The organism is Cellulosimicrobium funkei, from assembly GCF_004519295.1.
In the GTDB taxonomy this organism is placed as follows: Bacteria; Actinomycetota; Actinomycetes; order Actinomycetales; family Cellulomonadaceae; genus Cellulosimicrobium; species Cellulosimicrobium funkei.
In genome coordinates, this window is record NZ_SOZH01000007.1 from 115,344 (window position 1) to 171,943 (window position 56,600).

Sequence of the window (56,600 nt, forward strand, 5' to 3'; positions counted from 1 at the left end):
CGCGCGAAGGGTGTCGCGAGGAACGTCACCGCGGCGGCGACGAGCATCACGAGCAGGTAGACCCTCACCCGCCGTTCGCCTCCGGCTCCCCGGCGTCGCCGGAGCCTCGGGTCGCGGCGGGCGCTGTGGAGCTCGCCGCCTCGGCGGGCGCCGTCTCCGGCGCCTCCGGGGCGGCTTCCGGCGCGGGCTCGTCGTCGGGGCCGAGGACGGGCGCGACCTCGCGCAGCTGCTCGAGCGTCACGGTCCCCTGCCGCACGACGCGCAGCGCGCCGGACGTCGCGTCGACGATCGTGGACGCCACTCCCCCGGGCGCCGTCCCGCCGTCGAGGTAGACGCCGACGGCGCTGCCGAGCTGCTCGCGCGCGTCGTCGACGTGCAGCGCCGCGGGGCGGCCCGTCGCGTTCGCGGACGACACGGCGAGGGGCCCGGTGCGGCGCAGGAGCGCGAGCGCGGCCGGGTGGTCGGGCATGCGCAGCGCGACCGTGCCGTGCGTCTCGCCGAGGTCCCACGCGAGCGACGGCTGGGCCTGCAGGATGATCGTGAACCCGCCGGGCCAGAACGCCTCGACGAGACGGCGGGCGTCGTCGGGCACGTCGGTGGCGAGGCCGTCGAGCGTGCGCGCGTCGGGGACGAGGACCGGGGGCGGCATGTGCCGGCCGCGGCCCTTCGCGGCGAGCAGCGCCGACACCGCCTCGGCGTCGAACGCGTCGGCGCCGATGCCGTAGACGGTGTCGGTGGGCAGCACGACGAGGCCACCGCGAGCGATCGCGTTGACCGCCTCGTCGATGCCGGCGCCCCAGGTGTTCGGGTCGGTCACGGGGTGGACGGAGCTCACGGGTCCATCCTTCCACGCCCGTGCGGCGACCCCGGGTCACCGGCCGCACCGGCTCGTCGTGCCACGACCATGCGGTCGCGGCCCGTGAGGTCCGTCAGGGTGCGCACCTCGACGAACGCGTCCGCGGCGCGGGCGGCCGCGCGCACGTCGGCGGCCTGCACCTCCGCGTGCTCCATGACGAACAGGCCGCCGGGCCGCAGCAGGCGCACGGCGGCGCGCACGACGGCGCGCGGCACCTCCAGCCCGTCGGCGCCGCGCCCGTAGAGCGCGAGGTCGGGGTCGTGGTCGCGGACCTCGGGGTCGACCGGCACCGCGTCCGGCGGGATGTACGGCGGGTTCGACACGACGACGTCGACCGTCCCGTCGAGCTCGGCGAGCAGGGCCGGGTCGCCCACGTCGCCGACGAGCGTGCGCTGGGTGCCCGACCCCACGCGCGCGGCGTTCGCCGTCGTCGCGCGGACGGCGTCGGGCGAGAGGTCGACCGCGACGACGCGCGAGCCCGGGACCTCGACGTCGACGCTGATCCCGATGACGCCCGACCCGCAGCACAGGTCCACGACGAGCGGCGGCCGGTCCGCGCGCGCCGGGTCCCCGAGGAGCCGTGCCGCCTCGTCGATCGCGACCTGCGCGACCGTCTCCGTCTCCGGGCGGGGTACGAAGACGTCGTCGAGCACCTCGACCGTGACGTGGCGGAACACCGTGTGCCCGACGATGCGCTGGAGCGGCTCGCGGCCCCGTCGGCGCTCCACCGCGCCCGCGTAGTCGGCGAGGAAGCGGTCGGTCGCGCCCGCCGGGAGCGCGGGGGCGAGCGGGGCGTCGCCCGCGGGGAGCCGGTACCACTCGAGGCGCGGCAGGCCGAGGCTCCAGGCCGCGAGGGCCTCCGCGTCGTGGCGCGCGGACGGGACGCCGGCCTCCACGAGGATTCCCTCGGCGGCCCGCACCGCGCGCCGCAGGTCGTCCGCGGTGAGCGCGGCGGGGCCGGCGGGCACGGAGCGCTCGGTGCGCGCGTCGCCCATCTCAGGCCTCGCCCGCGGCGGCGAGCCGGGCCGCCTCGTCCGCCTCCACGGCCGAGCGCACGACGGGGTCGAGGTCGCCGTCGAGCACCTGGTCGAGGTTGTACGCCTTGTACCCGGTGCGGTGGTCCGCGATGCGGTTCTCCGGGAAGTTGTACGTGCGGATGCGCTCGGAGCGGTCGACCGTCCGCACCTGGGAGCGGCGCAGGTCCGCCGCCTCCGCGGCGGCCGCCTCCTGCTGCGCGGCGAGCAGGCGCGCGCGCAGCACGCGCATCGCCTGCTCCCGGTTCTGGAGCTGCGACTTCTCGTTCTGCATCGACACGACGATCCCCGTCGGCAGGTGCGTGATCCGCACCGCCGAGTCGGTCGTGTTGACCGACTGCCCGCCCGGGCCCGACGAGCGGTAGACGTCGATCCGCAGGTCGTTCGGGTCGATCTCGACCTCGCCCGCGTCCTCGACCTCGGGGAACACGAGCACCCCGGCGGCCGACGTGTGGATGCGGCCCTGCGACTCCGTCACGGGCACGCGCTGGACGCGGTGCACGCCGCCCTCGTACTTGAGGTTGGCCCAGACGCCCTCGGCCGGGTCGGACGGCGTGCTGCGCGCCTTCACCGCGACCTGGACGTCCTTGTAGCCGCCGAGGTCGGACTCGGTCGACTCGAGGACCTCCGTCTTCCAGCCGCGGCGCTCGGCGTACCGCAGGTACATGCGCAGCAGGTCGCCCGCGAACAGCGCCGACTCCTCGCCGCCCTCGCCCGCCTTGATCTCGAGGATGACGTCGCGGCCGTCGTCGGGGTCGCGCGGGACGAGCACGCGGCGCAGGCGCTCGCGCGCCTCCTCCTCGGTGGCGCGCAGGCCCGGGAGCTCGGCGGCGAACGCGTCGCCGTCGTCGCCGCCCAGCGCGGCGAGCTCGGCCGCGGCCTCGGCGTCGTCGCTCGCCTCGCGCCACGCGCGGTACGCGCCCACGACCTGGTTGAGCTCGGCGTAGCGCCGCCCGAGCGTGCGGGCGCGGCCCGCGTCGGCGTGGACGGCCGGGTCGGCGAGCTGCGCCTCGATCTCGGCGTGCTCGGCCAGCAACGGCACGACGGCGGCGAACGACTCGGTCACGGACGGCTCCTCGGGCGGTACGGCGGTGCGGGACGGCGGTCGCGGCGCGGCGCGCGGGCGCCGGGCGTGCGGTCGCACGCGGGCGCGTCACCGGGTCCGGCGCTCCGGCCGACCCCCGACAACGCGACAGCGCCGGTGGTCCGAGCGCACCGACTGCCCCTGGAGAGGTTGTCGGGCTCGGACCACCGGCGCTGCGGTGCTGCTACTTGTCGGCGTCCTTCTTGCCGTAGCGCGCCTGGAAGCGGGCCACGCGGCCGCCGGTGTCGAGAATCTTCTGCTTGCCCGTGTAGAACGGGTGGCAGGCGCTGCAGACGTCGGAGCTGATCTTGCCCGACGCCTCGGTGCTGCGCGTCACGAACGTGTTCCCGCAGGTGCACGTCACCTCGGTGACGACGTACTCGGGGTGGATACCAGACTTCACGGTTTTCTCCTTGGGGTGACGTCTCCGGGTCAGGTGCGGCTACCGCACCTGTGAACCGGCGACAGGCGGCCTGACGAGCGCAGGCCGACGAACCATTGTGCCAGAACGCGCGGGGGCCCCGAGAACTTCCCGGGGCCACCCGCCGTCGGCGACCGGGCGACGCGTCAGATCGTGCGGCCGACGTTGTCGTCGTCGGCCAGCCCGCCGGGCGTCGTCTTCTGGACGTGCAGCAGGAACTCGACGTTCGTCTGCGTCTTCTTGAGCTGGCCGAGCAGCAGCTCGATCGCCTGCTGCTGGTCGAGGGCGCCCATGACGCGGCGGAGCTTGTAGATGATCTTCAGCTCGTCCTGCGACATGAGGATCTCCTCGCGGCGCGTGCCGGACGCGTTGACGTCCACGGCCGGGAAGATGCGCTTGTCCGCGAGGTTGCGGGACAGGCGGAGCTCCATGTTCCCCGTGCCCTTGAACTCCTCGAAGATGACCTCGTCCATCTTCGAGCCCGTCTCCACGAGCGCCGAGGCGAGGATCGTCAGGGAGCCGCCGTTCTCGATGTTGCGCGCCGCGCCGAAGAACCGCTTCGGCGGGTAGAGCGCGGACGCGTCCACACCACCGGACAGGATGCGACCCGAGGCCGGTGCCGCGAGGTTGTACGCGCGCGACAGGCGGGTGAGCGAGTCGAGGAGCACCACGACGTCCTGACCGAGCTCGACCAGGCGCTTCGCGCGCTCGATCGCGAGCTCGGCGACGATCGTGTGGTCCGACGCGGGGCGGTCGAACGTCGAGGCGATGACCTCGCCGCGGACCGTCCGCTCCATGTCGGTCACCTCTTCGGGCCGCTCGTCCACGAGCACCACCATGAGGTGGACCTCGGGGTTGTTCGCGGCGATCGCGTTGGCGATCTGCTGCATGATGATCGTCTTGCCGGCCTTGGGCGGCGCGACGATGAGACCGCGCTGGCCCTTGCCGATCGGCGCGACGATGTCGATGACGCGCGGCGTGAGACGCGTGGCCTCGGAGTTCTCGAGGCGCAGGCGCTCCTGCGGGTACAGCGGCGTGAGCCGGTTGAACTCCGGACGCTCGCGCGCCTCCTCGGGCGACATGCCGTTGACCGTGTCCAGGCGGACGAGCGCGTTGAACTTCTGGCGCGCGGTGTTGCCCTGGTTCTCGCCCTCGCGCGGCTGGCGCACGGCGCCCGTCACGGCGTCGCCGCGGCGCAGCCCGGCCTTCTTCACCTGGCCGAGCGACACGTAGACGTCGTTGTTGCCCGGCAGGTAGCCGCTGGTGCGGACGAACGCGTAGTTGTCGAGGATGTCGAGGATGCCCGCGACGGGGAGCAGGACGTCGTCCTCGTTGACCTCGATGTCGTCGAGGCCCGAGAGGTCCGGTCCCTGGCGGTTGCGGCCACGCTTGCGGTCGCGGTCGCGACCACGGTCGCGGCCCCGACGGCGGCGCCCGCCGCGCTCGTCGTCCAGGAGCTGGCGGTCGTCACGGCGGTCGCCCTGACGCTCGCCCCGGCCCTGCTGGCCGGACTGCTGGCCGGACTGCTTCTCCGGCTGCTGCTCGCGCTGGCGCTCGCCGCCCTGCCCGTCACGCTGGCGGTCGGCGCGCGGTGCGTCGCCGTCGCCCTCGCCCGTGCGCGGGGCACCGGCACCGCGGCCCGCACGACGCGAGCCGCGCTCGCCCGTGACCAGGCCGACGGCGGCCGCGGCGCGCGCAGCACGCTCGTCGGGCGACTCGTTCGAGGTGTCGCGCGTGCGCACGCCCTCGCCGAGGGCCTCGGCGACCGCGGCCGCGGCCTCCGAGCGCGCGTCGCGGCGGCCGTCGCGGCGCTCGCCGCGCTGCTCCGTGCGCTGCTCGTCGGCGCGCACCGGGAGGTCGAGCACGGGAGCGGCGGTGCGCTCCTCGCGGCTCGCGGCCGACGGCGCGTCCTGACGCGTCGCCGGGGAGTCGGTGCCGGCCGCGGGGCTCGCCGCGGGCCGCTCGGCGCGACGGCTGCGGCCGCGCCCCGAGGCGACGGGCGCCTCGGTCGTCTCACGCGACGCGGCGGGCGCCGCGTCCGTGTCGCGCCGCGACGCGGCGGGGCGCTCGGAGGCGCCCTGCTCGCCCGTGCGGGCGCGGATGACGTCCACGAGATCGCCCTTGCGCATCTTGGACGTGCCCTTGACCCCGAGCTGCGAGGCGAGCGCCTGCAGCTCCGGGAGGCGCAGGGTGGAGAGCGCGCCGTTCCGGGCGGTACCGCCGGCAGCGGTCGCGCTGCTCGTGGCGGTGTCGATGGTGTCTGTCACGAAGGACCCTTCCCCCTCGTTTGCGTCCGTCTCTCAGAGGGCGGACCGCGGGTGGTCGACGCCCGGCCGTGACGGCCGGCGCGCAGGTGTCACCACGCGTCAGTGGTACGACGACGTCATCTGACGCGGGCTGGATTGCCTTCTCTCGGACGGGCTCTGTCGCGGCACTTCCGCGCTGGAGAACGCTCGACTGCTGATGCGAGAGCGTGACCGAAGGCTGAGACCATCCTAGCACCGGCAGGACAGCGGTCAGAGCCGTTCGGCGACGACCCCGCGCGTGTCGACGTCGAGGCGGCGTACCGACCAGTCCGCGCTCCCCCCGACGAGCTCGTCCGCGACGCCCGCGACCTCGTCGAGGCGCTCCGCCGCAGCCAGGACGAGGACCGTGGGGCCGGCACCCGACACCGTCGCCGCGAGCCCCCGTGCCCGCAGCGCGCGGACGAGCTCGGACGTCGTCGGCATGACGCCGGCACGGTACCCCTGGTGGAGCCGGTCGTCGGTCGCGTCGAGGAGCAGGTCGGGGCGTCGCGTGAGCGCCTCGACCAGCAGGGCGGACCGACCCGCGTTGAACGCCGCGTCGGCGTGCGGCACGTGCGCCGGGAGCACCCCGCGCGCGCGGCTCGTCGCGAGCCGCGCCGAGGGGACCAGCACCGTCGCCCGCAGGTCGGGGTGCACGTCGAGCCGGACGGCACGCGCCCCGGCCCCGGGCGTCCCGCTCTCCCACGCGACGGTCGCGCCGCCGAGCACCGCGGGCGCCGCGTTGTCCGGGTGGCCCTCGATCGCGGTCGCGAGGCCGAGCGCGACGTCGTCGTCGAGGACCGACGGGTCGGCGACGAGCGCGCGCGCCGCCACGATGCCCGCGACGACGGCCGCGGCGGACGAGCCGAGGCCCCGCCCGTGCGGGACGCGGTTGACGCACGTCAGGTGCAGGCCCGTCTGCGGCGCACCCGCCACGTCGAGCGCGGCCCGCAGGGCCCGCACCACCAGGTGGGACTCGTCGCCGGGCACCTCTCCGGCGCCCTCGCCCTCGACGTCGACCACGACGTCGTCGCTCGCGAGCGCGCGCACCTCGAGCACGTCGTGCAGCGCGAGCGCGAGGCCCAGCGCGTCGAAGCCGGGGCCGAGGTTCGCGCTCGTCGCGGGGACGCGCACCCGTACGTGGTCCGCGCCGAGCTGCATCAGTCGAGCCCGAGGGCGTCGGCGATGGACACGACGTCGGCGGTCACGCGCGTCGGCTGGACCTCGGTGCCGTCGAGCGTGCGCAGCGCCCACTGCGGGTCCTTGAGCCCGTGCCCCGTGACCGTGACGACGATCCGCGCGCCGGCGGGCACGAGCCCGCGCTCGGCGCGCGCGAGGATCCCGGCGACGCCGGCGGCCGACGCGGGCTCGACGAACACGCCGACCTCGCTCGACAGCACGCGATGCGCCGCGAGGATCTGCTCGTCGGAGACGGCCTCGATGACGCCGCCCGACTCGTCGCGCGCGGCCTCGGCGAGCGCCCACGACGCGGGGTTGCCGATGCGGATGGCGGTCGCGACGGTCTCGGGCTCCGTGATCGGGTGGCCCGCGACGATCGGCGCGGCGCCCGCCGCCTGGAAGCCCCACATCTGCGGCGTGCGCGTCGCGACGGCCGGCAGGCCCTCCCCCGCGTGCCCCGCGGCGCCCTGCCCCGCGTACTCGCGGAAGCCCTTCCAGTACGCGGTGATGTTGCCCGCGTTGCCGACGGGCAGCGCGTGGATGTCCGGGGCGTCGCCGAGCGCGTCGACGATCTCGAACGCGCCCGTCTTCTGGCCCTCGATGCGGTCGGGGTTGACCGAGTTCACGAGCTCGACCGGGTACGCCTCGGCGAGCTTGCGCGCCGCGACGAGGCAGTCGTCGAAGTTGCCGTCGACCTGGAGCAGCCGCGCGCCGTGCGCGATCGCCTGGCTCAGCTTGCCCATCGCGATCTTGCCGTCCGGGACGAGCACCGCGCACGTCATCCCCGCGCGCACCGCGTAGGCGGCCGCCGACGCCGACGTGTTGCCCGTGGACGCGCACACGACCGCCTGCGCACCGCGCCCCGCGGCCGCGGAGATCGCCGTCGTCATGCCGCGGTCCTTGAACGACCCCGTGGGGTTCATGCCCTCGACCTTGACGAAGACCAGGGCCCCCGTGCGCGCCGACAGGGCCGGCGCCTCGACGAGCGGCGTGCCGCCCTCGCCGAGCGTGACGATCCGCTCGGACACGTGCGCGGGCAGCCGGTCACGGTACTCGGCGATGATGCCTTGCCACTGGTGGGCCATCTGGTGGGCCATCAGGCTCCCTCGACTCTCAGGACGGACGTGATCGTGCGGACGGGCTCGAGCTCGGCGACCGCCGCGACGGTGGCCGACAGCGCCGACTCGGGCGCCGCGTGCGTGGTGATGAGGAGCTCCGCGACGCCGGGCTCGGCGACGTCGGCCGCGCCGCGCGCCGTCGGCTGGCGGACCGCCTCGATGGACACGCCGTGCTCGGCGAGCGCGTGCGCGACCTGCGCGAGCACGCCGGGGCGGTCCTCGACGTCGAGCCGCACCTGGTAGCGCGTGACCGCGGCGCTCGGCGGGAGGATCGGGAGCTCGGCGTACGTGGACTCCTGCGGCCCCTTGCCCCCGAGCACGCGGTGGCGGGCGGCGGAGACGACGTCGCCCAGGACGGCGGACGCCGTCGGGGCGCCACCCGCGCCGCGCCCGTAGAACATGAGCTCGCCCGCGGACTCGGCCTCGACGAACACGGCGTTGAACGAGCCGCGCACGTTCGCGAGCGGGTGCGAGGTCGGCACGAGTGCCGGGTGCACGCGCACGGACACGCCCGCCTCCCCGGTCGCCCCGCCGTCGCGCCGCTCGGCGATGGCGAGCAGCTTGATGACGTGGCCGGTCTGCGCGGCCCACGCGACGTCGTCGGCCGTGACGGCGAGGATGCCCTCGCGCGCGACGTCGTCGAGCGACACGCGCGTGTGGAACGCGAGGCTCGCGAGGATCGCCGCCTTGGCCGCGGCGTCGTACCCCTCGACGTCGGCCGTCGGGTCCGCCTCCGCGTAGCCGAGGTCCTGCGCCTCCCGGACGGCCTCGTCGAGGCCTCGGCCCGTCGTGGCCATCTGGTCGAGCACGTAGTTGGTGGTCCCGTTGACGATGCCGAGCACGCGACGCACGCGGTCGCCCGCGAGCGACTCGCGCACCGGGCGCACGATGGGGATGGCGCCCGCGACGGCGGCCTCGAAGTAGATGTCCACCCCGGCGGCGTCGGCCGCCTTGTAGAGCGTGGGGCCGTCCTCGGCGAGGAGGGCCTTGTTCGCCGTCACGACGGCGGCGCCCGCCTCGATCGCGCGCAGCAGCAGCGACCGCGCGGGCTCGGTGCCGCCCATCACCTCGACGACGATGTCGGCGCGCTCGACGAGGCCCGCCGCGTCCTCCGTGAGCAGCGACCGGTCCACGGCGGCGTCGCGCGGGGCGGACGCGTCGCGGACCGCGATCCCGACGAGCTCCAGGGGTGCCCCGACCCGGGACGCGAGGTCGTCGGCCTGCTCCGTGAGCAGCCGCGCGACCTGGGTGCCGACGACGCCGCACCCCAGCAGGGCGACGCGCAGGGGCGGGTGGGACTCGGCGGCAGACGGCACGACGGACCTTCCTCGGGTGGTCAGGACGGGTGCGGCGCCGGGCGCGGCCCGGGTCGTGCCCGGGTGGCTCGGGAGCCGCAGGCACAGGATACGGCGACGCGCGCGCCCGCCCGGGGCGTGCCCACAGGTCGGATGCCGACCTGTGGGCACGCCGGCGGGTCAGCCCTCGTCGAGCGCCAGCAGGTCCTCGACGGTCTCGCGCCGCACGAGCACGCGGCTCGCGCCGTCGTGCACGGCGACCACGGGAGGACGCGTCAGCAGGTTGTAGTTCGACGCCATCGAACGGCCGTAGGCCCCCGTGGCGGGCACCGCGAGCAGGTCGCCCGCGCGCACGTCCCCGGGGAGCTGCACCTCGTGGACGACGATGTCGCCGCTCTCGCAGTGCTTGCCCACGACGCGCGCGAGCACGGGCCCGGCCTCGGACGCCCGGCCGACGACCTCCGCGTGGTACTGCGCCGCGTAGAGCGCGGGGCGGATGTTGTCGCTCATGCCGCCGTCCACCGACACGTACGTGCGCACGCGCCCGTCGTCGAGCGTCACGGGCTTCACCGTGCCGACCGTGTAGAGCGTGAGGCCGGCCGGCCCGACGATCGCGCGCCCCGGCTCGATCGAGAACCGCGGCAGCGGCGTGCCGAGCTCCGCGGCCACCGCCTCGACCGCGCGCGCGACGTCCTTCGCGACGCGCTCCGGGTCGAGCGCGACGTCGCCCGGGAGGTACGCGATGCCGTAGCCGCCGCCGATGTCGACCTCGTCGACGAGCACGCCCGAGCGAGCCGCGAGCCGCGCCCGCAGCTCCAGCACGGCGCGCGCCGCGACCTCGAAGCCCGAGGGGTCGAGGATCTGGGAGCCGATGTGCGAGTGGATCCCGAGCAGGTGCAGCTCGGGGCGCGCGACGACGTCGAGCAGCGCGGTCATCGCCGGGGAGTCGCCGGCCCCGCCGCCGTCCGCGGGGCGCGGCGCGGCGATCGACAGCCCGAACTTCTGGTCCTCGTGCGCGGTCGAGATGTACTCGTGCCCGCCCGCGTGGACGCCCGTCGTCACGCGGACCATGACGGGCGCGACGACGCCGCGCTCGCCCGCGAGCCGAGCGACGCGCTCGACCTCGACGAGCGAGTCGACGATGATCCGGCCCACGCCCTCGTCGAGCGCCCGGCCGATCTCGGCGTCGGACTTGTTGTTGCCGTGCAGGCCGATCTCGGGACCGGGGACGCCGGCGCGCAGCGCGACGGCGAGCTCTCCCCCGCTCGCGGTGTCGACGCGCAGGCCCTCCTCGCGCGCCCAGCGCGCGACGGCGACCGTGAGCAGCGCCTTGCCCGCGTAGTACACGTCGACGTCCGACCCGACGGCGCGGAACGCCGTCTCGAACGCCGTGCGGTACGCGCGCGCCCGGGCGCGGAAGTCCGCCTCGTCGAGCACGTACGCGGGCGTCCCGTGCTCGGCCGCGAGCGTGCGGACGTCGACGCCCGCGACCTCGACGACGCCATCGTCCCGGCGCCGCACGCCGCGCGACCACGGCTCGCCGGGGTGACCCGGCAGGCTCGTGCTCACATGCGCTCCGGCGCGGTCACGCCGAGCAGCCCCAGGCCGTTGGCGAGGACCTGGCGCACCGCGTCGTTGAGCCACAGGCGCGTGCGGTGCGTGTCCGTGACCTCCTCGTCCGGGTAGGGCAGGACGCGCTGCGACTTCTGCTGGTACCACGTGTGGTAGTCGCCGGCCAGGGCCTCGAGGTAGCGCGCGACGCGGTGCGGCTCGCGCAGCTCGGCCGCCTGGGCGACGATGCGCGGGAACTCGGTGAGACGCCCGACGAGCGCCGCCTCGCTCGGGTGGTCGAGGAGCGCGGGCTCGAACCCGTCGGCGCGCGCGACGCCGCGGTCGGCCGCGTTGCGGTCCACCGCCGCGGTGCGCGAGTGCGCGTACTGCACGTAGTAGACGGGGTTCTCGTTCGTCGCCCGCGCGAGCAGGTCGAGGTCGAGGTCGATGTTCTGGTCCGCGGACGAGCGCGCGAGCGAGTAGCGCGCGGCGTCGACACCGACGGCGTCCACCAGGTCCTCCAGCGTCACGACCGTCCCGGCACGCTTGGACATGCGCACCGGCTGGCCGTCCTTGACGAGGTTGACCATCTGCCCGATGAGCAGCTGGAGGTTCTTGCCCGGCGTGTCGCCGAAAGCCGCGCAGACCGCCATCATGCGGCCGACGTACCCGTGGTGGTCGGCGCCGAGCATGATGATGACCTCGTCGAAGCCGCGCTCGCGCTTGTCGAGGTAGTAGGCGATGTCGCCCGCGATGTACGCGGCGTCGCCGTCGGACTTGATGACGACGCGGTCCTTGTCGTCGCCGAAGTCGGTCGTGCGCAGCCAGGTCGCGCCGTCCTTCTCGAACATGTGCCCGGACCCGCGCAGGCGCTCGACCGCCCGCTCGACGGCGCCCGACTCGTGCAGCGAGTCCTCGTGGAAGTACACGTCGAAGTCGACGCCGAAGTCGTGCAGCGACGCCTTGATCTCGCCGAACATGCGCTCGACGCCGCGCGCGCGGAACACCTCCTGCGCCTCCGCGTCCGGGAGCGTGCGCGGGTCGGGGTCGCCCGCGGCGACGGCGTCCGCGACGACCGCGTCCGCGATCTCGGTGATGTACTCGCCGCCGTACCCGTCCTCCGGTGCCTCCTGGCCGCGCGAGCGCGCGAGGAGCGAGCGCGCGAAGCGGTCGATCTGCGCGCCGTGGTCGTTGAAGTAGTACTCCCGCGTCACGGTCGCGCCGCTCGCCTCGAGCACGCGCGCGAGCGAGTCGCCGACGGCGGCCCAGCGGACCCCGCCGATGTGGATGGGCCCGGTCGGGTTCGCGGAGACGAACTCGAGGTTGACCTTCTTGCCCGCCTCGGAGTTGCCGCGCCCGTACGCCGGGCCGGCCTCGACGATGGTGCGCGCGAGCTCGCCCGCGGCGGCGGCGTCGAGCGAGATGTTGAGGAAGCCGGGGCCTGCGACGTCCACGGCCTTGATGCCCGGGTGCGCGGCGAGGCGGCGCGCGAGGTCCTCGGCGAGCGCGCGCGGCGTCGTGCCCGCCTTCTTCGCGAGCTGCAGCGCGACGTTCGTGGCCCAGTCGCCGTGCTCGCGCTGCCGGGGTCGCTCCACGTGGACGCGCTCGGGGACCGCGGTCGGGTCCAGGTCGAGGGTGCCGTCGGCGACGGCGGCGGCCAGGGCAGCGCTCAGCGCTTCGGAGAGCTCGTCGGGGGTCACCGGGCGATTCTACCGAGGCGCGGGCACCGTCCGTCGCGGGATTTCACCGGGTCGGCGCCAGGTCGGCGCCGGGCTGGCGCGGAGCCTGCCAGGGGCCGGCTCATGGGTCGGCCCAGGGCTCGGGCCGGAGGTGGGCCCGGAGGTCGGCGCACCCCGCGCGGGCTGGTAGTCTCGTGCATCGCGTCGGCGGTCACCGTCGGCGCTCGCCCTCGTAGCTCAGTGGATAGAGCGTCTGCCTCCGGAGCAGAAGGTCGTAGGTTCGAATCCTATCGAGGGCACCCGCACCGCTCCCACGAGCCCGGCCCGCCTCGCGCGGCCGGGCTCGCGCCGTCTCCGGCCCGTGCACGAGGTCCCGCCACGGCCCCCGCGCTCCCGCTACGGTGGGGCCATGACCGACGGCGGCTACGGGGACTTCGAGTTCGAGCGCCGGTTCCTCGTGCGCGAGCTGCCCGAGGACCTGCGCGACGCGCCCGCCCTCATCGTGCAGAGCTACTACCTGGCCGACGAGGGCTACGCGCTGCGGCTGCGCGCGAAGGTGCCCACGGTCGACGCGACGATGGACGCCACGACCGACCCGGTCCGGCTGCTCGACCGCTACGCCCCCGCCGTCGACCTGTGCACGCTCACCGTCAAGGGCCCGATGGCCGGCGGCACGCGGTACGAGGCGGAGCGCGAGGTCGACGTGGCGGTCGGCGTCCAGATGATCCGCCGCGGCGGTGCGCGCGTCGTCAAGACGCGGTACTCCGTGTGGGTCGGGGCCGACGGCTGGGTCGTCGACGTGTTCGGCGGGGCGAACCACCCGCTCGTCGTCGCGGAGTGCGAGCGCACCGGCCCGGTCACGGACCTGCAGATCCCCGCGTTCTGCGTCACCGAGCTCACGGACGACCCCCGGTTCTCCAACGACGCCCTCGCGGGCCGCCCCTACGGCGCGTGGCGCGAGGAGTTCGAGGCCGAGCTCGCCGCGTCCGGCCCGCGGTTCCTCCAGGACTTCGGCCGCAACGAGCGGCTCTCCGGCCCGTAGCCGCCGCGCGGCCACGCCCGACGGCGGTCCCGCCCCGGTCAGCGCAGCGCGTCCGCCGCCGCGCACACCGCGGCGACGTCGAACCGGACCGTGCGCCCGTCGACCGGCACCCACCCGGGCTCGTGCCCGAACAGGACCGCCCACGGCAGCGCGCCGGGCGACACGTGCTCGCGCGCGCGGTCGTGCGCACGTGCCTCCGCGACCTCGCGCTCGACGGCGTCCTCCAGCGCGACGAGGTCGGCCCGCACCGCGTCGCCCTTCTCCGTGAGCCGGCGCGCCCGTCCCGCCTCCAGGTAGCCGTCGTGGCGCGCGCTGCGCACGACCCGGCGCGCGGCGTCGTGCACGCGGAGACGCAGGGCGTCGTCGGCGGGGTCGAGCGCAACCCGGGCGCCCTCGCCCGCCGTCTCGCCGAAGAGGGTCGACAGCGCGAGGTGCTCGCGCTCGGAGGCGGGCGACGCGTCGAGGAGGACGAGGACGGGGGGCTCGCCGGGCGCCGTCGGCTCCACGCGGACGAGGCCGCTCACGGCGAGGCTCAGCACCTGCGCGGCGAGCGCGTGCTCGGGGCGGCGCAGGACGACCGCGGCGAGGAGCAGGTCGGCCACGGTCCGACGATACGGCGTGGCACTGCCGCGCGCGGGGCGACCGGCCGGAGGCGCGTCAGGAGTTCTGGATCTCCTCGACGCCCTGGACGAACTCGAAGTGCCAGGGCTCGTAGGCACCGCTGCCGCCGCGCTTGGCCCACGCGGGGTTGGCCCAGCCGTACGTGCCGCCGTTCTGGTTGATCCACGCGTAGACCTCGCGCGAGCCGGTCTCGACGGAGCAGAGGTCGATCGCGAGCCCCCACCCGTGCATGGACCAGCCGGGGGGCGCCGCGAAGGCGCCGCGGGAGGACTTGAGCGAGACCTGCGTCGAGAGCGTGCGGTACGACGACACGAGGCAGAGGTCCCGGCCGAAGGTCGCCCGGAACGCCTCGTTCATCGCGGAGAGGGCGACGGCCGCGTCGGGCCGCAGGTGCTCGTCGGCCTGCCACAGCTCGCACAGCGCGTGCTCGTCGAGGTTGCCGTTCGTGCCCTCGGGCTTCACGGTCGGGTCGCAGCCCGGCAGCGGGTCGCGCGCGGCCGAGCGGGAGGCCGCCTCGCGGCGCACCTCGACGCGGGGGGCGGCGGCGACGCTCGGGGAGACGGCGGGCGCCGTCGGGGCGGCGGTCGCGAGGTCGAGAGCGCTCGGGCCGACGGGGCGGGTGTCCGGCTCGAAGGGCGAGCCGGTGCCCAGCGCGTCGTCGGCGCCCGCGGAGAGCGGCATCGCGATGGTCGCGGCGGCGAGCGTCCCGAGGACGGCGACGCGCGGCACCCAGCGGTGCTGGCTGGAGACCTGTGCCTGGGGGCGGCGACGCCGGGAGCCCTGCTCCGCCTCGCGCCGGGCCCGTCGTGAGTCGAGGGCGGGTGCGCCGTGCTGCGACTCCACCCGCCACCTGCCTCTCACGTCGTCGGGGTGGCTCCGAGCCACCGATGACCGATCAATCACGGAACAGTAACGAAGGGCTCCGGCGATGCCAAGTCCCCTGCTCAGAGCCTCGCGGAGCATCCTCGGGGAACCCTACGCCGACCGGGCCGGCGGCCTACGGCCGACGCTGCATCGCGTCGCGCACCTCGCCGACGAGCTCCTCGAGGATGTCCTCGAGGAAGACGACCCCGAGCGCGCCGCCGCCCTCCGGACCGTCGACGCGCGCCAGGTGCGCCCCCGAGCGCTGCATGGCGCGCAGCGCGTCCTCCACCTCGTCGTCGGGCGCGGCGGCCGCGAGCGCCCGCACGCGCCACGACGGGACGGGGGCCTCGCGCGTCGTCTCGTCCGCGTAGAGGACGTCCTTGACGTGCAGGTAGCCCACGAGGTCGCCCGTGACGTCCGCGACGGCGAACCGGGAGAAGCCGGTCTTCGCGACGAGGCGCTCGACCTCGTCGGGCGTGCAGCCCTCCGTCACGGTGACGAGGTCCGCGACGGGCACCATGACGTCCTGCGCGGTGCGCTCGGAGAACTCGATGGCTCCCGAGAGCAGCCCCTGCTCGTCGCGCAGCACGCCCTCGGCCTGGGAGTGCTCGACGATGGACTGCACCTCCTCGGCGGTGAACGCCGACGCCACCTCGTCCTTCGGCTCGACGCCCGTGGCGCGCACCGCGTGGTTCGCGAGCCAGTTGAGCGCGACGATGACGGGACGCAGCACGCGGCCGATCCACACGAGCGGCGGGCCGAACCACATGACGGCCGTCTCCGGCCCGGAGACCGCGAGGTTCTTCGGGACCATCTCGCCCAGCACCACGTGCAGGTAGACGACGATCGCGAGCGCCACGACGAACGCGATCGGGTGCGCGAGCGCGGTGCTCACGCCGAGCGCGTGCAACGGGTCCTCGATGAGGTGCGCGATGGCCGGCTCCGCGACGACGCCCAGGCCGGTCGAGCACACCGTCACGCCGAGCTGGGCGCACGCGAGCATGAGCGACACGTGCTCCATCGCCCACAGGACCGTCTGGGCGCGCCGGTTGCCCTGCGCGGCGAGCGGCTCGATCGCCGAGCGGCGCGCGGAGATCACTGCGAACTCGGCGCCGACGAAGAACGCGTTGCCGGCGAGCAGGAGGAGCGCGACGAGGAGCGCCGTGGTCGAGCTCATGCGTCTCCCTCCGGTGGCGTCGCGCGGACCGAGAGCCGCTCGACGCGCCGCCCCTCCATCGCCTCCACGCGGAGCACCACGCGGTGCCGGCCCGCGCCTGCGGCGACCTCGTCGCCCGGCTCGGGCACCCGGCCCAGGCGGGCCATGACGAGGCCGCCGAGCGTCTCGTAGGCGCCGTCCTCCGGGACACGGAGGCCGGTGACCTCGGTGAGCTCGTCGGGCCGCATGACGCCGGGCACGAGCCACGAGCCGTCCGCGCGGCGGGCCGCGCCGGAGCGCCGCGGGTCGTGCTCGTCCGCGACGTCGCCCACGAGCTCCTCGACGACGTCCTCGAGGGTGACGACGCCCGAGGTGCCGCCGTACTCGTCGACGACGACCGCCATCTGGAGGCCGAAGCCGCGGAGCTCGACGAGGAGCGGGCCGAGCCGCACCGTCTCGGGCACGCGCGGGGCGTCGGCCATGAGGGCCGCCGCCGGCACCTCGTGGCGCCGCTCGTAGGGGACGGCGACGGCGCGGCGCAGGTGGACGAGGCCGACGACGTCGTCGCGGTCCTCGCCGATGACGGGGAACCGCGAGTGCCCCGTGCGCCGGGCGGCGTCGACGACGTCCGCGGCGGTCGCGTCCCGGTCCACGACGACCATGCGCATGCGGTCGGTCATGACGTCGACGGCGCTCAGCTCGTCGAGCTCGATCGAGTTGGTGAGGAGGGTCGCGACGGAGACGTCGAGCGTGCCCTCCTGCGCGGAGCGGCGCACGAGGGCGGCGAGCTCGGACGCCGATCGGGCGCCCGACAGCTCCTCGCGCGGCTCGACGCCGACGCGGCGCAGGATCGCGTTCGCCGAGCCGTTGAGCACGGCGATGACCGGCCGGAACAGCTTGGTGAACTGCCGCTGCACGGGCACGACCTGCCGCGCGGTCGCGTAGGGCGCGCTGAGCGCGAAGTTCTTGGGGATGAGCTCGCCGAAGAGCATCGAGACGAAGTTCACGACGAGCAGCGCGAGCACGCCCGCGAGGACCGCGGAGGCCGCGTGGCCGAGCGGCGTCGAGCTCAGGGCGTCCCCGAAGAGCGCGAGGAGCGCGGGCTGCGCGGTGTACCCGAGGAGGATGGTCGTGAGGGTGATGCCGACCTGCGCCGAGGAGAGCTCGGTCGACAGGTGCTTGAGCCCGGCCCGGACGCTGCGGTCGCGGCGGTCGGGGCCGCCCGTCCCGCCCGACGGCGGGGAGCCGCGTCTGTCGCCCTCCTGGTCGGCGTCGTCCCCGGCGGGGAGGACGGCGGGGTCGAGGGTGACCAGGGAGAACTCGCTGGCCACGAAGACGGCGGTACCTGCGGTGAGGAGCACCCCGAGCGCGACCATGACCCAGTCGCCTACCACGGAGTGCTCCACCGATATCGGGAGGTGCTCTTCATCGTGCCGACGATGTTAGCGCTCGCCCCTCGCCCGGCGCCCGGGAGGGACGGCTCGGCGGCGCCCAGGAGGGGCCGCCCCGCCGTGCGACCTGGTGGCCGGACGGCGACGAAATCCGGCCGACCTGGGCCGACGTGTGCCACGCTGTATCCCATGGCAGATCCGAGGGCAGCGAGCGCAGCACCGACCGGCGCGGGGGCCGGTCCCGTCCCCGGCCGCGGGCCCGTGCCCACGACCGCCCCGGTGGCCGGCGGCGGCACCCCGCAGCAGGCGGCCACGGTCCTCGTCGTCGAGGACGAGCCCGCGATCGCGACCGCCATCGCGCAGCGGCTGAGCGCGGAGGGCTGGCGCGTCGAGGTCGCGCGCGACGGCCTGTCCGCCGTCGACGCCGCGGCGCGCCTGCGCCCGGACGCGATCGTCCTCGACGTCATGCTCCCCGGCATCGACGGTCTCGAGGTGACGCGCCGCATCCAGGCGGAGCAGCCCGTCCCGATCCTCATGCTCACCGCGCGCGACGACGAGACCGACATGCTCATCGGGCTCGGCGTCGGCGCGGACGACTACATGACGAAGCCGTTCTCCATGCGCGAGCTCGTCGCGCGCATCAAGGCGCTGCTGCGCCGCGTCGACCGCGCCACGCAGGCCGCGAGCTCCGCCCCGAGCGACCCGCCCATGACGGTGGGCGACGTGACGATCGACAAGGCCCAGCGCCGCGTCTACCGCGCGGGCGAGGAGGTCCACCTCACGCCCACCGAGTTCGAGCTGCTCGTCATGCTCGCGAGCTCGCCGAAGACGGTCCTCACGCGCGAGCGCCTGCTCGCCGAGGTGTGGGACTGGGCCGACGCCAGCGGGACGCGCACCGTCGACTCCCACATCAAGGCGCTGCGCCGCAAGCTCGGTGCGGACCTCATCCGCACGGTCCACGGCGTCGGCTACGCGTTCGAGCCGCCCGCCGGATGACCTCCTCCCCCGCCGACCCCGCCGGCGGCACGGACCCGGGACAGGCGCAGGCTCCCGGCCCGGCGCGGCCGGGACCGCACCGAGCCCACACGATCCGCCCGCACCTCCCGGACGTCCGGCCGCTCGACTCGTTCCGCTCGCTGAAGATCAAGCTCGGCGTGCTGGTCGCCGCGACGGTGACGCTCGCCGTCCTCATCACGTGGATCGGGCTGCAGAACCAGCTCGGGCCGTCGCGCACGTTCCCGCTCGCGATCGTGCTGTCGCTGCTGCTCACGCAGCTCCTCGCGCGCGGCATGACGTCGCCCCTGCGGGAGATGACCGCCGCCGCCCGGGCGATGGCCGACGGCGACTACACGCGGCGCGTGCGCGCCACGAGCCGCGACGAGGTGGGCCAGCTCGCGGTGGCGTTCAACGTCATGGCGGAGGACCTCGCGACGAGCGACCAGGTGCGCCGGGAGCTCATCGCGAACGTCTCGCACGAGCTGCGCACCCCGATCGCGGCGCTCCAGGCCCAGCTCGAGAACGTCGTGGACGGGGTGACGCCCCCGACGCCCGCGACGATGGAGATGTCGCTCGCGCAGACCGAGCGCCTCACGCGGCTCGTCGCGTACCTCCTGGACCTGTCGCGTATCGAGGCGGGCGCGGCGGCGCTCAACATCACCCAGATCGACGTCGGCGACTTCCTCGAGGAGAACGCCGAGGCCGTGTCGATGGTCGAGGCGGGCAAGCAGCTGCGCTACGTCGTGGACGTCACGCCCCCAGACCTCGTGCTCGAGGCGGACCGCGAGCGGCTGCACCAGGTCGTGACCAACCTCCTGCAGAACGCGATCCGGCACTCGCCGCAGGGCGGGGAGATCCGGCTCGAGGCGTACCCGGTAGACGACGACGTCGTGCTGGAGGTCGTCGACGAGGGCCCCGGGATCGCCAAGGAGGACCGCGAGCGGATCTTCGAGCGCTTCGCCCGGGCCAGCGCGACGGGCGCGCACACGACGACGGGCGGGTCGACGGGCGGCACGGGGATCGGGCTCGCGATCGTGCGCTGGGCGGTGGACCTGCACGGCGGCCGGATCGAGGTCGCGGACTCGCGCCGGGGGGCGACGATGCGCGTCACGCTGCCCGCGCACGCGGGCTCCGCGCCGCTCCCGCCCGAGGACGGCGACGCGTCGTACCCGGCGCACCCCGACGTGCGGTGACTCCGTCCTGACAGCGCGCGCACCCGCCCGCGCTCGGACGTGAGATGCGTCACACCGCCGCGCGGAGATACCTCGGGATGGCGTGGAATTCCGCGATCTTGCCCTCCGACGAGGTGCGCGTGGGGTCACGTTTGCCTGGCCCAGACACGGCGTGAAGAACCCGCGAACAGGCCGCGCCGGAACGCTCGGCCCAACGCCCGAGGCCGACGACGAGGGCCTAGGCTGGAGTGGTCCGGAACCCGGACGAGCCCGTGCCGACGTCGGGGGCGCCGCAGCAGCGGTGCGCCGTCGTACCACGGTCGCGGGCTGTGACCGACAGCGACCTGTGTGTGAAAGTGGGCGATCCTCGCGTGTCCCCGAAGGCTGAGTCAGAGGCGATCAGCGACGCAAGCTCCGTGTTCGGAGCGAACGAGTGGCTCGTCGACGAGCTGTACGAGCAGTACCTCCAGGACAAGAACGCGGTGGACCCCGCGTGGTGGGACTTCTTCGAGGACTACCGCCCTGCGGAACGCTCGGACGCCGACACCACGAGCGACGCCCCGGCGGCGCCCGCGAACGGGTCCGTCCCGGCCGCGGCACCCGCGAACGGGTCCCGCCCGGCCGCGGCGCCGGTGAACGGCTCGCCCGCTCCGGCGGCACCCGCCGCGCCGGCACCCGCAGCGCCGACCGCCGTGACGGACGGCTCGGCCGCCGCCGAGGCCGCGCAGCGCGTCAAGCCGCCGAAGCTCCCGGCCGACCCGGCGGTCAACGCCGCGGTCGAGGCCGTGCACGCGTCGCGCCCCGTCGCGACCGCCCAGCCCGCGACGGCGCCGTACGCCCAGGTGCCCGCGCGCAAGGTCGCCGGCGCCCCCGCGCCCGAGGACCAGGCCACGGACGACGTGCAGAAGCTCCGCGGCCCGGCCGCGCGCGTCGTGACGAACATGGAGGCCAGCATCCAGGTGCCGACGGCGACGTCGGTGCGCGCGGTGCCGGCCAAGCTCATGGTCGACAACCGCATCGTCATCAACAACCACCTCGCGCGCGGTCGCGGCGGCAAGATCTCGTTCACGCACCTCATCGGGTTCGCGCTCGTCGAGGCGCTGGCCGACATGCCGGTGATGAACGCGAGCTACACGCAGATCGAGGGCAAGCCCGCGGTCAACCAGCCCGCGCACGTGAACTTCGGGCTCGCGATCGACCTGGCGAAGCCGGACGGCTCGCGCCAGCTCCTCGTGCCGAGCATCAAGAAGGCCGAGACGATGGACTTCGCCCAGTTCTGGGCAGCCTACGAGGACCTCGTGCGCCGTGCGCGCGGCGGCAAGCTCGGCGTCGACGACTTCGCGGGCACCACGATCTCGCTCACCAACCCGGGCGGCATCGGCACCGTGCACTCGGTGCCCCGCCTCATGCAGGGCCAGGGCACGATCATCGGCGTCGGCGCGATGGACTACCCCGCGGAGTTCGCGGGCGCCTCGACCGAGCGGCTCGCCCGCCTGGGCATCTCGAAGGTCCTGACGATCACGTCGACCTACGACCACCGCATCATCCAGGGGGCGCAGTCGGGCGAGTTCCTGCGCATCCTGTCGCAGAAGCTCCTCGGCGAGGACGGCTTCTACGACCGCGTCTTCGCCGCGCTGCGCATCCCCTACGAGCCGGTGCGCTGGGTCCGCGACAACACGACGGACGCCGAGATCGAGGCGGCCAAGCCCGCCAAGATCGCCGAGCTGGTGCATTCCTACCGCTCGCGCGGCCACCTCATGGCCGACACCGACCCGCTTGCGTACCGCCAGCGCAAGCACGGCGACCTCGACATCCAGAACCACGGCATGACGCTGTGGGACCTCGACCGCACGTTCCCCACGGGCGGGTTCGGCGGCCGCACCAAGTCGACGCTGCGCGACATCCTCGGCCTGCTGCGCGACTCCTACTGCCGCACCGTCGGCGTGGAGTACATGCACCTCGCCGACCGCACGCAGCGCAAGTGGCTCCAGGAGCGCCTCGAGTCCGGGTACGCGCGCACGCCGCGCGAGGACCAGCTCCGCATCCTGCGCCGCCTCAACTCCGCCGAGGCGTTCGAGACGTTCCTGCAGACGAAGTTCGTCGGGCAGAAGCGCTTCTCGCTCGAGGGCGGCGAGGCGCTCATCCCGCTGCTCGACGCGATCCTGTCGAAGGCCGCGGAGAACGGCCTCGACGAGGTCGGCATCGGCATGGCGCACCGCGGGCGGCTCAACGTGCTCGCCAACATCGCGGGCAAGAGCTACGCGCAGATCTTCGCGGAGTTCGAGGGCAACCTCGACCCGAAGAGCGTCCAGGGCTCGGGCGACGTGAAGTACCACCTCGGCACCGAGGGCGTCTTCACCGCCGAGACCGGCGCGACGACGAAGGTCTACCTCGCGGCGAACCCCTCGCACCTCGAGGCGGTCGACCCGGTCCTCGAGGGCATCGTGCGCGCCAAGCAGGACCGCATCGACCTGGGCGGCGACGGCTTCTCCGTGCTGCCGATCCTCATCCACGGCGACGCGGCCTTCGCGGGCCAGGGCGTCGTGCCCGAGGTGCTCAACCTCGCCCAGCTGCGCGGGTACCGCACCGGCGGCACCGTGCACGTCATCATCAACAACCAGGTCGGCTTCACCACGGGCCCGTCGTCGTCGCGCTCGACGACGTACGCGACCGACGTCGCCAAGGGCTACCAGGTCCCGATCTTCCACGTGAACGGCGACGACCCCGAGGCGTGCGTGCGCGTCGCCGAGCTCGCCTTCGCGTTCCGCGAGCAGTTCGACCGCGACGTGATCATCGACATGATCTGCTACCGCCGCCGCGGTCACAACGAGGGCGACGACCCCTCGATGACGCAGCCGCTCATGTACAACCTCATCGAGGCGAAGCGCTCGGTGCGCAAGCTGTACACCGAGAACCTCGTCGCGCGCGGGGACATCACGCTCGAGGAGGCCGAGCACGTCCTCCAGGACTACCAGGCCCAGCTCGAGCGCGTCTTCACCGAGACCAAGGAGGGCGGCTTCACGCCCGCCGCGGACCGCGAGCCGGTCGCCGGTCTCGAGCGCCCGGAGTCCCAGCTCGAGGACGCCGGCACGATGGTCGGCTGGAAGACGGCGATCGACCGCTCGGTCCTCGAGCGCGTCGGCCAGGTGCACGTCGCGCCGCCGGAGGGCTTCACCGTCCACCCGAAGCTCGCGCAGCTCCTCGAGAAGCGCCGGCAGATGTCCGTCGAGGGCAACATCGACTGGGGCTTCGGCGAGCTCGCCGCGTTCGGCTCGCTCCTCGTCGAGGGCACCCCGGTGCGCCTCGCCGGCCAGGACTCGCGCCGCGGCACGTTCGTGCAGCGTCACGCCGTCCTGCACGACCGCGAGACGGGCGCCGAGTGGACGCCGCTGCTGTACCTGTCGGCGGACCAGGCGAAGTTCTGGGTCTACGACTCGTCGCTCTCGGAGTACGCCGCGCTCGGGTTCGAGTACGGCTACTCGGTCGAGCGCCCCGACGCGCTCGTGCTGTGGGAGGCGCAGTTCGGCGACTTCGTCAACGGCGCCCAGACGGTGATCGACGAGTTCATCTCGTCCGCCGAGCAGAAGTGGGGCCAGTACTCCTCGGTCGTCATGCTCCTCCCCCACGGCTACGAGGGCCAGGGGCCGGACCACTCGTCCGCGCGCATCGAGCGCTTCCTCCAGCTCGCCGCCGAGGACAACATGACGATCGCGCAGCCGTCGACGCCCGCGTCGTACTTCCACCTGCTGCGCCGGCAGGCGTACGCCCGCCCGCGTCGTCCGCTCATCGTGTTCACGCCGAAGCAGCTCCTGCGCCTCAAGGCCGCCGCGTCGAGCGTCGAGGACTTCACGACCGGCACGTTCCAGCCCGTCATCGCGGACGCGACGGCCGACCCGGCGAAGGTCGACCGCGTGCTCCTCTGCACGGGCCGCGTGTACTACGACCTCCTCGCCGAGCGCACCAAGCGCGGCGACGAGGGCGTGGCGCTCGTCCGCCTCGAGCAGCTCTACCCGCTCGACGTCGACGGCATCCGGGCCGAGCTCGCCAAGTACCCGGGCGCCGAGGTCGTGTGGGTGCAGGATGAGCCCGAGAACCAGGGTGCCTGGTCGTTCGTGCACATCAACCTGCCGGAGGACCTGCCGCGCGTGAGCGTCGTCTCCCGACCGGCGTCGGCCTCCACGGCCGCCGGCACGGCGAAGAAGCACCAGGCGCAGCAGGCGGTGCTGCTGGAGCAGGCGTTCGCCCGCTGACCGGCCCGCACGACCCGCGCACGACGAAGGCCCCCTCCGCGCGGAGGGGGCCTTCGTCGTCGGTGCGCCGTCGCCGTCGCACCGGGGGTCGGTCGTGCCGACCTACCAGCGGTCGTGGATCTTCTCGCGCAGGTAGCGGTCGTAGATCTCGCGCACGCCCGAGGTGAAGAGCGGGCCGAGGACGTCCGCGTCGCCCGCGGCGGCGTTCGACCGCGCCTGCTCGACGTTGCGCGCGCCGGGGATGACGGTCGACACGCCCGGCTGCTGCCAGACCCACGCGATGGCCACCTGGGCCGGGGTGAGGTCCTGCCCGACGACGTCGTGCACGAGCGTGGTGAACTCGGCCGCCGCCTGGACCCCGGTCTCGAAGTCGACGCCCGAGAACGTCTCGCCGACGTCGAACGCGCTGCCGTCGCGGTTGTACGTGCGGTGGTCGTCCGCGGCGAACGTCGTGTCCTTCGTGTACTTCCCGGACAGCAGCCCGGACGCGAGCGGGACGCGAGCGATGACGCCGACGCCGGCGTCGGACGCCGCGGGCAGCACCGCGTCGAGCGGCTTGAGCCGGAACGCGTTGAGGATGATCTGCACCGTGGCGACGTGGGGGCGCGCGATGGCCGTGAGGGCCTCGTCCACGGTCTCGACGCTCACGCCGTAGCTCGCGATCGCACCCTCGGCGACGAGCGTGTCGAGGCCGTCGTAGACCTCGTCGCGCGAGTAGACGGCGGTCGGCGGGCAGTGGAGCTGCACGAGGTCGAGCCGGTCGGTCCGCAGGTTGCGGCGCGAGCGGTCGACCCACTCGCGGAACTTCGCGAGCGTGTAGTTGTCGGCGTCCTGCGGCTCCCGGCGACCCATCTTCGTGGCGACCGTGATCCCGTGGCCGGGGTTGTCGGCGAGGTAGGAGCCGATGATCTGCTCGCTGCGCCCGTCGCCGTAGACGTCCGCGGTGTCGAAGAACGTCACGCCGGCCTGCGCGGAGGCGTCGAGGACGGCGCGCGCGTCGTCCTCGCTCACGTCGCCCCAGTCGGCGCCGAGCTGCCAGGTTCCCAGTCCGACGACCGAGACGAGCCGTCCCGTCCGCCCGAGCACCTGTCGTTCCATCGTTCCTCCTCGTGCTGCGTCGGGTGCGCCGGAAGACACACCCGGGCACCGAGTCTGACGGGCGTGGGCGCATCGCGCACCCGCGCACGCCGAGTACCGTATGTGAGCGTGAACACCCATGCCCCCTCAGGAGCCCAGGTCCGCATCGCCCACGGCGACCACGCAGCGACGATCACCGAGGTCGGAGCGGCCGTCCGCGAGTACGCGGTGGGGGGCCGGCCGGTCTTCACGCCCTTCGGCGAGGACGAGGTGTCGCCCGCGTTCAACGGCGCCGTCCTGCTCCCCTGGCCCAACCGGCTCCGCGACGGGCAGTACACGGTCGACGGCACGACGTACCAGGTGCCGATCTCGGAGCCGGACCGCGGGACCGCGCTGCACGGCCTCGCGTGCTGGCAGCGCTGGACGGTCGTCGAGCACGAGGCCGCGCGCGCGACGCTCGAGCTGCACCTGCCGCCGTCCCCCGGCTACCCGTTCGACCTCGTCGCGCGCGTGACGTACTCGCTCGACGACGCGGGGCTGCGCGTCCACGTCCGCACGACGAACGTCGGCACGGCGACCGCCCCGTACGGCGTCGGCTTCCACCCGTGGCTCTCGGCCGACGGCGCGGACCTCGACGCGTGCACGCTGCGCCTGGACGCGGCGACCCGCGTCACGACCGACGAGCGGCTCCTGCCGACCGGCACCGAGCCCGCCACCGGCACCTTCGACCTGCGCGAGCCGCGCCTGCTCGCGGGCGTCGACCTCGACGACGCGTACGTGGACGTGCTGCGCGACGAGGACGGGCTGTCCTGGATCCGCCTCACCGCGCCCGACGGCCGCACGGCCGCCGTGTGGATGGACGGCTCGATGGACACGTGGCAGGTCTGCACGGGCGACCACGTCGGCGACGTCGCGTTCCGCCGCACCGGCGTCGCCGCCGAGCCGATGAGCTGCGTCGCGGACGCGTTCCGCACGGGCGAGCGCCTCGTCCGGCTCGAGCCCGGCGCGTCCCACGAGGTCACCTGGGGAGCGACCCTGGCCTGACGCGTCCGGGCGCCGCGGCGACCCCCGCGCGGGTCGACACGCCGTCCGCACCGGCTCGGATCGACCCGCGCGGCCCGCGTCGGGGAGAATGGCGCTCGTGGAAGACGCGGTGAGTCGTGAGGTACGGATCTGCGTCGTCGGCGACGAGCTGAGCGCCGGCGTCGGCGACGCGAAGGCCCTGGGGTGGGCGGGGCGCGTCGTCGCGCGCACGCGCTTCCCCCAGCCGGCGTACGTGTTCCCGCTCGCCATCCCCGGCGAGACGACGACGGCCCTCAGCCAGCGCTGGGAGGCGGAGACCGCGCGCCGGTTCTCCCCCGAGCCGGACGTCGACAACCGCCTCGTCATCGGCCTCGGCCGCCACGACCTCGACGCGGGGCTGTCGGTCGCGCGCTCGCGCCTCAACCTCGCGAACGTGCTCGACGTCGCGGAGTCCCACCGCCTGCCCACGTTCGTCGTCGGGCCGCCGCCGGGCCACGCGCAGGACGCGGAGCGCCTCGCGGAGCTGTCCCACGCGTTCTCGGACGTCGCGAACCGGCGCCGCGTCCCCTACGTCGACACGTTCAGCCCGCTCGTCACGCACGAGCAGTGGCTCGCCGACCTCGCGCAGAGCGGGAACGGCTTCCCCGGCCAGGCGGGCTACGGGCTCATGGCGTGGCTCGTGCTGCACACCGGCTGGCACGCGTGGCTCGGGCTGCCCGACGACACCGTCTGAGGCCGCGGGGATGCACGAGGGGGAGGCGTGGTCGCGGACCACGCCTCCCCCTCGGCGTCGGGGCGGTACCGCTCAGCCGCGCGAGACCGTGAGGTCGCCCGAGACGGTGCTCGCCGACACGTAGGCGCCGCCCGCGCCGTGCTGGTCGACGTGGTCGACGGACGTGGTGCGCTGCGCGCTGGAGTCGAGCCGCACGCCGTCGAGCACGGCCTTGCCGGTGACGCTGCGGGCCTTGAGGTTCACGGCCGAGCCGGCGCCGAGGCGCACGGCCACGTCGCCCGAGACCGTGCGCGCGTCGACGAGCGGGGTGCTCTCGCGCGCGACGACCTCGACGCCGCTCGTGACGGTGCTGACCGACACGCGCCCGAGCGTGCCGCCGAGCGTGACGGTGCCGGACGCCGTGGTCACGTGGACGTCGCCGACGTGCTCGCCGACGTCGACGGAGCCGGTGGCCGTGCGGACCGACGCCGTGCCCGAGACGCCCTGGACGCGGACGGCGCCGGTCCCGGTCGTGACGGACACGTCCGCGCGCGTCCCGACGACGGTCGCCGCGGCACGCGCGGTCGTCACCTTGAGCGGGACGCTCGCGGGCACGGTGACCCGCACGACGGCGCGGTCCTTGTCGCGCAGGCCCTTCGCGCGGTCGACGAGGCCCTCGATGCCGGCGAAGTCGTACCCGACGCGCAGCTCGCCGTCGTGCACGCTCACCTGCAGCGGGCGCTCGGACACCTCGCTCACGTCGAGGTGCGCCCCGCTCTCGCGGCCGGGGTCGGCGACGACGTCGACCGACCCGTCCGTGAGCTGGACGACGACGCGCCGGACGTCCGCGACGTCGACGCTCCGGGGGGCGTTGATGACCCAGGACTCGGTGCTCATGCGCTTCTCCTCGTTCGGTTCTCTGGTGCGTGGTCGGTGGTCTCGGGACGTCAGGGCAGGGTGGACCGCACGGCGCGGCGCGCGCTGTCGAGCACGGTGCGCAGCGTGTCGACCGTCAGCTCGGGCACGCCGCCGGTCGCGTCCGCCCGGCGCAGGTCCGCGCGGAGCTCGTCGCGGAAGCGCTGCAGCACGGCCTCCGCCTCGGCACGGCGCGCGGTCGACTCGCGACACCGGGTGTCGTGCTCGCCGTCGCGCGGGCGGGCGCGCGCCGTCTGGGCGGCGGCGGCGAGCTCGGCGCGCAGGCCCCGCAGCGAGCCCTGCACGTCGGCGCGCAGCGCCTCGGCGCGCTGGCGCACCGTCTCGGCGATGCCGTGCTCGAGCGCCGCGACGTCCGCGCGCCGCGCCTCGATCTCGGCGCGCCCCGCGGGGGTCAGCTCGTACGTCGTCTTGCGCCCGTCGGCGCTGCGGTGGACCAGGCCCTCGTCCTCGAGCCGCGCGAGGCGCGGGTAGATCGTCCCGGCGCTCGGGCGGTAGGTGCCCCCGAACCGCTCGGAGAGCTCGGTGATGAGCTCGTACCCGTGCTTGGGCCCGGACGCGAGGAGCGCGAGCAGGTAGAGCCGGAGCTGGCCGTGGGCGAAGACGGTGGCCATCAGCGGTCCACCGGGCCGCTCGCGGGGGCCGGTCGCCCGGCGGGAGCACCGGGGCTGCCCCACGCCGGGGCGTCCGGGGCCGCGTCCTGCACCGGGGGCGCGTCGGCCGGGGCGGACGACGTCCCGGACGTCCCCCGCAGCACGGTGACGTCGCCCGAGACGGCCGAGACGCGGACGGGCGCGCCCGCGCCGAGCCGCGCCGCGCGGCGGAAGGACCGCGCGGACCCGCGCTGCTCCTCACCGTCGACGACGAGCCGGCCGCTGAGGCAGCGGACGGCGTAGTCCATCGCGTCCGGGTCGGGCAGGCGCACGAGCACGTCGGCGGAGACGGCGCTCACCGTGATCTCGTCCGGCGTCGTGCGCGTGTCCACGGTCACGGAGCCGGAGACCGAGTCGAGCCGCAGCGAGCGCAGGGCACCCGTCGCGGTGAGGCCGCCGGAGACGGACTCCATCCGGACCGGGCCGTCGTGCTCGCTCGCGGCGACCTCGCCGGAGACGGTGTCGACGCGCAGCGGGCCGCGCGTCCGGCTCGTCATGACGGCGCCGGACACGGTCGCGAGCCGCACGCCCTCGCAGGCTCCCGCGACGAGCGCCTCGCCCTGCACGGTCGCGACCTCGACCTGCGCGCCCGCCGGGACGGCGACGTGGACCTCCGCGGCGTCCTTGCCGGTGTACGTGCGGAAGCGCTCGAGGAAGCCCTTCCAGCCCGCCTCGAACGGGCCGTAGCCCACCCGGAGCGTCGTCCCGTCGAGCCGCACCTCGAGCGCGCGCCCGCTCACCGAGTGCACCTCGACGCGCGCGTCGGTCCGTGCCGGGTCCTCGTGCGCGACGACGTCGATGCGCCCGCCGATCATCGTCGCGTCGAGTCGGCGCACGAGCGCGAGGTCGATGGCCTGCGGACCGGTGAGGGTCCAGAGCTCCTGCGTCATCCCGCGCTCCGTCCTGGTCGCCGCGCGCGCCGGGTCGACCAGGACGGCCGGGCAGGCACTCGCGATATATCTCGTTCCGCCAGACACGATATATCGCGTGCTCGACCGTGACAAGGGGTCGCGTGTGGGACCATGGGAGACGGACTGGACACGCCGAGACCGGTCGTTCCACGTCGACACCCGTCGAGAACCGCCGAGACCGGCAGCACTCCCCGACCGTCAGGAGAACACCATGAGCAAGCGCGGACGCAAGCGTCGCAGCCGCAAGGGCAACGCCGCGAACCACGGCAAGCGCCCCAACGCCTGAGACGGCGCAGCCCCCGCGAGGGGGAGCACGGAAGAGGGCCCGGACCGACGTCGTCGGTCCGGGCCCTCTCTCGTGCGCGCGGGCCCCAGGGGCTGGCCCCCGGACCCGGGTCAGCGGGTCTCGACGACCGTCGTCGTCGTGACCATCACGGTGAGCTGCGTGTGGATGCGCTCCCGCAGCCCCGCCGGCGCCTTCTCGTGGCACGAGCGGCGCACGAGCTGCTTGACGAGCTCCTCGACGCTCAGCTCGGCCAGGCACGGCGAGCAGTGCGCGACGTGCTGGCGCATGCGCAGCTCGTCGTCGGGCGTCATCTCGGAGTCCAGGTACTCGTACAGGTGCGTGAGCGCGTGCTCGCACTCGGACTCGCCCGCGGTCGAGTGCGGGATCGGGGTCACCGGCTCCTCGACCGGACCCCGTCCGGGCTCACGGGTCTCTGACGTGCTCACGACTCACCTCCGGGGCTCTTCGCGCCCACCAGTCCTCGCCTCGCGGCGTAGTCGGCCAGCAGCTCGCGCAGCTGGCGCCTGCCTCGGTGCAGGCGGGACATGACCGTGCCGATCGGTGTCCCCATGATCTCCGCGATCTCCTTGTACGGGAAGCCCTCGACGTCGGCGTAGTACACGACCATGCGCCGGTCCTCGGGGAGCTCCTGGAGCGCGCGCTTGACGTCCGAGTCCGGCAGGCGGTCGAGCGCCTCCGCCTCGGCCGAGCGCAGGCCCTGCGACGTGTGCGACGCCGCGCGCGCGATCTGCCAGTCCTCGACGTCGTCCGTCTGCGCCTGCTGCGGCTCGCGCTGCTTCTTGCGGTACGTGTTGATGAACGTGTTCGTGAGGATCCGGTACAGCCACGCCTTGAGGTTCGTGCCCGGGCGGTACTGGTGGAACGCCGCGAACGCCTTCGCGAACGTCTCCTGCACCAGGTCCTCGGCGTCCGAGGGGTTGCGCGTCATCCGCAGCGCGGCGGAGTACAGCTGGTCGAGGTACTGCAGGGCGTCCCGCTCGAACCGGGCGGCGCGCGCGGCGTCGCTCTCGGCCTCCGGGGCCCGGTTCGTGTCCTCGGCGTCCGTCGCGTCGGCGGGCAGCGTCGTGCCGGCGGGCGCACCGTCGTCCGGCGTCGTTCCCGACGTCGTCGCAGGGCTGCCGGAGACGTCGCTGCCGGAGATTCGCTCTGTCATCAACAACGAGCCTAGTCCCCCGTTCGTCTGGGTGTTCGATGAGGCGTCCCGCGCACGGCCCGGCACCGACCACGCGGCGGCGAACGCGGCGTCCGGCGCCGGAGACCCCGGGGTCGGCGACGCGACCCGGGCGGCGGGTGCAGGAGTCTGGAGCAGGGCGGTCACGAGGGGTGCAACCCGCGAGCGCCCCCGGGCATTCCCGGCCCGGGCACCGCCGCGGGTGGCGCCGTCCCGGGGGGCGCGGCAGGCTGGGACCCACCGGAGGACGCCCGCCCAGGGCACCGGCGAGTCACCAGCGATGAGGAGAGAACCGATGCTGCTGCGTCACCTCGCGAGGCCCATGCTGGCCTCGTGGTTCGTCTACGACGGGGTCCAGGCCGCGCTCAAGCCGGCGGAGCACGTGCGGGCCGCGCGCGCGGGCGTCGAGCTCGTCGAGAAGCGCGTCGGCATCGAGGCCACCCTGAGCGAGCGGCAGGTGACGACGCTCGTCCGCGCCCACGGCGCGGCGACGGCGGTCGCGGGCCTGTGCCTCGCCGTCGGCAAGGCGCCCCGGACCGCCGCGCTCACGCTCGCCGCGCTCACGGTCCCGCTCGCCGTCGTCAACCAGCCGTTCACGGGCGGCGAGGCCACGCGCACCGAGCGGACGCGGAAGTTCGTCGCGAACGTCGGGGCGATCGGGGCCGCGCTCATCGCGGGCGCCGACTACGAGGGCCGCCCGGGCGTCCAGTGGCGTCTCGAGCGGGCGCGGCACGACCTCGCGCTCGCCAAGCAGGCGAAGCAGGAGGCCGTCGTCGCGGGAGCGAAGAGCACGGCGAAGGACGTGTCGCGCTCGGCTCGCCGCGCCGCGAAGGCCGCCCAGGACGCCGCGCAGCACGCCGCGAGCAGCACCGCGGGCGCCGTGCACGACGCCGGGGCCGCCGTCCGCGCCAAGGTCGCCTGACGCGTCGCACCGCACGGCCGCGCCCGTCCGCCGGCCGCGCCCGTCCGCCGGGCGGGACCGGCCGCCGTCGGGCGGCTACGCTCCACTAGCCTGGACGCCATGACGACGCAGCCCCCCGCGCCCACCGACGCACCGTCCCCCGCCCCGGCCGACGCCTGGGTCGCGCCCACGGCGCGCGGGCCGCTCGACGCGACGGTCGAGGTCCCGGGGTCGAAGTCGCTGACGAACCGGCTGCTCGTGCTCGCGGCGCTCGCCGACGGCCCCGGGACGCTGCGCGGCGCGCTGCGCAGCCGCGACGCCGACCTCATGATCGCGGCGCTGCGCGCGCTGGGCGTGGGGATCGAGGAGGGCGCGTCGCCGACCGAGCTGCACGTGACACCCGGCGCCCTGCGCGGACCGGTCGACGTCGACTGCGGCCTCGCCGGGACGGTCATGCGCTTCCTCCCGCCGGTCGCGGCGCTGGCGGACGGCGCGGTGCGGTTCGACGGCGACGAGGGCGCGCGGGTGCGGCCCATGGGCCCGGTCGTGGCGGCGCTCAGCGCGCTGGACGTCCCGGTCGCGGGCGACGACGGCGGCAGCCTGCCCACGACCCTCCCGTTCACCGTGCGCGGGCGCGGCCGGGTCCGGGGCGGGTCCGTCGACATCGACGCGTCGGCGTCGAGCCAGTTCGTCTCCGGGCTGCTCCTCGCGGCGGCGCGCTACGACCAGGGCCTCACGGTCCGGCACGTCGGGCACACGCTGCCGAGCATGCCCCACATCGAGATGACGGTGGAGGTCCTGCGGGAGGTCGGGGTCGTCGTCGACGACTCGCGCCCGGCGATCTGGCGCGTCGAGCCGGGACCGATCGCGGCGCGCGACGTGCAGGTCGAGCCCGACCTGTCGAACGCCGCGCCGTTCCTCGCGGCCGCGCTCGTCGCCGGGGGCACCGTGCGCGTCACGGGCTGGCCGACGGCGACCACGCAGCCCGGCGCGATGGTCCCCGAGCTGCTCGAGACCATGGGCGCCACGTCGTCCCTCGACGGCGACGTGCTCACCGTGACGGGCACGGGCGAGGTGCGCGGCGTCGACGTGGACCTCCACGCCGCCGGCGAGCTCGCCCCCACGATCGCCGCGCTCGCGGCCCTCGCCGACGGGCCCAGCCGCCTGCGCGGCATCGCGCACCTGCGCGGGCACGAGACCGACCGCCTGGCCGCGCTCGCGGCCGAGATCACGCGCCTCGGCGGGCAGGCCGAGGAGACGCGCGACGGGCTCGTCGTCACGCCGCGCCCCCTGCACGGCGCCGTCTTCCGCACCTACCACGACCACCGCATGGCGACCTCGGCCGCCGTGATCGGGCTGCGCGTGCCGGGCGTCGGCGTCGAGAACGTCGCGACGACGGCCAAGACGCTCCCCGGCTTCGCGGGCATGTGGGAGCGGATGCTCGGCGGCTCGGGGGCGGCGGCCCGCTGATGGCCCGCGTCCCGGACGAGTCCGACTTCCGCTCGCGCCCCGGCAAGCGCGGCAGCCGCCCGCGCACCAAGCAGCGCCCCGAGCACGCGGACGCGGTGACCGGGTTCGTCACGGGCGTGGACCGGGGCCGCTACACGCTGCTCGTGGGCGGGACCGACGACGGGACGGTCGTCGGCGCCGAGGACGAGCGCACCGTCCTCGCCATGAAGGCGCGCGAGCTCGGGCGCACGCGGATCGTGTGCGGGGACCGCGTCGACCTCGTCGGCGACGTCACCGGGGACGACGGCTCGCTCGCGCGCATCGTCCGCATCCAGGAGCGGTCGTCGGTGCTGCGCCGCACCGCCGACGACACCGACCCGTACGAGCGCGTCATCGTCGCGAACGCGGACCAGCTCGTCGTCGTCACCGCCCTCGCCGAGCCCGAGCCGCGCACCCGCATGATCGACCGGTGCGTCGTTGCCGCGTACGACGCCGGCATGGACGTCCTGCTGTGCCTCACCAAGGCGGACCTCGCCGACCCGGCGCCGCTGCGCGCGCTGTACGAGCCGCTCGGCGTCTCCGTCGTCGTCACGCGGCGCGCGCCCGACGGCCTCGCGCCGGACGGCTGGGCCATCGAGCCGCTCGACGCGGTCCGCGAGGCGCTGGCCGGGCGCACGTCGGTGTTCGTCGGGCACTCGGGCGTGGGGAAGTCGACGCTCGTCAACGCGCTCGTGCCCGACGCCCGGCGCGCGACGGGGCACGTCAACGACGTCACGGGGCGCGGCCGGCACACGTCGACGTCGGCGGTCGCGCTGCGCCTGCCGGGCGGCGGGTGGGTCATCGACACGCCCGGCGTGCGGTCGTTCGGGCTCGCGCACGTGCAGGTCGACCACCTGCTGCGCGCGTTCGAGGACCTCGACGCCGTCGCCGCCGCGTGCCCGCGCGGGTGCACCCACCTCGACGACGCGCCGGACTGCGCGCTCGACGACTGGGTGGCCGACTCCCCCGACGACGTCACCCGCGACGCCCGCGCGGCGCGGCTCGAGTCGTTCCGGCGTGTGCTCGCCTCGCGCACCGGCGCCGCCTGAGCCCGCACCCCGCGCGGCGCCTCCCCCGGCCCGTGCGCGCACCGCTACGGTGTGAGCCATGACGCCCCCCTCGACGCGCGGCTACGACGACGACCTGCGCCTCGCCCACGTGATCGCCGACCAGGTCGACGCCCACACCCTGTCGCGCTTCAAGGCGCTCGACCTGCACGTCGAGTCCAAGCCCGACTCGACGCCCGTGAGCGACGCCGACCGGACGGCCGAGGAGATCATCCGCGGCCAGCTCGGCCGGGCCCGCGGCCGCGACGCGATCGTGGGCGAGGAGTACGGCGAGACGGGCCACGGCGCCCGCCGCTGGATCGTCGACCCGATCGACGGGACGAAGAACTTCGTGCGCGGCGTCCCCGTGTGGGCCACGCTCATCGCGCTCGCCGACGGCGACGAGGTCGTCGTCGGGCTGGTGTCCGCGCCCGCGCTCGGCCGGCGCTGGTGGGCCTCGAAGGGCACCGGCGCGTGGACGGGCAAGTCGCTCGCCGCCGCGTCGCGCCTGCACGTCTCGGGCGTCTCGTCGTGGTCGGACGCGTCGCTCGCCTACGCGTCGCTCGACGGCTGGGAGGAGCGCGGCAAGCTCGAGCCGTTCCTCGACCTCATGCGCGGCGCGTGGCGCACGCGCGGCTACGGCGACTTCTGGTCGTACATGCTCGTCGCCGAGGGCGCGGTCGACGCGGCCGCCGAGCCCGAGCTCGAGCTCTACGACATGGCGGCGCTCGTGCCGATCGTCACCGAGGCGGGCGGGCGGTTCACGTCGCTGGACGGCGCCGACGGCCCGTGGGGCGGCAACGCCCTCGCGACGAACGGCCTGCTGCACGACGAGGTGCTGGGCCGCCTGGGCTGACGGGCCTCGTCACCCCAGGCGGCGTCCCAGGTTCGGTCTGCCCCGGGTTCGCCCCGGTCTCAGCCGCGCGGCACGTCCTTGAGCTCGGACCAGTCGTACCAGAGCAGGTCGCGCTCGCCCACGCGCTCGATGGCCGCGTCGAGCGCCGCGTCCGCATCGGGACCGTCGTCGTCCGCCGCGGCGAGCACGGCCTCGACGTCCGCGACCGCCTCCGGCTCGTCGACGTGCACGCACACGATCGCGACGTCGGGCACCGTGCGCAGCACCTCGACGGCGCTCGGGGCGGGCGCGTCCTCGTCGTCGGAGTCCTCGGCCCCCACGACCTGGACCGCGCCGTCGGGCACCTCGAGCGTGACGACGAGCCGCTGCCGCGGCGCGTCCGGGCGCGACGCGACGAGCGCGAGCGAGTCGTCCGCCGCCTCGAGCGCCGCCGCGTACTCGAGGCCCTCCTCGTCCTCGTCGGGCAGCGCACGCGTCAGCGCGGCGGTCACGGCGTGGGCGCCGCGCGGGGCGACGGTCCAGCGGGCGGCGTCGGCGGTCACGGTGACGGCGTCGAGCTCGTCGAGCGTCGCGGGGAGATAGATGCGCATGGGTTCAGTGTGCCGCCTCGAGCACCGGTCCGGGCGCCGCACCACGCCCGGACGGGGCGGCCTCCCGCACTGCCTCCGCGAGCCGGGCCAGCGCGCGCCGGGCAGGGCTCGCCGGGGCGGTCTCGCCGAGCGTCCTCCCCTCCCGGAGCGCCGTGTCGACGGCGGCGTCCTCCGGGACGACGTGCAGGTCCTCGACGCCGGCGTACCGCGCCATCGCGTCGCGCACCGCGCGCTCGGGCCGTGGCCCGACGACGCTCGCCCGCACCCGGTTCGCGACGACGACCCGGGCCGCGGCGACCGCCGCCCCGGAGTCTCGCAGCTCGTCGAGCGCGCGGACGAGGCGCTGCAGCCCGACCGGGTCTCCGCCGCCCACGACCACGACGACGTCCGCGGCGCCCAGCGCGCTGAGCGTCGCGTCGTGGCGCTGCGGGGCGCGGGTGTCGTAGCTGAGCAGCTCGTCCTGCTCGATGCCGAAGCCGCAGTCGACGACGGTCCAGTCCGCGACCGACCGTGCCACCTGCCACACCGCGTCGAGCGACGGGCCCGGCAGCTCGGGCCAGCGCGCCGCGCGGGCGAGGCCCGTGAGGACGCGGACACGGGGCACGAGCACCGGGGCCAGCGCGCGGAGGCCCGCGGCGTCGAGCACGCCCTGACCGGCGCTGCGGGCCGCGGCGGCGAGCCCCGGGGACTCGTCGAGCAGCCCGAGGCGCTGCGCGACCGTCCCGCCGTACGTGTCCGCGTCGACGAGCAGCACCTCGGCCGGAGGCCCGACGGTGGCCGTGGCAGCCGCGTCGACCTCGCGCGCGCGGCGTGCGGCGCGGCGCCGCCGGGGCCTCCCCGCGAGTGCCGGGCCCGCGAGCTCGACCGCGAGGTTCGTCGCGACGGTCGTGCGGCCCGGCGCCCCGGTCGGGCCCCAGACGGCGACGGTCCGGCCGTCGTGCCGGTCGCCCTCGTCGTCGGCCGGCACAGGCGCCGGGACGCGGGCGGGCGCTCCGGGCGGGCCCGCGTGCGCGGTGCGCGCCGGCACGACCGCCCGGACGGCGTCGCACAGGGTGCCCGGCGACCGGTCCACGTCCACCACGGTGTCCACCCCGTGAGCCCGCAGCCGGTCCTCCTCCCACGTGCCCCCGGGGGCGAGCGCGACGACCCGGACGTCGTGCGCGTGCAGGTCGGCCACGGCCTGCCGGTCCAGCGCCGGGAGGTCGTGCGAGACGACGGCGACCCGCCCGGCCCCCGCGGCCGCCGCGGCGAGCAGCTCGACGACGTCCGCGCAGCGCCGCGTCACCCGCAGCCCGGACGCGTCGAGCGTCGTGACGACCTCCGCCTCGCGCGCCCCGCGGACCGCGCACAGGACCGTCGTGACCGTGGTCGCGCCGCTCACCCCGCACCGCCGACCGGGACCAGCGCGAGGGTCCCCTCCCCCGCGACGGCGGCGAGCACGGCGGGGAGGTCGTCGACCTCGACGAGCAGGTGCACCGTCGTCGGCCCGCCGACCACGAGCGTGCCCTCACCCTCGTCGACCTGGGCGACCGTGACGCCGCCGACGAGCATCTCCGGCACGGCACCCGGTCCGTCCGGGGCGTCCTGCGCGACCTCCGGGGACGGTGCGGCGGCGGCCTCCGGGACGTGCCAGAGGTCGACGTCGGCGCCGGCCACGATCCGCTCCGAGAGGCCCGACGTCACGGGCACCGCGACCGCCCGCACCGCGAGGTCGGTGGCGGCACCGAGCGCCGTCGCGGGGACGAGCTCGCCCGCGGCCACCGTCCGCAGGACGACCGCCTCGTCCGGGAGCCCGTCCTCGACAATCAGGTAGCGGTCGGTCTGCGCGCCGAGCCGCACCTCGACCGTGCGCAGCTCGGCCGCACCGACGGTGGTGCCGGGCGTCAGCGGCGTGCCGGCCGCGTACACCGCGACGGTCCGGCTCGCGCTGCTCACGGCCCAGGACCCCAGCGCGACGGACAGCGCCACCACGACGACCCCCACGAGCAGCCGCGGGTCCTTCCAGCCCGGCCGCCGTAGCCGCGCGGCGGGCGGGGGCGTCGCGGCCCCCGGGACGGGTCGTTCCACGGTCGTCGTCATCCATCTCCCCCTCGGTGGTCGGCACGTCGCCCGTGCCGCGGCTTCATGATCCCCGGTCGGCGGGGCGCGTGGCAGGGCCTGTGGACGAGCACCGCGGTGGGGTGTGGGCGTGCCAGACTGACGCCATGCCCCAGCGGTTCCTCACCCTCGCCGACGTCACGGACGAGCTCAACATCTCGGCGGCCCAGGCGTACGCGCTCGTCCGGTCGGGAGAGCTGCCCGCGATCCAGGTGGGCGGTCGCGGCCAGTGGCGGGTCGAGGTGAGCGAGCTCGAGGCGTACATCCAGCGCATGTACGCGCAGACGCGCCAGCGCATCGAGGCGGGCGACTTCGACGGCTGACGGCACGCCGTCGCACCTCCGCGGTCCTGTACCGCGTCCCCACGCCGTAGCACGACGACGTCTCCGCTCCCTCGGCTCCCCCTGCCGCGCGCTCACCTCGGTACGTACCCCGTCTCCGCCTCGCTGACGCACACGAGGGCCGACCAGGGGACCACCCGCGCGCCGTGTGCGCTGCCGGGCGACGGCTCGAGGTCGAGATGGTCCTTCCCCACCCGGGCGACCCACCCGGACCAGGACCCGGCGGTCGTCCGCACCTGGACCGGTCTCCGGTCCCGCTGGAGCGCGCGCAGCACGTGCCCGAGGCCGAGCGTCGCCGACCGGGACGAGCGCGGCGGGTCGGCGTGCCGCCCGAGACCTCGCACCGCGACCACGGCGTCCAGCGGGACGAGGTGCTGCCGGCGGCCGTCGACGACCAGCGCCCACTCCTGCGCGACCTCCCGCACCTCGCCGGTCACCGCCGACGCGTCGCGGAGCTCGAGCGTCACGGGCCCCGGCGCGGCGCGCAGCCGCTCGGTGAGGAGCACCGTCGCGTGCTCCGCCCGGGTCAGGTCGGCGACCGCGGCGACGCGGTCCTGCGACTCCGCCGCGGCGAGCTGCGCCGCGAGGTCGTCGAACAGGGCGTCCCATCGCATCGGCACACCGTAGCTGGGTGCCACCGCACCCGACCCTCCGTCGTCCACATCACGGGACGGGCCTGGACAGGCGTCGATCCTGCGCGCTTAGATCGATGTGTCGTCATCAAACGACACCAAACGACATCAAAAGCCGTCGAGTGCGCGACGGCAGGCAGGGGGCAACGATGGACCGAGGTACTGCTGCATCCCGACGAGCCGGGGGTCTGCTCGCCCTCCTCGCGCTCGTCCTCGCCCTGGGCGGCGCGACGACCGTCCTGTCGCTCCGGGCGCTGCACCTCGTCGCCGCGCTCCCGACGCACCGCGTCGAGTCCTGGGTGGAGCTCGCCGCGGTGTCGGTGGGCGCGCTGGCCGCTCTCTGGGTCGCGCTCAGCGCGCTCGTCGCGCTGGCCTGCGTGGCTGCCGGTGCCGCCGGGCGGTCCTGGACGACGGGAGAACGACTCCTGCGCCGTGCGGCGCCGGCCGTCGTCCGGCACGCGGCGCGCGCCGCCGTCGGCGCCACCGTCGGCGCGGGTCTGCTCGTCGCCGGCGGGGCGGCGCACGCGGCCGCCCCGGCAGACGACCCGGGCGTCGTCGCCGTCGATCTCGGGTGGCGACCCAGCGGTGCCGTCGCCGGGGACGAGGGTACGGCGTCGGGGAACGGCGCGTCGGAGAGGGCAGCTTCGACGTCCCGGGCGACCCCCGGCGGCTCGTCCGCCACGGCGGACGGCTCCACGGCGGCGTCCGACGGTCCGTCGGGCACCGCGGCGGACGCCGCGCCAGGCCAGCCCGCGCCGGTCACCTCGGTGCCGCCGTCTTCGGTGCCGGCATCGTCCGTGCCGGCGCCTTCGGTGCCGCCGTCTTCGGTGCCGGCATCGTCCGTGCCGGCGCCTTCGGTGCCGCCCTCCGGGGTGCCGGGGGACGCCGGCACGTCGCAGGACCCCCACCGCTCGCACGGTGCCACCTCCGCAGCGACCGACGCGCCGCCGTCGACCAGCACCGAGAGTGCTGGGGCGGGAGACGCCGCGGGCTCCGGAGGGAAGCACGCCGCCGGGGCGGGCGTCGTCGGCCAGGGGGCAGAGGCCTCCGGCGCCGCGGGACCGACGGTCGCCGCGGAGGGGACCTCGTCGGACGCCGCCCGCCAGCGCGACGCGGCGCTGGCCGTGACGCGCGATGTGCCCGGCCCGGAGACCGCGCCGGAGGTGGTCGTCGTGCGCGGTGACTCGCTGTGGTCGATCGCCGCCCGGCACCTGCCCGCAGGGTCCACCGACGCGCAGGTCGCGGAGGCGGTGGAGCGCTGGTACGCGACGAACGCCCACGTGGTGGGCGCGGACCCCGACCTCGTCCGGCCGGGCCAGGTCCTCGTCGCACCGTCCGCCTGACCACCGCCGACCTCGAAGGAGCCCCACCATGACCGCTCCCCTGCTGGCCGGCGCGCACGCCCCGGTCACCACCGTGACGCCCGCGGCCGCACCGACGGTCCCACCTACGAGCGGGCCCACGGTCCGCCCGCTCCGCTCGACGAGCGTCCCGTCCGCCCCGCCGGCGCGGCTGCTCCGCTGCCTCGGCGACCCGACCGTCGCCACGGTCGACGTGACCGACCCGACGGCGGCCCGCGTGCCGCAGCACGTCGTCCGGGGTCGTCCCCTCGGGCGCCCGACGACGCCTGTGCCCCTGCCGGACCCGACCGCGCTGTGCTGCGCCGTGGTCCGGGCTGCGGTCGAGGTCGTCCGGGGCGAGCGCACGGTGGGACAGCTCGCGCGGTGGGTGTCGCCGGAGATCTACGAGGCGCTCGCCCGGCGCGCTCGACTCGTGGCCGACGGGCCGGGCGATACCCCGGCCCGTCCGGTCGCCGTCCGCCGCGCGCGCGTCCTGCGCATCGGCGACGGCGTCGCCGAGGGGACGGTCGTCGTCCAGGACGGGGACCGGGTCCGCGCCGCCGCGGCGCGGCTGGAGGCGCGCCGCGGAGCCTGGCGCGTGGTCGCGCTCGAGATCGGCTGAGCCCTTCCCGGTCCGGGCACGACGACGCCCTTCCCGGACCCGACATCCCCGGCGGCCTTCCTGGCTGGGCACGACGACGGCGAGGCGCCCACCCGCAGGTGGACGCCTCGCCGTCGTCGTCAGGGTGCCCGGCGGACGGGCATCCGGTCAGGCCTCGTTCTGGCCGTGGCAGACCTTGTACTTCTTGCCGGAGCCGCACGGGCACTGCGCGTTGCGGGGCGTGCCCGGGAAGGTCCGGCCGTCGCTCTCGACCGCCGTCGCCTCGCCGTGCAGCGCGCGGCGCGAGCGGCGGCCCGCGTCGCCCGACACCACGGCCTGGCCCGTGCCGTCCTCGCTCGGGGCGGTGTACGACAGCGGGACCTGGCGGTCGGGGCCGTCGAGGCCCTTCGCGATGAGCGTGCCGGGGCGGTCGCCGCCCGGGCCCTCGGCCGCGGCACGTGCCGCCACCGGCTCCGGCGCGACCGGCGCGTCCTCGACGGGCGCGTCCTCCACGGAGGCGTCCTCGACCGGCTCGTCCGCGACCGGCGCGCCGTCGACGGGCGAGTCCTGCGTCGGCGCCGCGTCGCGCTGCGCCGCCGCCGCGAGACCGGCCGCCGCACCGGCCGACGCGGCACCCGCCGCGCCGCCGAGCGCCTGGCCCGCGGCCGACTGCGCGGCCTGCGCCGCACCCGCGACGGAGATCGCCGGCGCCTGGCCCGTGGCCGCGCCCGGCTCCGCGACCTTGACCTCGAGGTTGAAGAGGTACCCGACCGTCTCCTCCTTGATGGCCTCGGTCATCGCCTGGAAGAGCTGGAAGCCCTCGCGCTGGTACTCGACCAGCGGGTCGCGCTGCGCCATCGCGCGCAGCCCGATGCCCTCCTTGAGGTAGTCCATCTCGTAGAGGTGCTCGCGCCACTTGCGGTCGAGGACCGAGAGCGTCACGCGACGCTCGAGCTGGCGCATGTTCGCCGCGCCGAGCTGCTCCTCGCGGTTCTGGTAGGCGATGCGGGCGTCCGAGAGGATCTCCTCGAGCAGCATCTCGCTCGTGAGGCGCGTCTCGCCGCCGGCCTGCTCCACGACCTCGTCCACCGTGATGGAGATGGGGAACACCGCCTTGAGCGCGGTCCACAGCCCCTCGAGGTCCCAGCTCTCCGGGTTGCCCTCGGCCGTGGCGCCCTCGACGTACGCGGTGACGACGTCGGTGAGGAAGTGCTGCACCTGCTCCTGCAGGTCCTCGCCCTCGAGCACGCGGCGGCGCTCGTCGTAGATGACGGTGCGCTGGCGCGACAGGACGTCGTCGTACTTGAGGACGTTCTTGCGGATCTCGAAGTTGCGCGACTCGACCTGGCCCTGCGCGCTCGCGATGCCGCGCGTGACCATCTTCGACTCGAGCGGCACGTCGTCGGGGAACCCCGCGCGGTTCATCATCGACTCGGCGAGGGTCGAGTTGAACAGGCGCATGAGGTCGTCCTGCATGGACAGGTAGAACCGGGACTCGCCCGGGTCGCCCTGACGGCCGGAACGACCACGGAGCTGGTTGTCGATGCGGCGCGACTCGTGCCGCTCCGTGCCGAGGACGTACAGACCGCCGAGCTCGCGGACCTCGTCGTGCTCCGCCGCGACCGCGGCCTTCGCCTTCTCCAGCGCGTCGGGCCAGGCGGCCTCGTACTCCTCCGGGTTCTCCGCCGCGTCCAGGCCGCGCGCCGCGAGGTCCGCGACCGCCATGAACTCGGCGTTGCCGCCGAGCATGATGTCCGTACCGCGGCCGGCCATGTTCGTCGCGACCGTCACGGCGCCCTTGCGGCCCGCGAGCGCGACGATCGCCGCCTCGCGCTCGTGCTGCTTCGCGTTGAGGACCTCGTGCGGCACGCCCTGCTTCTTCAGCTTGGACGACAGGAGCTCCGACTTCTCGACGCTCGTCGTGCCGACGAGCACGGGCTGGCCCTGCGCGTGTCGCTCGACGATGTCCGCGACGACGGCGTCGAACTTGCCCTCCTCGTTCTTGTAGACGAGGTCGGGCTGGTCGACGCGCTGCATCGGGCGGTTCGTCGGGATCGGCACGACGCCGAGCTTGTAGGTGCCCTGGAACTCGGCCGCCTCGGTGTCGGCGGTACCGGTCATGCCCGCGAGCTTGGAGTACAGGCGGAAGTAGTTCTGGAGCGTGATCGTGGCGAGCGTCTGGTTCTCCGCCTTGATCTGCACGCCCTCCTTGGCCTCGATGGCCTGGTGCATGCCCTCGTTGTACCGGCGGCCGGGCAGGATGCGGCCCGTGTGCTCGTCGACGATCATGACCTCGCCGTTGAGCACGACGTAGTCCTTGTCGCGCTTGAAGAGCTCCTTCGCCTTGATGGCGTTGTTGAGGAACCCGATGAGCGGTGTGTTGAGCGACTCGTACAGGTTGTCGATGCCGAGGTAGTCCTCGACCTTCTCGATGCCGGGCTCGAGCACGCCGACGGTGCGCTTCTTCTCGTCGACCTCGTAGTCCGTCCCGGGGTTGAGACGGCGCACGACCTTGGCGAACTCGCCGAACCAGCGGTTCGTGTCGCCCGAGGCCGGGCCCGAGATGATGAGCGGCGTGCGTGCCTCGTCGATGAGGATCGAGTCGACCTCGTCGACGATCGCGAAGTTGTGGCCGCGCTGCACGAGGTCGTCCGTGGACCACGCCATGTTGTCGCGCAGGTAGTCGAAGCCGAACTCGTTGTTCGTCCCGTACGTGATGTCGGCGGCGTACTGCTCGCGCCGCTGCGCCGGCGTCTGGCCGGACAGGATGACGCCGGTCGACAGGCCCAGGAAGCGGTACACGCGGCCCATGAGCTCGGACTGGTACTTCGCCAGGTAGTCGTTCACCGTGACGACGTGGACGCCCTTGCCCTCGAGCGCGTTGAGGTACGCGGCCGTCGTCGCGACGAGGGTCTTGCCCTCACCGGTCTTCATCTCGGCGATGTTGCCGAGGTGCAGCGCCGCGCCGCCCATGAGCTGGACGTCGAAGTGCCGCTGGCCGAGCGTGCGCCGCGACGCCTCGCGCACCGCGGCGAACGCCTCGGGGAGCAGGTCGTCGAGGGTCTCGCCCGCCTCGAGGCGCGCCTTGAAGCGGTCGGTCTCCTCCCGCAGCTCCTCGTCGGTGAGATCCTCGAAGCCGGGCTCGAGCTTGTTCACCTGGTCGGCGATGCCGGACAGCTTCTTGAGGATCCGGCCCTCGCCGATGCGAAGGACCTTGTCGAGGATCGAAGGCACGCAGGACTCCCGTATCGATCGGTGCCCGGGCCGGGTGGTCCGGGAGCAGAGCCGACGCTCTGCCGCGCGGGCGCGCACGGCAGCGGACGTCGGCAACGTCACACAACATCGTAGGGGAGTCGGGGCCGCGCCGGTCCCGTCCGGGTTTCGCCGACGACGAACCTCTCCCCCGCGACGTCGTCCGCCAGCCTACGGCGAGGGCCACCCGGGCCGGGCGCCTCGTCCACCGCCGACGCGGCCGTCGGGACGATCGCGGCGGCGGCGCCGCCAGCGACGACGGCAGCGACGACGTCAGTGCGCCGCGACCTCGGCGGCGAGCGCGGGCGCCAGGTCCCCCACCGGGGCGACGTCGACCTCCGGCACCCCCAGCCACCGGCCCAGCACGTGCAGCTCGGCGGCGAGGCGCGCCGCCGTCTGCGGCCCGGCCGCCTGCTCGCGGTGCGCCGACTGCACGCGCAGCACCCCGGCCCGACGGTCGGCCTTGAGGTCGACGCGCGCGGTGAGCGCCTCTCCCTCGAGGAAGGGCAGGACGTAGTAGCCGTGGACCCGCTTCGCCGCGGGCACGTAGATCTCGATCCGGTAGTGCACGTCGAACAGCCGCTCGAGGCGCGTCCGCTCGAACACGAGCGGGTCGAACGGGTTGAGCAGCGTCGTCCCCGTCGCGCGCCGCGGGAGCGCCGCGTCCGCGTGCAGGTAGGTCGGCTCTTCCCACCCCCGCACGGTCACCGGGCGCAGGGTGCCCGCCTCGACGAGCTCGTCGAGCGCCGTCCGCACCGCGGGCCCCTTGAGCCGGAAGTAGTCGCGGAAGCAGCGCAGCGTCCCGACGCCGTGCGCGCGGGCGCCGATCTCGAGCAGCGCCCGGACGGCATCGGCGTCCGCGACCGGCGGCGCCGCGACGACCTCCGGCGGGAGCACGCGCTCCGTGAGGTCGTAGCAGCGCTCGAACGCGCCGTTGCGCCGCGCGGACGTGATCTCGCCCGTGAAGAAGAGGAACTCGAGCGCGCGCTTCGCGACCGTCCAGTTCCAGCCCCACTGCGAGCGGTCGCGCGGGTGCGCGCGCCCCTCGGCCTCGAGGATCTCGTGCACCTCGCTCGCGGTGATCGGGCCGCGCTCCGTGACGAGCCGCCGCACGTCCTGGACCGCCTCGGAGTGGCTCATCTCGACCGCGCTGATGGTGCCCCACGCCTCGGTGCGGTACCGGCGGCGGCGCCACTCGAGCAGCGGCCACGTGCTGGGCGGCACGTAGGACGCGACGTGCGCCCACGTCTCCACGAGCCGACGCGGCGCACGGCCCGCCGCGCGGTCGAGCAGCGCCGTGTCGTACGGGCCGAGCCGCGCGTACAGCGGCATGAGGTGCGCCCGCGCGAGCACGTTGACCGAGTCGATCTGGAGGAGCCCCAGGCGGTCGATGACCCCCTGGACCTGCCGCATCGTCGGGGCGCGGCCGCCGGACCCGGCACGCGCGGCGACGTCCGGGCGCTCCCGGTGCAGCCCTTGCGCGGCGAGCGCGACACGGCGCGCCTGGGACAGGGACATCGACTCGGACCTCGACGGCGTGGCGACCACCCCCCGATCCTCCCCGCCCCCACCCACACGCCGACCCGTCGCCCACCCACCCGTCGCCCGCCCACCCACCCGCCCCCGCCGAGCAGGCGGTCCTGACGCGTCCCGGCGGCCGGACCCGCCACGACCACCTGCTCGGCCGACCGGGATCGCCTGGTCGGCGGCGGACGGCGGGCGGCGGGGTCGGTCAGCGGGCGACGGGTCCGGACAGCACGACGCGCCCGGACCCTCGAGGGTCCGGGCGCGTCGGGTGCGGTCAGGCGCTCTTCTCGACCGTGGCGTCGGCGCAGTCGCAGGACGTGTCGAGCGCGACGACGCCGTACGTCCAGCCGCGGCGGCGGTAGGCGACGGACGGGCGCGACGTCTCGATGTCGACGAAGAGGAAGAAGTCGTGGCCGACCATCTCCATCTCGTACAGCGCGTCGTCCACCGTCATGGGCTCCGCGGTGTGCAGCTTCTGCCGGATGACGACGGGCGAGTCGCCGAGCGTCGTCTCGACGGCCTCCCCGGGCGCGGTCGGCGCGGTCGGCGCCGGCGGCGGGGGTGCCTCGTGCGTGGCCGGGTCGTAGGGACGCACGTCGACGGGCGGCACGACGGTGTGGTTGCGGTGGTCCTTGCGACGGTCGCGGGCGCGGCGCAGCCGTTCCGCGAGCTTGTCCATCGCGAGGTCGAGGGCGCCGAACCGGTCGTCGGCCGCGGCCTCGGCGCGGACGACGGGTCCCTTGGCCCGCACGGTGAGCTCGACGCGTTCGCGGACCCCCGAGAGCCTCGGGTTGTTCTCGTGGGTGACCTCGACGTCCACGCGCTGCGCCGTGGGCGCGAGCTGCTGGACCTTGGCGAGCTTGTCCTCCACGTGCCGGCGGAAGCGGTCTGCCACTTCCGTGTGCCTGCCGACGACGACGATCTCCATGTGAGCCTCCGCGAGGATCTAGTGCGACGCCCGGCCCGGTGCGTCCGGGCGCCTCGTTCGGATTCGGTAGGAGCACCCGCTGCCGGGTGCGGTGGGCTACCACCTCCTTGCGGCGCAGGGCCGCGCGCTCGGTACGCTCGCGCGGCGGCGCACGTGTCCTGCACGTCCGTCGTCCGCGGCGACTGGCCCTCAGCCTAACCCCCGGTCCGGGGTGTCGGCAGCACCAACGGGAGGTGAACGAGGGGACCTTCGGCCCCCGCGGCGCGCACCTCACGGAGGCTGCCCGGCGGACCGCCGTCGTTCGCCCGGCGACGGGGTCGCGGCGAGCGCGACGGCGCCCAGCACGAGAGCGCCGGCGCTGGTCAGCGCCCTCTCGCACGCGGCGAGGGTCGCTCCCGTGGTGACGACGTCGTCGACGAGGAGGCACGCCACGACCGGTGCCGGCGCGCCGGTCGACGGGCGCCGCCCGGGCGGTCCTCGACGCGCTCCGGCGGACGGTCCGACGAGCCTTCCGGCACCGGCCCCGAGAAGTTTCCCGGGGGCGACGGCGACCGTGCCGAGACGGGCCCCGCGCGCCCGCGAGCCGAGCCCGACCTGGTCCCGGGCGCGCCCGCGGTGCACGAGGAGCGCGGCGCTCCGGGCGGAGGTCCCCGAGGTGTCGAGGCCGGCGGCGACCGCACGCGCGAGCAGAGCGACGGGGTCGCGCCCGCGGGCGCGACGCGCGGCCCGCGTCGTCGGTGCCGGGACGACGAGCACCGGGAGACCCCGGGACCCCTCCCCCCGCACCGCCCCGAACCCGGACCCGAGCGCGGGACCGAGCGCGGGGCCGCGCCCCGGCCCGAGCACGGCTCCGAGCACCGGCCCCAGCGCGGTGCCCGCGCGCCACGCGGCGTCCGCGAGCGGCCGGTCGAGGTCCGCCCGGCCGCGGTCCTTCCAGGCGACGACGACGCCGCGCACGGGCCCCGTGTACGCCGCCGGCGCCCACACCGGCAGGGGCGCGACGCCGTCGAGCCGGTCGAGGCGGGGCGCCCCACGTTCGCGCCGCCGGAGCGGGGCGCGCAGCGGCGCGAGGCAGGGTTCGCACCACCGGACGTCGGACGCGTCGCAGCCGGGGCACGCGACGGGCAGGACGAGGCGGGCGACGTCGTCGAGGGCGGCGAGGAGCACCGGGCCAGCGTGCCCGGTGGCGCGGGCGTCCGGCACCGGCGAACCGGCCACCTGTGGACGACGCACGCGCCGCCGGCTCCCGACCCGCGCCGTCCGGGAGCCTGTGGTCGCCCGGCACGCCGCGCGCCGCCGGGCGCGCGGCGTCTCAGCCGGGGTACGTGGGCAGCCGGACCTCGGTGGCGATCTTGGTCCAGAGGCTCGACGTGCCCGCGGCGTACAGGCTGCTGTCGCTCGTCCCGACGAGCGTCGTGCCGACGCCCGTGGCCGACGCGAGCGAGACGGCGCCCTCGACGGGCGAGGCGGCGACCGTCGGTCCCCCGACGGGCACCCGCTGGACGACGACCTCGGACTCCCCGGACGCCCGGCCGAGGACCCCGAGGAGCGTGCGGTCGGCCCACGTCACCTGCGTCGCGGCGGCGATCGGCTGCCCGACCCGGACCGGGGCGGAGAGCTGGGTCGGCCGGCCGGCCTCGTCACGGACGATGCCCGCGACGTGGACCTGCGCCCCGGAGCCCGAGTCGCTGACGACGGCCACCCGGGCGCCGTCGGGCGCGACCCGCAGCGACATCACGGTGCGCCCGTCGAGCCACGGCGCGGCCACCTCGGAGACCGCGGCGTCGCTGCCGGCCTCCCGCAGGTCCACGACCTGCAACGACCCTGCCTGCACCTGCGGGCCGCTCCACACGTACTGGAACCGGTCGATCGACGGCGCGACGAGGCTCGTCCCGGTGAGGAGCGTGACGGGCCCGGCCTCGGCCGTCGGCGCCGTGACGAGCCGCCCGGCACCGTCCCGCACGACGTACGTGGCGTCGTCGGCGCGGCCGCGGAACGCGAGCGCGGTGGGCTGGAGCCCGGCGAGCGGGGCGGCCGACGTCACCGCGCGCGTCGTGCGCCCCTCCAGGCTCATGATCTGGTCGCCCGAGAGCACGACCGGCTCGTCGGGCGTGGTGGCGACGCCGATGGTCGGGACGTCGTCGGCCGAGAGCTCCGAGCCGCCGACGCCCACCGTGATGTCGACGGGCACGCCGAGCGAGGCCTGGAGCTGCGCGATGAGCATCGCGCGGTCGGCCGGCGACGCCGCGGTCACCGGGTCGGTGAGGGGCACCGCGACCCTGCCCTCCACCGGCGGCACGGAGTCGATGCTCAGCGAGGTGCCCTCGGGCGCGACCGTCGCGACGGACCCTGCGAGCCAGTCCGCCGGTCCGCGCAGCGTCTCACGGACCGCGAGCGCCTGCCAGTTCCGGCTCGGGAACCAGCGGGCGTCGGGCACGAGGTAGGCCCGGTCGAGGGCCGGGAAGTAGAGGTTGGCCTGCTTGAAGGTGCGCGCGAAGTTGGTGGCCGTGATCGTCAGCCCGTCGTCGACCACGTCGATGCGCCACTGGTCGTCGGCGTCGCGGACGAGGCCGTAGGAGACCTCGGTGGTGCGGCCGGGCGCCTGCTCCGTGTAGACGCCGCGCTCGTCGACGGTGCCCACGACGTCGGCGGTGGCGCGGACCGTCGTCGTGCCGCCCTCGATCGCGGCCTCGTCGACCTCGAGCTGCGGCACGTCCTCGAGGATCGCGACCTGGGAGACGGGCGACCAGTCGTCCTGCGCGTCGCGCGTGAGGAACTCGGACGCGACGTCGAACGAGCCGCGCGCGCCCTGGGCCTGGGCGGCCAGGAAGCCGCGGACGATCTGGTCCGGCGAGGCGTCGCGGCGGGGCGAGGCGGCGCTGACGAACGGCTGGCCCGGGTCCTCCGGCGTGGCCTCGCCCTCGACGACGGGCCCGGACGTGGGGATCGAGGCGCACGCCGCGAGGGCGGCGACCCCCACGGCCGCGAGCCCAGCGGCGAGCGCGCGCCCGACCCGGCGCCGCAGGTCCGCCTGCCCCGCGGTCGGACGCCGCACGGTCCCCGTCGTGGTCATCGCCCCTCCTGGACGTCGTCGGGGCCGGCGGTCGGACCGCCGCCGGAGCCGGGCACCGTCGCCCGGCCGGGCTGGGGCGCGTGGTCGCGCGGGATGACGACGGGGATGCCGCCCGTGACGGACGGCAGGTCGGCCGGGCCCGCCGTGCCCTCGACGTCCTCGACGACCGGCGTCCGCACGCTCCACTCGGCGGGCAGCCCGCGGCCGGTGGCCGCCTCGGAGACGAGCGGCAGGGGGGACGACTGGAGCCGGATCCCGGCGCGCCGCGGGAGCGTGAGCCGGAAGCTCGCGCCCCGGCCGGGGCGGCCCCACGCCTCGAGCCACCCGCCGTGCAGGTGCGCGTCCTCCAGGGAGATCGCGAGCCCGAGGCCCGTGCCGCCGGTCGTGCGGGCGCGTGCCGGGTCCGCACGCCAGAAGCGGTCGAACACGTGCTGGACCTCGTCGGTCGTCATCCCGACCCCGTGGTCGCGGACCGTCACCGCGACGGCGTGCCCGTCGCCGTCGACCGTGATCTCGACCGGCCGCTCCTCGGCGTGCTCGATCGCGTTGACGACGAGGTTGCGCACGATGCGCTCGACGCGCCGCGGGTCGATGTCGGCCGTGACGGGCTCGTCGCCAAGGTGGACCGACAGCCACACGCCCTTGCGCTCGGCGAGCGGGGCGGCGTGGTCGACGGCGGCGTTCACCACGTCGCGCAGGTCGCGCCGCTCGGCGTCGAGGACCGCGGCGCCGGCGTCGAACCGGCTGATCTCGAGCAGGTCGGCGAGCAGGTCCTCGAACCGGTCGAGCTGGGCCTGCAGGAGCTCGGTCGAGCGCCGCGAGACCGGGTCGAAGTCCTCGCGCGACGCGTGCAGCACCTCGGAGGCCATGCGGATCGTGGTGAGCGGCGTGCGCAGCTCGTGGGACACGTCCGAGACGAACCGGCGCTGGAGCATCGACAGCTCCTCCATGCGCCCGATCTGCTCCTGGAGGCTCTGCGCCATCTCGTTGAACGAGTGCGCGAGGGACGCCATCTCGTCGTGGCCCTTGACCGGGAGCCGCTCGTCGAGGCGGCCGTCCGCGAGCCGTTCCGCGACGCTCGCGGCCTGGCGCACCGGGAGCACCGCCTGGCGCGTGACGAGCGCCGTGATCCCGACGAGCAGGGCGAGCAGTACGAGCGCCCCCACGAGCAGGACCGACTGGAGGAAGCGCAGCGTCTCCTGGTCGGCCTCGAGGTCGTAGAGGTAGTAGAGCTCGTACGTGCCCGCGACCGGCACCTCGACGGTCGAGCCCACGACGATGCCGGGCACCACCCCCGACGACTCCGGGTGCGCCGGGTCGACCGGGATCGCCACCGACTGGAGGTACTGCTCGCCGTCCGCCGCGACGGTCGCCGCACGCATCTCGGGCGACACGAGGCCGTCGAGCTGCTGGTCGGTCGACTGGTCGAGGAAGCCGACCGTGCCCGAGCCGCCGGACTGCCAGAGGAAGACGTCGCGCGACGACCCGGTGGTCTGGAGCATGGAGAAGAGGTCGAAGAGGAGCGACTGGGCCTCGGTCGGCGTCGACGCGGGCGACGCGTCGAGCGTGCGGCGCGCCTGCTGCGTGGACTGGGCGCTCTCCTGGTCGAGCTCGGCGGCACGCCGCTCGTAGAGGCCGTCGCGCATGGCGTCGGTGAGGTACGCGCCGAGCGCCCCGACGGTCAGCACGCCGACGACGAGCGCCGACGTGACGACGCGCAGCTGCATCGACGAGCGCCAGCGCCACACCACCCGGCGGACGGTCGCGCGCGCCCGGCGCCGGACGCGGCGCCAGAGCCCTCGCCCGCGCCCGTCGGCGGAGCCGGCCGTCGTGCTCACGTGCGGGTCGCGCCCGCCTTGTAGCCGACGCCGCGCACGGTGAGGACGATCTCCGGGTTCTCCGGGTCGTGCTCGATCTTCGAGCGCAGGCGCTGCACGTGGACGTTGACGAGCCGCGTGTCCGCCGCGTGCCGGTAGCCCCAGACCTTCTCGAGGAGCACCTCGCGCGTGAAGACCTGCCACGGCTTGCGCGCGAGCGCGACGAGGAGGTCGAACTCGAGCGGGGTCAGGGACACCTGCTCGCCGCCGCGCGACACGCGGTGCCCCGTGACGTCGATCTCGACGTCGCCGATGGACAGGTGCTCGGGGGCGGGCTCCTCCGTGCGACGCAGGCGCGCCCGGATGCGGGCGACGAGCTCCTTGGGCTTGAACGGCTTGGAGATGTAGTCGTCGGCACCCGACTCCAGGCCGAGCACGACGTCGACCGTGTCGCTCTTCGCGGTGAGCATGATGATCGGGACGCCCGACTCCGCCCGGATGAGGCGGCACACCTCCGTGCCGTCCTTGCCCGGGAGCATGAGGTCGAGCAGGACCAGGTCCGGCTGCGTGGTGCGGAACGTCTCGAGCGCGAGGTCGCCGTCCGCGCAGAACACCGGTTCGAAGCCCTCGGAGCGCAGGACGATGCCGATCATCTCGGCCAGGGCGGTGTCGTCGTCCACCACGAGCACACGAACCTTCATGCGGACATCTTGCCATCGACGGGCCCGACGTCGGGGCGGCCGGGCCCCGCGGCGAGGGTGAACCCGCGGGCGGGGGCGCACCCGGCGGCGCGAGCCGGTCGGCCGCCGCGCAGGGCCGCGTACTAGGGTGGCCTCGCCGCCGTTGCCGATCCTCGCCCGGCGGCCTGGACCGACGCCCGAGCCGATCGCGGGGGACCACGAGCACATGAGCACACCCGACACCTCCGGCACGCCGGACGGTGCCACGCCCGACCCGACGGCGGCCCCCGGCCCCACGCCGCCCGCCGCGCCCGGTCCGGGCGGCGACACGAGCGGCTGGGGCGCGCCCTCGTACGGCGCCCCCGGCTACGGTGCGCCCGGCTCGCCGGCGCCGCAGCCGCGGTACGGCCAGTACGCGCCCGGCCAGGAGCCCGGTCAGCACCCGCCGACGGACCAGCCGCCCGCACCCGGCGCGTGGGGTGCGCCCGGCGCCGCTCCGGGCCAGCCGGGCTACGGCCAGCCGGGCTACGGCCAGCAGCCCGGCTACGGCCAGCAGCAGCCGGGGTACGGCCAGCCCGGCTACGGTCAGCAGCCCGGCTACGGCCAGCAGCAGCCGGGTTACGGCCAGCAGCCCGGTTACGGCCAGCAGCAGTTCGGGCAGGGCCAGTACGGGCAGCAGCAGTACGGCGCGCCGGGCTACGGCCCGCCGCCCGGCCTCGCGGGCGCGCCCTACGCGCCGGCCGCGGCGAAGCCCGGCATCATCCCGCTGCGCCCGCTGTCGCTCGGCGAGATCTTCGACGGCGCGTTCGGCGCGATCCGCCACAACCCCCGGGTCGTGCTCGGCATGAGCGCGCTCGTCGTCGTGGTCGCGACGCTGCTCGGCACCTTCCTCGGCTGGGCGTTCTCCGGCTACGTCGCCCAGTACTTCGACGTCGTGCTGGACGAGGCCACCTTCCCCGGCTTCGACGAGAGCTTCGCCACGACGCTCGCGAGCTCCCTCGGCATCCAGGTGACCACGTTCTTCGCCGCGCCGATCATCGCGGGTCTCCTCACGGTCTCCGTCGGCCAGTCCGCGATCGGGCGCAAGGCCGGCGTCGGCGAGGTCTGGTCCCAGGTCGGACGGCGCACGTGGTTCCTCATCGCCTTCCCCCTGCTGACCGGCCTGGCCGCGTCCGTGGCGCTCGGCCTGGCCACGCTCCTCGTCGTCGCGGGCTTCGCGGTCTCCGAGGGGCTCGGCGCGTTCCTCATCGTCGTCGCCCTGCTCGCCTGGCCCGTGCTCCTCGTCTGGGTCGGGACGCGGACCGGCCTCGTGCCTCCCGCCCTGGCGCTGGAGGGGCAGCCGTTCTGGCGGACCGTCAAGCGGGCGTGGCTGCTCACCCGCGGCAGCTTCTGGCGGCTGTTCGGCATCTACCTGCTCGCCCTCGTGGCGATGAGCTTCGTCTCCGGCATCGTCGCGTACCCCGCGAGCCTCGCCGCGTCGTTCCTGCTCATGGCGGGCCAGACCTTCCTGTACCACCTCGTGCAGGCGATCGGCGTCGCGCTCTCGATGATCCTCACCTCGGTCTTCCTGGGCTGCATCGTCGCCCTGCTCTACATCGACGTGCGCATGCGCCGCGAGGGCCTGGACGTCGAGCTCGCCGCGGCGGCGAGCGAGCAGCCGCCCGCATGACCGTCCGGTCGCTCGCGGCCGACGTGCCCGTGCAGCCCGGCGCCGACGAGGCCCGGCGGTGGCTCGTCGGCGAGCTCGCCGGGCCGGAGTACCGCACGGACCCGTCGCTCCTGCAGCGGTTCCTCGAGTGGCTCCAGGGACTGTTCGACGGCGCGCCCACGCTCGACCTCGGCGGCCCGCTGACGGCGGTGGTCGTCGTCGTGGCGGTCGCCGTGGTCGCGGCGGTGGCCTACTGGGTCGCCGGTCCGGTGCGCCTGTCGCGCCGGGCGAAGGCCTCGGTGGTCGTGCTCGACGACGACGCGCGCACCGCGGCCGAGATGCGGGCCGCGGCCGACGCCGCCGCGGCGCGCGCCGACTGGGCGACCGCCGCGCTCGAACGCTTCCGCGGCGTCGTGCGCTCGCTGGAGGAGCGCGCGGTCCTCGACCCGCGTCCCGGACGGACCGCGTGGGAGGCCGCACGGACGGCGGGCGAGCGCCTGCCCGACGTCGCGGACGGGCTCGAGCGCGGCGCGCACCTGTTCGACGACGTCGCGTACGGCGCCGTGACCGTCGGCCCGGAGGCGGACGCCTTCCTGCGCGCGCTCGACGAGCGGACGCTCGCGACGCGCCCCGCGCTCCGTGCGGAGCTCGCCGCCTCCGCGCCCGGTGACGGCGCATGAGCGCCCCGACGACGTCCTCCGCACCGCCCTCCGCGGGCGCGTCGGGCGACCCGCGAGCCGTGACGACCGCCTACGTGCCCGTCGTCGGCGACGGCACGACCGCCCGCTCGCGGGCCCGCAGCCGCTGGCGCCGGGCGCGCTGGCCCGTCGCCGTCGTCGGCGCGCTGCTGCTGCTCGCCGGGCTGACGGCGCTCGCGCGGCCCGCGACGTCGGCCACGCCGCTCGCACCCGACAACCCGGGCCCCGCCGGGGCGCGCGCGGTCGCGCAGGTGCTGGGCGACCAGGGCGTGCAGGTCACCTACGTGCGCACGGTCGCCGACGCGGTGCGCGCCGCCGAGGAGGGCGGCACGCTCCTCGTCGCACAGGGCGACTACCTGCTCGACGAGCAGGTGGAAGCGCTCGTCGGGACCCCCGCGGACCTCGTGCTCGTCGCGCCGCCCGACCACCTGCTCGCCGCCGCGACCGACGGCGGCACGGAGCTCGCGTACGACTGGGGCTCCGGCGGATCGGCACGACCGGCGCGCTGCGCGGACCCGGCCGCGCAGGCCGCGGGCTCGATCCGCTCCGACGGCGTCGGCTTCGTCGCGCTCGACGACGCGACCGTCCTCTGCTTCCCCTCCCCCGACGACCCGTCCCTGGGCGCCTACCTCGTGCACGAGGCCGACGGGCGCACGGTGCGCGCGGTGGACACGCCCGCAGTCCTGCGCAACGATTCGGTCACCGAGGACGGCAACGCCGCGCTCGCGCTCTGGACGCTCGGCGCGCACGACCGTCTCGTGTGGCTCGTGCCCGACCCGTTCGACACGTCGCTCGCCGACGACGGGAGCACGACCCCCGGGCTGTCCCTGCCGCCGTGGTTCGGCGTCGTCGCCCTGCAGGCGCTCGTCGTGCTGCTCGTGGTCGTGCTGTGGCGCGGCCGCCGGCTGGGCCCCCTCGTGACGGAGGACCTGCCGGTCGTCGTGCGCGCCGCCGAGACGACCCGCGGCCGCGGCCGCCTCTACCGGCGCGCGGGCGCGCGCGGCCACGCCGCCGCAGGGCTGCGCGCGAGCGCCGCCGACCGCCTCGCGCACCGCCTCGGCCTGCCCCGCTCGGCCGACGCCCCCACCGTCGTCGACGCCGTCGCCCGCGCGACGGGTCGGCCGGGCGACCAGGTCGCCCAGCTCCTGTACGGACCACCACCCGCCGACGACGCGGCGCTGCTCGAGCTCGCGCGTCACCTTGACCGGATCGAGAGCGAGGTCTACCACTCGTGACGCACCACCCCGACGGCTCCGTGCCGCAGCCCGACCGCTACGCGCCGCCCGCCCAGGACCAGGGCGTCGCCGACCGCGTGAGCGCGGCCGCCGGCCAGCCCGTGCACCGGCCCGGGCCGCAGGCACCCGCCCCGCAGGCGCCGTACGGCCAGGGCCACGCGCCCGCCACGCCGACCCCGAACCCCACACCCGTGCACGACGCCCCGCCCGCGCCGTCGCCCGAGCTGCGGCAGGCGCTCGCCGCCGTCCGCAGCGAGGTCGGCAAGGCCGTCGTCGGGCAGGACGGCGCCGTGACGAGCCTGCTCATCGCGCTGCTCTGCAAGGGCCACGTGCTGCTCGAGGGCGTGCCCGGCGTCGCCAAGACGCTGCTCGTGCGCACGCTCGCCGCGTCGCTCGACCTCGGCACGAAGCGCGTGCAGTTCACGCCCGACCTCATGCCCGGCGACGTCACGGGCTCGCTCGTGTACGACGCGCGGACCGCCGAGTTCTCGTTCCGCGAGGGGCCGGTCTTCACGAACCTGCTGCTCGCCGACGAGATCAACCGCACGCCCCCCAAGACCCAGGCGTCGCTCCTGGAGGCCATGGAGGAGCGGCAGGTCTCGGTCGACGGCACGCCGCGCCCGCTGCCCGACCCCTTCCTCGTCATCGCGACGCAGAACCCCGTCGAGTACGAGGGCACGTACCCGCTGCCCGAGGCGCAGCTCGACCGCTTCCTGCTCAAGGTCGTGCTGCCGCTGCCGGAGCGCGAGCAGGAGGTCGAGGTGCTCGCACGGCACGCCGCCGGCTTCAACCCGCGCGACCTCGCGGGCGCCGGGGTGCGCGCCGTCGCCGGGCGCGACGTGCTCGACCGCGCCCGCGCGGAGGTCGCGCGCGTCCAGGTCGCGCGCGAGGTGCTCGGCTACGCCGTCGACGTGTGCCGCGCGACGCGCCACTCCCCCTCGCTCTCCCTCGGCGTGTCCCCGCGCGGTGCGACGGCGCTGCTCGCCACGTCGCGCGCGTGGGCGTGGCTCTCGGGCCGCTCCTACGTGACGCCGGACGACGTCAAGGCCCTCGCGCACCCCACGCTGCG

At 75.3% G+C, this 56,600-nt stretch carries 50 protein-coding genes and 1 tRNA gene (2 of these 51 cut by a window edge); 19 read left to right on the plus strand and 32 right to left on the minus strand.

The features are described from left to right. The 11 genes from E1O70_RS12740 to argS all read right to left on the minus strand — a co-directional run. Window positions 1-68: the 5' end (the start) of a glycosyltransferase family 4 protein gene (locus E1O70_RS12740; RefSeq protein ID WP_082774708.1), read on the minus strand. It extends 1,189 nt beyond the left edge of the window; only the first 68 of its 1,257 coding nucleotides appear in the window; its start codon is at window positions 66-68; its stop codon lies beyond the left edge, outside the window. After that, a complete protein-coding gene (locus E1O70_RS12745; protein WP_061268774.1) occupies window positions 65-835 on the minus strand; it encodes an L-threonylcarbamoyladenylate synthase in 771 nt (256 codons plus the stop codon). The genes E1O70_RS12740 and E1O70_RS12745 overlap by 4 nt, the downstream gene beginning before the upstream one ends. Beyond that, window positions 832-1,851: a peptide chain release factor N(5)-glutamine methyltransferase gene (gene prmC, locus E1O70_RS12750; protein ID WP_082774707.1), complete on the minus strand. Its 1,020-nt coding sequence runs from the start codon at window positions 1,849-1,851 to the stop codon at window positions 832-834. Before prmC ends, E1O70_RS12745 begins: the two co-directional genes overlap by 4 nt. A 1-nt stretch (window position 1,852) precedes the next feature. Then, window positions 1,853-2,956 carry a peptide chain release factor 1 gene (gene prfA, locus E1O70_RS12755; protein ID WP_061268773.1) on the minus strand — a complete coding sequence of 368 codons (1,104 nt, stop codon included), beginning with the start codon at window positions 2,954-2,956 and terminating at the stop codon, window positions 1,853-1,855. Between the two features lie 202 nt (window positions 2,957-3,158). After that, window positions 3,159-3,377: a 50S ribosomal protein L31 gene (rpmE, locus tag E1O70_RS12760; protein ID WP_021483241.1), complete on the minus strand. Its 219-nt coding sequence runs from the start codon at window positions 3,375-3,377 to the stop codon at window positions 3,159-3,161. Window positions 3,378-3,541: 164 nt separating this feature from the next. Then, the gene (gene rho, locus E1O70_RS12765) at window positions 3,542-5,662 is read right to left on the minus strand and encodes a transcription termination factor Rho (RefSeq protein ID WP_061268772.1); all 2,121 of its coding nucleotides are present in this window, start codon (window positions 5,660-5,662) and stop codon (window positions 3,542-3,544) included. Between the two features lie 249 nt (window positions 5,663-5,911). Continuing rightward, complete coding sequence (gene thrB, locus E1O70_RS12770) at window positions 5,912-6,841, minus strand: homoserine kinase (RefSeq protein WP_061268771.1); 930 nt, start codon at window positions 6,839-6,841, stop codon at window positions 5,912-5,914. Continuing rightward, entirely contained in the window at window positions 6,841-7,944 is a 1,104-nt protein-coding gene (thrC, locus tag E1O70_RS12775; RefSeq protein ID WP_061268792.1) for a threonine synthase, read from the minus strand. Before thrC ends, thrB begins: the two co-directional genes overlap by 1 nt. Before the next feature lie 11 nt (window positions 7,945-7,955). Next, window positions 7,956-9,293, minus strand: a complete 1,338-nt coding sequence (locus tag E1O70_RS12780) for a homoserine dehydrogenase (protein WP_061268770.1) — start codon at window positions 9,291-9,293, stop codon at window positions 7,956-7,958. A gap of 159 nt (window positions 9,294-9,452) precedes the next feature. Beyond that, a complete protein-coding gene (lysA, locus tag E1O70_RS12785) occupies window positions 9,453-10,841 on the minus strand; it encodes a diaminopimelate decarboxylase (RefSeq protein ID WP_061269452.1) in 1,389 nt (462 codons plus the stop codon). Further along, a complete protein-coding gene (argS, locus tag E1O70_RS12790) occupies window positions 10,838-12,523 on the minus strand; it encodes an arginine--tRNA ligase (protein WP_061269453.1) in 1,686 nt (561 codons plus the stop codon). Before argS ends, lysA begins: the two co-directional genes overlap by 4 nt. A gap of 205 nt (window positions 12,524-12,728) precedes the next feature. Between argS and E1O70_RS12795 the strand changes: the two genes are divergently transcribed. Together E1O70_RS12795 and E1O70_RS12800 are read left to right on the plus strand one after the other, a co-directional pair. Continuing rightward, window positions 12,729-12,801, plus strand: a tRNA-Arg gene (locus tag E1O70_RS12795). A gap of 110 nt (window positions 12,802-12,911) precedes the next feature. Next, a complete protein-coding gene (locus E1O70_RS12800; protein WP_034655122.1) occupies window positions 12,912-13,544 on the plus strand; it encodes a CYTH domain-containing protein in 633 nt (210 codons plus the stop codon). A 38-nt stretch (window positions 13,545-13,582) separates the two neighbouring features. On the opposite strand, the gene E1O70_RS12805 is transcribed toward E1O70_RS12800, so the two are convergent. From E1O70_RS12805 to E1O70_RS12820, 4 genes are all read right to left on the minus strand, one after another. Continuing rightward, complete coding sequence (locus tag E1O70_RS12805) at window positions 13,583-14,146, minus strand: hypothetical protein (RefSeq protein ID WP_061269454.1); 564 nt, start codon at window positions 14,144-14,146, stop codon at window positions 13,583-13,585. A 55-nt stretch (window positions 14,147-14,201) separates the two neighbouring features. Further along, window positions 14,202-15,008: a M15 family metallopeptidase gene (locus E1O70_RS12810; RefSeq protein WP_061269455.1), complete on the minus strand. Its 807-nt coding sequence runs from the start codon at window positions 15,006-15,008 to the stop codon at window positions 14,202-14,204. 154 nt (window positions 15,009-15,162) lie between these two features. Further along, window positions 15,163-16,206 (minus strand): hemolysin family protein, encoded by a 1,044-nt coding sequence (locus tag E1O70_RS12815; protein WP_034655108.1) that lies wholly within the window; start codon window positions 16,204-16,206, stop codon window positions 15,163-15,165. Next, window positions 16,203-17,579: a hemolysin family protein gene (locus E1O70_RS12820; RefSeq protein ID WP_128957447.1), complete on the minus strand. Its 1,377-nt coding sequence runs from the start codon at window positions 17,577-17,579 to the stop codon at window positions 16,203-16,205. Before E1O70_RS12820 ends, E1O70_RS12815 begins: the two co-directional genes overlap by 4 nt. Window positions 17,580-17,765: 186 nt before the next feature. On the opposite strand from E1O70_RS12820, the gene E1O70_RS12825 reads away from it, so the two are divergent. From E1O70_RS12825 to E1O70_RS12835, 3 genes are all read left to right on the plus strand, one after another. Further along, window positions 17,766-18,572 (plus strand): response regulator transcription factor, encoded by an 807-nt coding sequence (locus E1O70_RS12825; RefSeq protein ID WP_228075110.1) that lies wholly within the window; start codon window positions 17,766-17,768, stop codon window positions 18,570-18,572. Then, the gene (locus E1O70_RS12830; protein WP_082774796.1) at window positions 18,569-19,765 is read left to right on the plus strand and encodes a sensor histidine kinase; all 1,197 of its coding nucleotides are present in this window, start codon (window positions 18,569-18,571) and stop codon (window positions 19,763-19,765) included. Before E1O70_RS12825 ends, E1O70_RS12830 begins: the two co-directional genes overlap by 4 nt. A gap of 395 nt (window positions 19,766-20,160) precedes the next feature. Then, window positions 20,161-23,994, plus strand: coding sequence for a multifunctional oxoglutarate decarboxylase/oxoglutarate dehydrogenase thiamine pyrophosphate-binding subunit/dihydrolipoyllysine-residue succinyltransferase subunit (locus E1O70_RS12835; protein ID WP_240696692.1), 3,834 nt, complete (start codon window positions 20,161-20,163; stop codon window positions 23,992-23,994). 102 nt (window positions 23,995-24,096) lie between these two features. Here the strand turns inward: E1O70_RS12835 and E1O70_RS12840 are convergent, their stop codons facing one another. After that, a complete protein-coding gene (locus E1O70_RS12840) occupies window positions 24,097-25,092 on the minus strand; it encodes an aldo/keto reductase (RefSeq protein ID WP_043655897.1) in 996 nt (331 codons plus the stop codon). Between the two features lie 108 nt (window positions 25,093-25,200). On the opposite strand from E1O70_RS12840, the gene E1O70_RS12845 reads away from it, so the two are divergent. Together E1O70_RS12845 and E1O70_RS12850 are read left to right on the plus strand one after the other, a co-directional pair. Further along, window positions 25,201-26,115: an aldose 1-epimerase family protein gene (locus E1O70_RS12845; RefSeq protein WP_082774797.1), complete on the plus strand. Its 915-nt coding sequence runs from the start codon at window positions 25,201-25,203 to the stop codon at window positions 26,113-26,115. A gap of 88 nt (window positions 26,116-26,203) precedes the next feature. Continuing rightward, on the plus strand, window positions 26,204-26,827 hold the full coding sequence (locus tag E1O70_RS12850; protein ID WP_031316757.1) for a GDSL-type esterase/lipase family protein: 624 nt from the start codon (window positions 26,204-26,206) through the stop codon (window positions 26,825-26,827). 72 nt (window positions 26,828-26,899) lie between these two features. On the opposite strand, the gene E1O70_RS12855 is transcribed toward E1O70_RS12850, so the two are convergent. From E1O70_RS12855 to E1O70_RS12865, 3 genes are read right to left on the minus strand one after another with little or no spacing between them, the layout of a single operon-like run. Further along, window positions 26,900-27,703 (minus strand): DUF4097 family beta strand repeat-containing protein, encoded by an 804-nt coding sequence (locus E1O70_RS12855; protein WP_061269170.1) that lies wholly within the window; start codon window positions 27,701-27,703, stop codon window positions 26,900-26,902. A gap of 50 nt (window positions 27,704-27,753) precedes the next feature. Next, window positions 27,754-28,353, minus strand: coding sequence for a PadR family transcriptional regulator (locus E1O70_RS12860; RefSeq protein WP_061269169.1), 600 nt, complete (start codon window positions 28,351-28,353; stop codon window positions 27,754-27,756). Then, on the minus strand, window positions 28,353-29,282 hold the full coding sequence (locus E1O70_RS12865) for a DUF4097 family beta strand repeat-containing protein (protein ID WP_061269168.1): 930 nt from the start codon (window positions 29,280-29,282) through the stop codon (window positions 28,353-28,355). Before E1O70_RS12865 ends, E1O70_RS12860 begins: the two co-directional genes overlap by 1 nt. A gap of 232 nt (window positions 29,283-29,514) precedes the next feature. Between E1O70_RS12865 and E1O70_RS20705 the strand changes: the two genes are divergently transcribed. Beyond that, the gene (locus tag E1O70_RS20705) at window positions 29,515-29,589 is read left to right on the plus strand and encodes a 50S ribosomal protein bL37 (RefSeq protein ID WP_099052597.1); all 75 of its coding nucleotides are present in this window, start codon (window positions 29,515-29,517) and stop codon (window positions 29,587-29,589) included. Between the two features lie 110 nt (window positions 29,590-29,699). Here E1O70_RS20705 and rsrA read toward each other — a convergent pair whose 3' ends face one another. Both rsrA and E1O70_RS12880 read right to left on the minus strand, forming a co-directional pair. Beyond that, a complete protein-coding gene (rsrA, locus tag E1O70_RS12875) occupies window positions 29,700-30,035 on the minus strand; it encodes a mycothiol system anti-sigma-R factor (RefSeq protein ID WP_021483111.1) in 336 nt (111 codons plus the stop codon). Beyond that, window positions 30,032-30,763, minus strand: a complete 732-nt coding sequence (locus E1O70_RS12880; protein ID WP_082774795.1) for a sigma-70 family RNA polymerase sigma factor — start codon at window positions 30,761-30,763, stop codon at window positions 30,032-30,034. Before E1O70_RS12880 ends, rsrA begins: the two co-directional genes overlap by 4 nt. A 313-nt stretch (window positions 30,764-31,076) precedes the next feature. Here E1O70_RS12880 and E1O70_RS12885 point away from each other — a divergent pair, with 313 nt between their 5' ends. From E1O70_RS12885 to hisN, 4 genes are all read left to right on the plus strand, one after another. Further along, window positions 31,077-31,703, plus strand: a complete 627-nt coding sequence (locus tag E1O70_RS12885; RefSeq protein ID WP_061269166.1) for a DoxX family membrane protein — start codon at window positions 31,077-31,079, stop codon at window positions 31,701-31,703. A gap of 99 nt (window positions 31,704-31,802) precedes the next feature. After that, a complete protein-coding gene (aroA, locus tag E1O70_RS12890) occupies window positions 31,803-33,152 on the plus strand; it encodes a 3-phosphoshikimate 1-carboxyvinyltransferase (protein ID WP_061269165.1) in 1,350 nt (449 codons plus the stop codon). Next, the gene (rsgA, locus tag E1O70_RS12895; protein WP_061269174.1) at window positions 33,152-34,219 is read left to right on the plus strand and encodes a ribosome small subunit-dependent GTPase A; all 1,068 of its coding nucleotides are present in this window, start codon (window positions 33,152-33,154) and stop codon (window positions 34,217-34,219) included. The genes aroA and rsgA overlap by 1 nt, the downstream gene beginning before the upstream one ends. Before the next feature lie 58 nt (window positions 34,220-34,277). Then, complete coding sequence (gene hisN / locus E1O70_RS12900; RefSeq protein WP_061269164.1) at window positions 34,278-35,072, plus strand: histidinol-phosphatase; 795 nt, start codon at window positions 34,278-34,280, stop codon at window positions 35,070-35,072. 59 nt (window positions 35,073-35,131) lie between these two features. On the opposite strand, the gene E1O70_RS12905 is transcribed toward hisN, so the two are convergent. The 3 genes from E1O70_RS12905 to E1O70_RS12915 are packed head-to-tail and all read right to left on the minus strand — an operon-like array spanning window position 35,132 to window position 37,741. Then, the gene (locus tag E1O70_RS12905) at window positions 35,132-35,662 is read right to left on the minus strand and encodes a DUF6912 family protein (RefSeq protein ID WP_043655874.1); all 531 of its coding nucleotides are present in this window, start codon (window positions 35,660-35,662) and stop codon (window positions 35,132-35,134) included. Window positions 35,663-35,666: 4 nt separating this feature from the next. Further along, window positions 35,667-37,043, minus strand: coding sequence for a CpaE/TadZ family protein (locus E1O70_RS12910; RefSeq protein ID WP_061269163.1), 1,377 nt, complete (start codon window positions 37,041-37,043; stop codon window positions 35,667-35,669). Further along, window positions 37,040-37,741, minus strand: a complete 702-nt coding sequence (locus E1O70_RS12915; protein ID WP_061269162.1) for a CpaB family protein — start codon at window positions 37,739-37,741, stop codon at window positions 37,040-37,042. The genes E1O70_RS12910 and E1O70_RS12915 overlap by 4 nt, the downstream gene beginning before the upstream one ends. A 125-nt stretch (window positions 37,742-37,866) precedes the next feature. Between E1O70_RS12915 and E1O70_RS12920 the strand changes: the two genes are divergently transcribed. Continuing rightward, a complete protein-coding gene (locus E1O70_RS12920) occupies window positions 37,867-38,082 on the plus strand; it encodes a helix-turn-helix domain-containing protein (protein ID WP_061269161.1) in 216 nt (71 codons plus the stop codon). 92 nt (window positions 38,083-38,174) lie between these two features. Here E1O70_RS12920 and E1O70_RS12925 read toward each other — a convergent pair whose 3' ends face one another. Beyond that, window positions 38,175-38,714 carry a hypothetical protein gene (locus E1O70_RS12925; RefSeq protein WP_043659709.1) on the minus strand — a complete coding sequence of 180 codons (540 nt, stop codon included), beginning with the start codon at window positions 38,712-38,714 and terminating at the stop codon, window positions 38,175-38,177. Between the two features lie 167 nt (window positions 38,715-38,881). On the opposite strand from E1O70_RS12925, the gene E1O70_RS12930 reads away from it, so the two are divergent. Together E1O70_RS12930 and E1O70_RS12935 are read left to right on the plus strand one after the other, a co-directional pair. Continuing rightward, window positions 38,882-40,075 (plus strand): LysM peptidoglycan-binding domain-containing protein, encoded by a 1,194-nt coding sequence (locus tag E1O70_RS12930; protein ID WP_061269160.1) that lies wholly within the window; start codon window positions 38,882-38,884, stop codon window positions 40,073-40,075. A 28-nt stretch (window positions 40,076-40,103) separates the two neighbouring features. Beyond that, window positions 40,104-40,694, plus strand: coding sequence for an Rv3235 family protein (locus E1O70_RS12935; RefSeq protein ID WP_061269159.1), 591 nt, complete (start codon window positions 40,104-40,106; stop codon window positions 40,692-40,694). Window positions 40,695-40,841: 147 nt separating this feature from the next. Here E1O70_RS12935 and secA read toward each other — a convergent pair whose 3' ends face one another. The 7 genes from secA to mtrA all read right to left on the minus strand — a co-directional run bounded on the left by secA (window position 40,842) and on the right by mtrA (window position 51,971). Further along, a complete protein-coding gene (gene secA / locus E1O70_RS12940; RefSeq protein ID WP_061269158.1) occupies window positions 40,842-43,907 on the minus strand; it encodes a preprotein translocase subunit SecA in 3,066 nt (1,021 codons plus the stop codon). Window positions 43,908-44,198: 291 nt separating this feature from the next. Then, window positions 44,199-45,443 carry a winged helix-turn-helix domain-containing protein gene (locus E1O70_RS12945; protein ID WP_061269173.1) on the minus strand — a complete coding sequence of 415 codons (1,245 nt, stop codon included), beginning with the start codon at window positions 45,441-45,443 and terminating at the stop codon, window positions 44,199-44,201. Window positions 45,444-45,726: 283 nt separating this feature from the next. Continuing rightward, entirely contained in the window at window positions 45,727-46,380 is a 654-nt protein-coding gene (gene hpf / locus E1O70_RS12950; RefSeq protein WP_061267518.1) for a ribosome hibernation-promoting factor, HPF/YfiA family, read from the minus strand. A 270-nt stretch (window positions 46,381-46,650) separates the two neighbouring features. Beyond that, window positions 46,651-47,547: a ComF family protein gene (locus tag E1O70_RS12955; RefSeq protein WP_061267537.1), complete on the minus strand. Its 897-nt coding sequence runs from the start codon at window positions 47,545-47,547 to the stop codon at window positions 46,651-46,653. Window positions 47,548-47,692: 145 nt separating this feature from the next. Further along, window positions 47,693-49,453 (minus strand): LpqB family beta-propeller domain-containing protein, encoded by a 1,761-nt coding sequence (locus tag E1O70_RS12960; RefSeq protein WP_061267517.1) that lies wholly within the window; start codon window positions 49,451-49,453, stop codon window positions 47,693-47,695. Continuing rightward, entirely contained in the window at window positions 49,450-51,180 is a 1,731-nt protein-coding gene (gene mtrB, locus E1O70_RS12965; protein WP_082774398.1) for an MtrAB system histidine kinase MtrB, read from the minus strand. Before mtrB ends, E1O70_RS12960 begins: the two co-directional genes overlap by 4 nt. A 107-nt stretch (window positions 51,181-51,287) precedes the next feature. Continuing rightward, window positions 51,288-51,971, minus strand: coding sequence for an MtrAB system response regulator MtrA (mtrA, locus tag E1O70_RS12970; protein ID WP_034655451.1), 684 nt, complete (start codon window positions 51,969-51,971; stop codon window positions 51,288-51,290). Between the two features lie 205 nt (window positions 51,972-52,176). On the opposite strand from mtrA, the gene E1O70_RS20440 reads away from it, so the two are divergent. The 4 genes from E1O70_RS20440 to E1O70_RS12990 all read left to right on the plus strand — a co-directional run. Beyond that, window positions 52,177-53,619: a DUF7847 domain-containing protein gene (locus E1O70_RS20440; RefSeq protein WP_061267515.1), complete on the plus strand. Its 1,443-nt coding sequence runs from the start codon at window positions 52,177-52,179 to the stop codon at window positions 53,617-53,619. Beyond that, on the plus strand, window positions 53,616-54,278 hold the full coding sequence (locus E1O70_RS12980; protein WP_061267514.1) for a DUF4129 domain-containing protein: 663 nt from the start codon (window positions 53,616-53,618) through the stop codon (window positions 54,276-54,278). The genes E1O70_RS20440 and E1O70_RS12980 overlap by 4 nt, the downstream gene beginning before the upstream one ends. After that, the gene (locus E1O70_RS12985) at window positions 54,275-55,531 is read left to right on the plus strand and encodes a DUF4350 domain-containing protein (RefSeq protein ID WP_240696693.1); all 1,257 of its coding nucleotides are present in this window, start codon (window positions 54,275-54,277) and stop codon (window positions 55,529-55,531) included. Before E1O70_RS12980 ends, E1O70_RS12985 begins: the two co-directional genes overlap by 4 nt. Before the next feature lie 191 nt (window positions 55,532-55,722). Further along, window positions 55,723-56,600: the 5' portion of an AAA family ATPase gene (locus E1O70_RS12990; RefSeq protein WP_034656053.1), read on the plus strand. 97 nt of this gene lie beyond the right edge of the window; the window shows 878 of its 975 coding nt (coding positions 1-878); it begins with the start codon at window positions 55,723-55,725; its stop codon lies off the right edge, out of view.

Excerpts from the sequence above, each read along its gene's own strand:
- E1O70_RS12920 (WP_061269161.1), top strand. The coding sequence starts at position 37,867 with ATGCCCCAGCGGTTCCTCACCCTCGCCGACGTCACGGACGAGCTCAAC.
- E1O70_RS20440 (WP_061267515.1), top strand. The coding sequence starts at position 52,177 with ATGAGCACACCCGACACCTCCGGCACGCCGGACGGTGCCACGCCCGAC.
- E1O70_RS12815 (WP_034655108.1), bottom strand. The coding sequence starts at position 16,206 with ATGAGCTCGACCACGGCGCTCCTCGTCGCGCTCCTCCTGCTCGCCGGC.
- thrB (WP_061268771.1), bottom strand. The coding sequence starts at position 6,841 with ATGCAGCTCGGCGCGGACCACGTACGGGTGCGCGTCCCCGCGACGAGC.
- E1O70_RS12935 (WP_061269159.1), top strand. The coding sequence starts at position 40,104 with ATGACCGCTCCCCTGCTGGCCGGCGCGCACGCCCCGGTCACCACCGTG.
- hisN (WP_061269164.1), top strand. The coding sequence starts at position 34,278 with ATGACGCCCCCCTCGACGCGCGGCTACGACGACGACCTGCGCCTCGCC.
- rsgA (WP_061269174.1), top strand. The coding sequence starts at position 33,152 with ATGGCCCGCGTCCCGGACGAGTCCGACTTCCGCTCGCGCCCCGGCAAG.
- E1O70_RS12930 (WP_061269160.1), top strand. The coding sequence starts at position 38,882 with ATGGACCGAGGTACTGCTGCATCCCGACGAGCCGGGGGTCTGCTCGCC.
- E1O70_RS12905 (WP_043655874.1), bottom strand. The coding sequence starts at position 35,662 with ATGCGCATCTATCTCCCCGCGACGCTCGACGAGCTCGACGCCGTCACC.
- mtrB (WP_082774398.1), bottom strand. The coding sequence starts at position 51,180 with ATGCAGCTGCGCGTCGTCACGTCGGCGCTCGTCGTCGGCGTGCTGACC.
- E1O70_RS12860 (WP_061269169.1), bottom strand. The coding sequence starts at position 28,353 with ATGGCCACCGTCTTCGCCCACGGCCAGCTCCGGCTCTACCTGCTCGCG.
- E1O70_RS12885 (WP_061269166.1), top strand. The coding sequence starts at position 31,077 with ATGCTGCTGCGTCACCTCGCGAGGCCCATGCTGGCCTCGTGGTTCGTC.
- E1O70_RS12825 (WP_228075110.1), top strand. The coding sequence starts at position 17,766 with ATGGCAGATCCGAGGGCAGCGAGCGCAGCACCGACCGGCGCGGGGGCC.
- E1O70_RS12830 (WP_082774796.1), top strand. The coding sequence starts at position 18,569 with ATGACCTCCTCCCCCGCCGACCCCGCCGGCGGCACGGACCCGGGACAG.
- thrC (WP_061268792.1), bottom strand. The coding sequence starts at position 7,944 with ATGGCCCACCAGTGGCAAGGCATCATCGCCGAGTACCGTGACCGGCTG.
- E1O70_RS12915 (WP_061269162.1), bottom strand. The coding sequence starts at position 37,741 with ATGACGACGACCGTGGAACGACCCGTCCCGGGGGCCGCGACGCCCCCG.
- E1O70_RS12840 (WP_043655897.1), bottom strand. The coding sequence starts at position 25,092 with ATGGAACGACAGGTGCTCGGGCGGACGGGACGGCTCGTCTCGGTCGTC.
- E1O70_RS12945 (WP_061269173.1), bottom strand. The coding sequence starts at position 45,443 with ATGTCCCTGTCCCAGGCGCGCCGTGTCGCGCTCGCCGCGCAAGGGCTG.
- mtrA (WP_034655451.1), bottom strand. The coding sequence starts at position 51,971 with ATGAAGGTTCGTGTGCTCGTGGTGGACGACGACACCGCCCTGGCCGAG.
- E1O70_RS12850 (WP_031316757.1), top strand. The coding sequence starts at position 26,204 with ATGGCGCTCGTGGAAGACGCGGTGAGTCGTGAGGTACGGATCTGCGTC.
- E1O70_RS12980 (WP_061267514.1), top strand. The coding sequence starts at position 53,616 with ATGACCGTCCGGTCGCTCGCGGCCGACGTGCCCGTGCAGCCCGGCGCC.
- E1O70_RS12925 (WP_043659709.1), bottom strand. The coding sequence starts at position 38,714 with ATGCGATGGGACGCCCTGTTCGACGACCTCGCGGCGCAGCTCGCCGCG.
- E1O70_RS12800 (WP_034655122.1), top strand. The coding sequence starts at position 12,912 with ATGACCGACGGCGGCTACGGGGACTTCGAGTTCGAGCGCCGGTTCCTC.
- E1O70_RS12865 (WP_061269168.1), bottom strand. The coding sequence starts at position 29,282 with ATGACGCAGGAGCTCTGGACCCTCACCGGTCCGCAGGCCATCGACCTC.
- prmC (WP_082774707.1), bottom strand. The coding sequence starts at position 1,851 with ATGGGCGACGCGCGCACCGAGCGCTCCGTGCCCGCCGGCCCCGCCGCG.
- E1O70_RS12855 (WP_061269170.1), bottom strand. The coding sequence starts at position 27,703 with ATGAGCACCGAGTCCTGGGTCATCAACGCCCCCCGGAGCGTCGACGTC.
- aroA (WP_061269165.1), top strand. The coding sequence starts at position 31,803 with ATGACGACGCAGCCCCCCGCGCCCACCGACGCACCGTCCCCCGCCCCG.
- hpf (WP_061267518.1), bottom strand. The coding sequence starts at position 46,380 with ATGGAGATCGTCGTCGTCGGCAGGCACACGGAAGTGGCAGACCGCTTC.
- E1O70_RS12985 (WP_240696693.1), top strand. The coding sequence starts at position 54,275 with ATGAGCGCCCCGACGACGTCCTCCGCACCGCCCTCCGCGGGCGCGTCG.
- E1O70_RS12880 (WP_082774795.1), bottom strand. The coding sequence starts at position 30,763 with ATGACAGAGCGAATCTCCGGCAGCGACGTCTCCGGCAGCCCTGCGACG.
- E1O70_RS12960 (WP_061267517.1), bottom strand. The coding sequence starts at position 49,453 with ATGACCACGACGGGGACCGTGCGGCGTCCGACCGCGGGGCAGGCGGAC.